The sequence below is a fragment of the Streptomyces sp. L500 genome (assembly GCF_054551825.1).
The window spans coordinates 1-57671 of record NZ_JBTOLC010000026.1; the positions used below are offsets into that span (position 1 = coordinate 1).

49 protein-coding genes and 1 riboswitch (1 of these 50 running past the window's edge) are annotated in these 57671 nt (G+C 71.5%); of the genes, 24 read left to right on the plus strand and 25 right to left on the minus strand.

Annotation, left to right across the window (positions count from 1 at the left end; translation table 11 throughout):
- The 3 genes from ACX9I7_RS22140 to ACX9I7_RS22150 all read left to right on the plus strand — a co-directional run.
- The coding region (locus tag ACX9I7_RS22140; protein ID WP_459388290.1) for an ABC transporter substrate-binding protein at positions 1-987 on the plus strand (987 nt) is incomplete at its 5' end.
- On the plus strand, positions 988-2061 hold the full coding sequence (locus ACX9I7_RS22145; RefSeq protein WP_387576229.1) for a FecCD family ABC transporter permease: 1074 nt from the start codon (positions 988-990) through the stop codon (positions 2059-2061). It abuts the gene before it with no gap.
- Positions 2058-2855, plus strand: a complete 798-nt coding sequence (locus tag ACX9I7_RS22150; protein WP_386725908.1) for an ABC transporter ATP-binding protein — start codon at positions 2058-2060, stop codon at positions 2853-2855. Before ACX9I7_RS22145 ends, ACX9I7_RS22150 begins: the two co-directional genes overlap by 4 nt.
- Positions 2856-2942: 87 nt before the next feature.
- On the opposite strand, the gene ACX9I7_RS22155 is transcribed toward ACX9I7_RS22150, so the two are convergent.
- Positions 2943-4814 (minus strand): endonuclease/exonuclease/phosphatase family protein, encoded by a 1872-nt coding sequence (locus ACX9I7_RS22155; protein WP_459388291.1) that lies wholly within the window; start codon positions 4812-4814, stop codon positions 2943-2945.
- Positions 4815-5172: 358 nt separating this feature from the next.
- Between ACX9I7_RS22155 and ACX9I7_RS22160 the strand changes: the two genes are divergently transcribed.
- Positions 5173-6108 (plus strand): PI-PLC domain-containing protein, encoded by a 936-nt coding sequence (locus ACX9I7_RS22160; RefSeq protein WP_459388292.1) that lies wholly within the window; start codon positions 5173-5175, stop codon positions 6106-6108.
- Between the two features lie 67 nt (positions 6109-6175).
- On the opposite strand, the gene ACX9I7_RS22165 is transcribed toward ACX9I7_RS22160, so the two are convergent.
- The 3 genes from ACX9I7_RS22165 to ACX9I7_RS22175 form a co-directional block, all read right to left on the minus strand.
- Entirely contained in the window at positions 6176-6643 is a 468-nt protein-coding gene (locus tag ACX9I7_RS22165) for a spore-associated protein A (RefSeq protein ID WP_358622647.1), read from the minus strand.
- A 76-nt stretch (positions 6644-6719) separates the two neighbouring features.
- Positions 6720-7670 carry an L-tyrosine/L-tryptophan isonitrile synthase family protein gene (locus ACX9I7_RS22170; RefSeq protein ID WP_459388293.1) on the minus strand — a complete coding sequence of 317 codons (951 nt, stop codon included), beginning with the start codon at positions 7668-7670 and terminating at the stop codon, positions 6720-6722.
- A gap of 8 nt (positions 7671-7678) precedes the next feature.
- Complete coding sequence (locus ACX9I7_RS22175) at positions 7679-8965, minus strand: cytochrome P450 family protein (RefSeq protein ID WP_459388294.1); 1287 nt, start codon at positions 8963-8965, stop codon at positions 7679-7681.
- 230 nt (positions 8966-9195) lie between these two features.
- Between ACX9I7_RS22175 and ACX9I7_RS22180 the strand changes: the two genes are divergently transcribed.
- The 3 genes from ACX9I7_RS22180 to ACX9I7_RS22190 are packed head-to-tail and all read left to right on the plus strand — an operon-like array spanning position 9196 to position 12244.
- Positions 9196-9411, plus strand: a complete 216-nt coding sequence (locus ACX9I7_RS22180) for a hypothetical protein (RefSeq protein ID WP_459388295.1) — start codon at positions 9196-9198, stop codon at positions 9409-9411.
- Positions 9411-11744: a heavy metal translocating P-type ATPase gene (locus tag ACX9I7_RS22185; protein WP_459388296.1), complete on the plus strand. Its 2334-nt coding sequence runs from the start codon at positions 9411-9413 to the stop codon at positions 11742-11744. The genes ACX9I7_RS22180 and ACX9I7_RS22185 overlap by 1 nt, the downstream gene beginning before the upstream one ends.
- Positions 11741-12244, plus strand: coding sequence for a copper chaperone PCu(A)C (locus tag ACX9I7_RS22190; protein ID WP_459388297.1), 504 nt, complete (start codon positions 11741-11743; stop codon positions 12242-12244). The genes ACX9I7_RS22185 and ACX9I7_RS22190 overlap by 4 nt, the downstream gene beginning before the upstream one ends.
- Before the next feature lie 82 nt (positions 12245-12326).
- On the opposite strand, the gene ACX9I7_RS22195 is transcribed toward ACX9I7_RS22190, so the two are convergent.
- Entirely contained in the window at positions 12327-12911 is a 585-nt protein-coding gene (locus ACX9I7_RS22195) for a sigma-70 family RNA polymerase sigma factor (protein ID WP_387576242.1), read from the minus strand.
- Positions 12912-12960: 49 nt separating this feature from the next.
- On the opposite strand from ACX9I7_RS22195, the gene ACX9I7_RS22200 reads away from it, so the two are divergent.
- The gene (locus ACX9I7_RS22200; RefSeq protein WP_459388298.1) at positions 12961-13137 is read left to right on the plus strand and encodes a zf-HC2 domain-containing protein; all 177 of its coding nucleotides are present in this window, start codon (positions 12961-12963) and stop codon (positions 13135-13137) included.
- A 231-nt stretch (positions 13138-13368) separates the two neighbouring features.
- Here ACX9I7_RS22200 and ACX9I7_RS22205 read toward each other — a convergent pair whose 3' ends face one another.
- Together ACX9I7_RS22205 and ACX9I7_RS22210 are read right to left on the minus strand one after the other, a co-directional pair.
- Positions 13369-14103: a hypothetical protein gene (locus ACX9I7_RS22205; RefSeq protein ID WP_387576246.1), complete on the minus strand. Its 735-nt coding sequence runs from the start codon at positions 14101-14103 to the stop codon at positions 13369-13371.
- A gap of 304 nt (positions 14104-14407) precedes the next feature.
- Complete coding sequence (locus ACX9I7_RS22210) at positions 14408-14674, minus strand: holin (protein ID WP_189454087.1); 267 nt, start codon at positions 14672-14674, stop codon at positions 14408-14410.
- A gap of 223 nt (positions 14675-14897) precedes the next feature.
- Between ACX9I7_RS22210 and ACX9I7_RS22215 the strand changes: the two genes are divergently transcribed.
- Positions 14898-16160 carry a GAF domain-containing protein gene (locus ACX9I7_RS22215; protein ID WP_459388299.1) on the plus strand — a complete coding sequence of 421 codons (1263 nt, stop codon included), beginning with the start codon at positions 14898-14900 and terminating at the stop codon, positions 16158-16160.
- 69 nt (positions 16161-16229) lie between these two features.
- Complete coding sequence (gene adh, locus ACX9I7_RS22220) at positions 16230-17753, plus strand: aldehyde dehydrogenase (RefSeq protein ID WP_387576252.1); 1524 nt, start codon at positions 16230-16232, stop codon at positions 17751-17753.
- Here the strand turns inward: adh and ACX9I7_RS22225 are convergent.
- The 3 genes from ACX9I7_RS22225 to ACX9I7_RS22235 all read right to left on the minus strand — a co-directional run bounded on the left by ACX9I7_RS22225 (position 17750) and on the right by ACX9I7_RS22235 (position 20020).
- Positions 17750-18259, minus strand: coding sequence for a GntR family transcriptional regulator (locus tag ACX9I7_RS22225; RefSeq protein WP_459388300.1), 510 nt, complete (start codon positions 18257-18259; stop codon positions 17750-17752). The genes adh and ACX9I7_RS22225 overlap by 4 nt on opposite strands.
- A 661-nt stretch (positions 18260-18920) precedes the next feature.
- Entirely contained in the window at positions 18921-19376 is a 456-nt protein-coding gene (locus tag ACX9I7_RS22230; protein WP_358622617.1) for a hypothetical protein, read from the minus strand.
- Positions 19373-20020, minus strand: a complete 648-nt coding sequence (locus ACX9I7_RS22235) for a hypothetical protein (protein WP_358622614.1) — start codon at positions 20018-20020, stop codon at positions 19373-19375. Before ACX9I7_RS22235 ends, ACX9I7_RS22230 begins: the two co-directional genes overlap by 4 nt.
- 1194 nt (positions 20021-21214) lie before the next feature.
- Between ACX9I7_RS22235 and ACX9I7_RS22240 the strand changes: the two genes are divergently transcribed.
- From ACX9I7_RS22240 to ACX9I7_RS22260, 5 genes are all read left to right on the plus strand, one after another.
- Entirely contained in the window at positions 21215-21622 is a 408-nt protein-coding gene (locus ACX9I7_RS22240) for an FKBP-type peptidyl-prolyl cis-trans isomerase (protein WP_387576257.1), read from the plus strand.
- A 1326-nt stretch (positions 21623-22948) separates the two neighbouring features.
- A complete protein-coding gene (locus ACX9I7_RS22245; protein ID WP_459388301.1) occupies positions 22949-23692 on the plus strand; it encodes an NUDIX hydrolase in 744 nt (247 codons plus the stop codon).
- Complete coding sequence (locus ACX9I7_RS22250) at positions 23693-24853, plus strand: 5'-methylthioadenosine/S-adenosylhomocysteine nucleosidase family protein (protein WP_387576261.1); 1161 nt, start codon at positions 23693-23695, stop codon at positions 24851-24853.
- The gene (locus ACX9I7_RS22255; RefSeq protein ID WP_387576263.1) at positions 24850-26826 is read left to right on the plus strand and encodes a hypothetical protein; all 1977 of its coding nucleotides are present in this window, start codon (positions 24850-24852) and stop codon (positions 26824-26826) included. The genes ACX9I7_RS22250 and ACX9I7_RS22255 overlap by 4 nt, the downstream gene beginning before the upstream one ends.
- Positions 26827-26921: 95 nt before the next feature.
- Positions 26922-27455: a hypothetical protein gene (locus ACX9I7_RS22260; RefSeq protein ID WP_387576265.1), complete on the plus strand. Its 534-nt coding sequence runs from the start codon at positions 26922-26924 to the stop codon at positions 27453-27455.
- A 35-nt stretch (positions 27456-27490) separates the two neighbouring features.
- Here ACX9I7_RS22260 and ACX9I7_RS22265 read toward each other — a convergent pair whose 3' ends face one another.
- Together ACX9I7_RS22265 and ACX9I7_RS22270 are read right to left on the minus strand one after the other, a co-directional pair.
- The gene (locus ACX9I7_RS22265) at positions 27491-28876 is read right to left on the minus strand and encodes a hypothetical protein (RefSeq protein ID WP_459388302.1); all 1386 of its coding nucleotides are present in this window, start codon (positions 28874-28876) and stop codon (positions 27491-27493) included.
- Between the two features lie 246 nt (positions 28877-29122).
- Positions 29123-29725 (minus strand): TetR/AcrR family transcriptional regulator, encoded by a 603-nt coding sequence (locus tag ACX9I7_RS22270; protein ID WP_459388303.1) that lies wholly within the window; start codon positions 29723-29725, stop codon positions 29123-29125.
- A gap of 132 nt (positions 29726-29857) precedes the next feature.
- On the opposite strand from ACX9I7_RS22270, the gene ACX9I7_RS22275 reads away from it, so the two are divergent.
- The gene (locus ACX9I7_RS22275) at positions 29858-30787 is read left to right on the plus strand and encodes an alpha/beta fold hydrolase (RefSeq protein WP_459388304.1); all 930 of its coding nucleotides are present in this window, start codon (positions 29858-29860) and stop codon (positions 30785-30787) included.
- A gap of 90 nt (positions 30788-30877) precedes the next feature.
- Here the strand turns inward: ACX9I7_RS22275 and ACX9I7_RS22280 are convergent, their stop codons facing one another.
- Positions 30878-32281: a phosphodiester glycosidase family protein gene (locus tag ACX9I7_RS22280; RefSeq protein WP_459388305.1), complete on the minus strand. Its 1404-nt coding sequence runs from the start codon at positions 32279-32281 to the stop codon at positions 30878-30880.
- Between the two features lie 1315 nt (positions 32282-33596).
- Between ACX9I7_RS22280 and ACX9I7_RS22285 the strand changes: the two genes are divergently transcribed.
- From ACX9I7_RS22285 to ACX9I7_RS22300, 4 genes are all read left to right on the plus strand, one after another.
- Positions 33597-34307 (plus strand): hypothetical protein, encoded by a 711-nt coding sequence (locus tag ACX9I7_RS22285; RefSeq protein WP_387576275.1) that lies wholly within the window; start codon positions 33597-33599, stop codon positions 34305-34307.
- Between the two features lie 19 nt (positions 34308-34326).
- Complete coding sequence (locus tag ACX9I7_RS22290) at positions 34327-35076, plus strand: class F sortase (protein WP_358622597.1); 750 nt, start codon at positions 34327-34329, stop codon at positions 35074-35076.
- A 226-nt stretch (positions 35077-35302) separates the two neighbouring features.
- The gene (locus ACX9I7_RS22295) at positions 35303-37735 is read left to right on the plus strand and encodes a tetratricopeptide repeat protein (RefSeq protein WP_387576279.1); all 2433 of its coding nucleotides are present in this window, start codon (positions 35303-35305) and stop codon (positions 37733-37735) included.
- Between the two features lie 142 nt (positions 37736-37877).
- Positions 37878-38306 carry a DUF779 domain-containing protein gene (locus ACX9I7_RS22300; RefSeq protein ID WP_386725885.1) on the plus strand — a complete coding sequence of 143 codons (429 nt, stop codon included), beginning with the start codon at positions 37878-37880 and terminating at the stop codon, positions 38304-38306.
- A gap of 38 nt (positions 38307-38344) precedes the next feature.
- Here the strand turns inward: ACX9I7_RS22300 and ACX9I7_RS22305 are convergent, their stop codons facing one another.
- Together ACX9I7_RS22305 and ACX9I7_RS22310 are read right to left on the minus strand one after the other, a co-directional pair.
- Positions 38345-40597 (minus strand): putative bifunctional diguanylate cyclase/phosphodiesterase, encoded by a 2253-nt coding sequence (locus ACX9I7_RS22305; RefSeq protein ID WP_459388306.1) that lies wholly within the window; start codon positions 40595-40597, stop codon positions 38345-38347.
- A gap of 625 nt (positions 40598-41222) precedes the next feature.
- A complete protein-coding gene (locus ACX9I7_RS22310) occupies positions 41223-42593 on the minus strand; it encodes a peptidase C39 family protein (protein WP_387576283.1) in 1371 nt (456 codons plus the stop codon).
- A gap of 178 nt (positions 42594-42771) precedes the next feature.
- Here ACX9I7_RS22310 and ACX9I7_RS22315 point away from each other — a divergent pair, with 178 nt between their 5' ends.
- Entirely contained in the window at positions 42772-43365 is a 594-nt protein-coding gene (locus ACX9I7_RS22315) for a uridine kinase family protein (protein ID WP_459388307.1), read from the plus strand.
- A 520-nt stretch (positions 43366-43885) separates the two neighbouring features.
- Entirely contained in the window at positions 43886-45811 is a 1926-nt protein-coding gene (locus ACX9I7_RS22320; protein ID WP_387576287.1) for an AAA family ATPase, read from the plus strand.
- A 134-nt stretch (positions 45812-45945) separates the two neighbouring features.
- Here the strand turns inward: ACX9I7_RS22320 and ACX9I7_RS22325 are convergent, their stop codons facing one another.
- From ACX9I7_RS22325 to ribD, 10 genes are all read right to left on the minus strand, one after another.
- Positions 45946-47025 carry a hemolysin family protein gene (locus tag ACX9I7_RS22325; RefSeq protein WP_189454059.1) on the minus strand — a complete coding sequence of 360 codons (1080 nt, stop codon included), beginning with the start codon at positions 47023-47025 and terminating at the stop codon, positions 45946-45948.
- A complete protein-coding gene (locus tag ACX9I7_RS22330) occupies positions 47022-48362 on the minus strand; it encodes a hemolysin family protein (protein WP_459388322.1) in 1341 nt (446 codons plus the stop codon). Before ACX9I7_RS22330 ends, ACX9I7_RS22325 begins: the two co-directional genes overlap by 4 nt.
- A gap of 243 nt (positions 48363-48605) precedes the next feature.
- Positions 48606-49070, minus strand: coding sequence for a PH domain-containing protein (locus ACX9I7_RS22335; protein ID WP_358622580.1), 465 nt, complete (start codon positions 49068-49070; stop codon positions 48606-48608).
- 59 nt (positions 49071-49129) lie between these two features.
- The gene (gene hisG, locus ACX9I7_RS22340) at positions 49130-49978 is read right to left on the minus strand and encodes an ATP phosphoribosyltransferase (RefSeq protein ID WP_358622577.1); all 849 of its coding nucleotides are present in this window, start codon (positions 49976-49978) and stop codon (positions 49130-49132) included.
- A gap of 64 nt (positions 49979-50042) precedes the next feature.
- On the minus strand, positions 50043-50312 hold the full coding sequence (locus ACX9I7_RS22345) for a phosphoribosyl-ATP diphosphatase (RefSeq protein WP_045932822.1): 270 nt from the start codon (positions 50310-50312) through the stop codon (positions 50043-50045).
- 33 nt (positions 50313-50345) lie between these two features.
- Positions 50346-50831 (minus strand): 6,7-dimethyl-8-ribityllumazine synthase, encoded by a 486-nt coding sequence (ribH, locus tag ACX9I7_RS22350; protein ID WP_387576290.1) that lies wholly within the window; start codon positions 50829-50831, stop codon positions 50346-50348.
- 29 nt (positions 50832-50860) lie between these two features.
- Positions 50861-52141, minus strand: a complete 1281-nt coding sequence (locus ACX9I7_RS22355) for a bifunctional 3,4-dihydroxy-2-butanone-4-phosphate synthase/GTP cyclohydrolase II (RefSeq protein ID WP_387576292.1) — start codon at positions 52139-52141, stop codon at positions 50861-50863.
- The gene (locus ACX9I7_RS22360; protein ID WP_459388308.1) at positions 52138-52800 is read right to left on the minus strand and encodes a nicotinamide mononucleotide transporter family protein; all 663 of its coding nucleotides are present in this window, start codon (positions 52798-52800) and stop codon (positions 52138-52140) included. Before ACX9I7_RS22360 ends, ACX9I7_RS22355 begins: the two co-directional genes overlap by 4 nt.
- Complete coding sequence (locus ACX9I7_RS22365; RefSeq protein WP_358622569.1) at positions 52797-53423, minus strand: riboflavin synthase; 627 nt, start codon at positions 53421-53423, stop codon at positions 52797-52799. The genes ACX9I7_RS22360 and ACX9I7_RS22365 overlap by 4 nt, the downstream gene beginning before the upstream one ends.
- A gap of 2 nt (positions 53424-53425) precedes the next feature.
- A complete protein-coding gene (gene ribD / locus ACX9I7_RS22370) occupies positions 53426-54559 on the minus strand; it encodes a bifunctional diaminohydroxyphosphoribosylaminopyrimidine deaminase/5-amino-6-(5-phosphoribosylamino)uracil reductase RibD (RefSeq protein WP_459388309.1) in 1134 nt (377 codons plus the stop codon).
- 185 nt (positions 54560-54744) lie between these two features.
- Positions 54745-54875, minus strand: a riboswitch (FMN riboswitch).
- Between the two features lie 320 nt (positions 54876-55195).
- Between ribD and ACX9I7_RS22375 the strand changes: the two genes are divergently transcribed.
- Together ACX9I7_RS22375 and ACX9I7_RS22380 are read left to right on the plus strand one after the other, a co-directional pair.
- Positions 55196-57583 carry a chitinase C-terminal domain-containing protein gene (locus ACX9I7_RS22375; RefSeq protein WP_459388310.1) on the plus strand — a complete coding sequence of 796 codons (2388 nt, stop codon included), beginning with the start codon at positions 55196-55198 and terminating at the stop codon, positions 57581-57583.
- Positions 57584-57630: 47 nt separating this feature from the next.
- On the plus strand, positions 57631-57671 hold the start of the coding sequence (locus ACX9I7_RS22380) for an MFS transporter (protein WP_459388311.1). It continues 1177 nt past the right edge of the window; only the first 41 of its 1218 coding nucleotides appear in the window; its start codon is at positions 57631-57633; the stop codon falls past the right edge of the window.

The following is a 57671-nucleotide window of genomic DNA, read 5'->3' on the forward strand; positions in this document are numbered from 1 at the left end:
GAGAAGACCGACGGCGCCGGGGCGGCCGCCTCGGCGCGGGCCGGCTTCCCCGTGACCGTCACCGACTGCATGGGGGCGAGGACCACGTTCGACACGGCGCCCAAGAAGATCGTCACCAGCAACGCCGCCGGCCTGGAGCTGCTGATGTGGCTCGGCGCGGGCGACAAGGTCGCCGGTACGGGCTTCCCGCCCGGCAAGGGCGCGCTGCCGCGGGAGTACACCGAGGCGGGGGCGAAGGTGCCGGTGCTCGGCAAGAGCGTGATCCCCAAGGAGAAGTTGCTCGGCTCGGGCGCCGACCTCTACGTGGACGCGTTCTCCTCCATGAAGAACATGGGCAAGATGGGCGACGCCCCCACCGCCGAGGAGTTCAAGGCGGCGGGCATCAAGCACGTCTTCCTGAAGTCCACGGCCTGCGCCTCCATGGCCAAGGCCCCCCGCACGGACCTCTCCGGCGTCGAGGCCGACATCGAGGAGCTCGGCAAGGTGACGGGCACCTCTGCCCGCGCGACCGAGCTGGTCACGGGGATGCGCAAGAAGACGGACGAGGTCCGCGACGCGCTCAAGGACGTCCCGGCCGACAAGCGGCCCACCTACTTCCTCTTCGACTACGACGCGGGCACCAAGCAGCCGATGGCCGTGTGCAACCGCCAGGTGGCCAACGCCGTGATCGGCATGGCGGGCGGGCGGAACGTCTTCGCCGACTGCGACGGCGACTTCAAGCCCGTCGGCTGGGAGGACGTCGTGGCCAAGGACCCGGACTGGATCCAGCTGGCCGTCCGCAACCGGGGCAGCGAGGAGGCCAACAACAAAGCCTTCGACGAGGCCGCCGAGTTCCTGAGGACCTTCCCCGCGACCGCCGGCCTCAAGGCCGTCCAGGAGGGGCACTTCGTGCGGATCAACTCCGAGCGCACCACCATCGGCGGGGTGCGCAGCGCGGACACCGTGCGGGAGATCGCCCACACCCTCCACCCGGACCGGGTCAAGTAGATGACGGCGCTCGCCGCCGCCGGGACGGCGGAGGAGGGGGAGCCGGGCGTCCGTACCGTGGGCGCCGGGTGGGCCTGCGCGGCCCTGGGCGTCCTGCTGGTCGCGGCGCTCGCCGCGTCCGTGTGCCTCGGCTCGACGCGGGTGCCGCTGGAGCAGGTGTGGTCGGCGGTGGTGCGCGGGGTGAGCGGGCAGGAGCCCGCGCCCGGCACCCAGGATCTGATCGTCTGGCGGCTGCGGGTGCCGCGCGCCCTGCTGGCGGCCGTGGTGGGCGCGGGCCTGGGCCTGGTCGGCACGGCCGTCCAGGCCCTGGTCCGCAACCCGCTGGCGGACCCGTACCTGCTGGGCATCTCCAGCGGCGCCTCGCTGGGCGCGGTCTCGGCGATCGTGCTGGGGGCGGGCGCGGGCGGGGCGCTGGGCATCGGGCTGTCCTCGGCGGCGTTCGCCGGGGCGCTCGCCTCGTTCGCGCTGGTGTGGGCGTTCGCCCGGCGCGGCGGCGGCTTCCGGCCGCTGCGTCTGGTGCTGGCGGGGGTGGGCATCGGGCAGTTCCTGTCCGGCTTCACCCACTACCTGGTGCTCCAGGCGGGCGACGAACAGCGCACCCACGGCGCGCTGTTCTGGCTGATGGGCTCCCTCGGCGGCGCCCAGTGGGCGACCCTCGCGCTGCCCGCCGCCGCCGTCGTGGCGGCCACGGCCGTGCTGCTGGCCCGGGCCCGGGCCCTCAACGCGATGCTGATGGGCGACGAGACGGCCGCGAGCCTGGGCGTCGACGTCACCCGGCTGCGGCGCGAGCTGTTCGTGGCCACGAGCCTGCTGACGGGCGTGCTGGTGTCGGTGTCCGGGGCGATCGGCTTCGTGGGCCTGATGGTCCCGCACGCCTGCCGGATGCTGGTGGGCGGCGACCACCGCCGGCTGCTGCCGGTGGCCGCGCTGTTCGGCGCCGTCCTGCTCACCGTCGTCGACCTGGTGGCCCGTACCGCCCTGCCCGACCAGGAGCTGCCGGTGGGCGTGGTCACCTCCCTGATCGGCGCGCCGACCCTGCTGTACCTGCTGGACCGACGTCTGGAGCGGCCATGAGGATCTCCGTCGAGGGCCTGGAGGTCCGGCTGTCCGGCCGGACGGTGGTCTCCGGGGTCGACCTGCTCGCCGCCGAGGGCGAGATCGCGGGCCTCGTGGGCCCCAACGGCAGCGGCAAGTCGACCGTGCTGCGCACCGTCTACCGGCATCTGCGCCCGCACGCGGGCCGGGTGCTGGTCGGGGACGCGGACATCCGGGAGCTGTCCGCCGTCGCGAGCGCCAGGCGGGTGGCGGCGCTGCCGCAGGAGCGGGGCACGGACTTCGAGCTGTCGGTGCGCGAGGTCGTCGCCATGGGCCGCACCCCCTACAAGCGGGCCTTCGCGGGCGAGGACGCCGCCGACCGCGACGTGGTGAGCGAGGCCCTGACCCATGTGGGCATGGCCCACGCGGCGCGGCGCCGCTTCTCCGCGCTCTCCGGCGGCGAACGCCAGCGGGTCCTGCTGGCCCGCGCGCTGGCCCAGTCCCCCGAGGTGCTGGTGCTGGACGAGCCGACCAACCACCTGGACGTCCGCCACCAGGTGGAGCTGCTGACGCTGCTGCGCGCCCAGCGCCGCACCACCCTCCTCGCCCTCCACGACCTCAACGCGGCCGCCTCCGTCTGCGACCGCCTCCACGTCCTCCACGACGGCGCGGTCGTCGCCTCGGGCCCGCCCCGCGAGGTCCTCACGGCGGAGTTGCTGGCGGAGGTGTTCGGGGTGCGGGCGGCGGTGGTGGAACACCCGCTGACGGGTGACCCGCTGATCGCGTTCGACCACAGGGCGCCGGCGGGGGCGGATCTGACGACGGCCGTCTGACGAAGTCCGGGTGACGAGGACCGGGCCCGGGCCGACGCGCGGTGGTCGGCCCGGGCCCGGTCGGCCCGACGGGGCCGAGGAATCAGGTCACGGCACGACCGTCCAGCGCTGACGGGCGTCGTCGCCGCACTTCTCGATCGTCACATAGGCCGTTTCCCGCGCCGGCGGCACCAGGCACAGGTGCGCCCTGTCGTTGCGGAAGCGGAGGGTGCCGTCGCCGTACGTCTCCACCTGCCAGCGGTGGCCCGCGCCGTCCTCCCTGGCGCCGCGGTCGGCGCAGTTGTGCACCACGGTGCGCTCACCGGCCCCGGGCTGGTGGGGGTCCAGGAGGTCGACGCACTGTCCGCCGGCGCCGAGCCCCTTGAGCCGGACGAGGTTGTCGCCCCGGCCCGCGTACTGGATGTCCCAGCGCTGGGTGTTGGCCTTGTCTGCGCGGCTGGCGCTCAGCGCGGTGCCGTCGCGGTCGGACCGGCCGAAGGTGTCCAGGTAGAGGCCGTTCCACGCGCGCAGCCGGACCAGCTTGTCACCGGGCTCCCATGCCCGCGCGTCCACCGCGCGGGAGTTGTCCCACCACAGCTGGGCGGGGCTGTCGTTGCACGCGAGGGCGCCGACCGGCTCTTCGTTGCCCGCGCCGGTCAGACACAGATCCGGATGGACCGAGTTGTGCCAGCGCAGCGGACCGCCAGGGGCACCCGGGTCGTCGGGGTGCCACTGGGCGAGGGGCGAGTCGCACGACAGCATGATGACGGACAGCGGGAAGAACGGGTTGAGGCCGGGGCACAGCGGGGCGGCGGCGGCACGGCCTGCGACGGCGCCCTGGGCGCCGGACGCGGCCGTGGGGCTGCCGCCGGCGGCGAAGCGGTACCAGTGCCCGCGCACGGTGCCCGCACGGAACCGCTGCCGGAGGTCGTACCGGTCCAGGCTGGTGGTCACCCGGTTCCCGGCGGTGTTCGGGGCGTCCAGGACCAATCCGGTCCGCTCGTTCTGGAGGGCCACGGAGAAGTTGTGCAACGGGTGGTCGGGCGCGGCCGGTACGGGGGTCGGAGCCGGTTCGAACTGGACGGGGTAGTGGTCCGCGCCGCGTGCCGCGGGAATGTCCGCGTTGTACCGGCGGGTGCCACGCGTGATCGCGTAGTCGAGTTCGCCGCCCCGCTGGTGGGTGGGGCGGTGCGGCCGGGCCAGCTGTTCGTCGGCCCGCAGGCGCAGGCTCCGCTCCCTGGCCTGCCGGTCGGTGCGGTTGCCGATGTTGAGGTTGAAGTCGCCGGCCATGACCCAGTTCTCCCCGGGCCGGGCGGCGTTGCGGATCGCCGTGAGCAGGTAGGGGACGTCCGTGCCGCGCGCGTGGATGTTGTAGTAGACGGTGTTGCCGATCCGGACGCCGAGGGCGCGGCGGTAGCGGTACTCGTTGCGGGGCTCGTTCCGGTTGTACAGGGGGTTCTCGATGACGCGGACCTCGGCCGCCGGGATGTGGGTGACCACCGCCAGGTTGACCCGGCCGCCCTGCCAGCGGTCCCGTCCCGTGGTGCTGTCGCGCTGCGGGTCGGTCTGGAGGAAGTACACGTGGCGGCGCTGGTGTTCGTAATCCCACCGCGTGTGGCTCACATGGTCCGGCAGGCCCGCCGGGAACGGGTGGCGGATGGGGATCGACTCACCGGTGTCCCGGGCGTGGCTCGGCTCGGGGGGCGGTCCGTTGCCGACCTCCTGGAGGACGACGACCGGGTGGTGCGTCGTCAGCGGCCCGACCTCGCCGTTCCAGCGGAGCCCGTGGTCGGAGCCCTGCATGTTGTAGGTGGTGAACGGCAGGCCGCCGTCGGACGCCGGGCTCGCCCGCCGGTCGTCCGCCCGCGCCGTGGAGCCACCCGGCCCGGGGGCGGCACCCGCGCCGACCAGCAGTCCCGCGGTCAGCAGCGCGGAGGTGAGGACGGCGGTGAACCGCCGCGGTGGTAACGGTAATCGCATCGTGGTCTCCCTCGTGGAGCGATCGGGGTACGGGCACGAACAACCGCAGGAACGATCCCTTCACCATCGGCGGGCCCGCGTCAAGGGCCCCTCGCGTACCAGGCGTCCCCTCCTGTTCCCGCGTCCCGTTCCCGCGTTCCAGACGGCTCGCGTCCACCCTGGTCACCGTCCGCTTCCGTGTTCCGGCGTCCCGAAACGGCTGGAATGCCCTGGCGGACACGGCCGGGACACGGGCAGGCTCGGAGCGTCCGTCGGGACACCGACATGACACCGTCATGACCGACATGAAGGGTTACGTTTCTTGACCACTCACCTTCGACACCGTGCCGGCCCGAGGAAGTTACTGGCGCTGCTGGCGGTGCTGTGCGGGATCGTCGTCGGCACGACGGGGCTCGGCACGGCCCCGGCGGCAGCGGCCGATCAGCGGCACGCGATCTACGCCATCGCGCACCGGGTCGACACCCTGGACGGCGTGGACGCCGCGCTCAAGCACGGCGCCAACGCCATCGAGATCGACGTGTGCGCCTGGTGGAACCCGAACGAATGGCGTGCCTATCACGACTGTTCCTCGGCCGGTGACAACCGGCGGGGCCCCAGCTTCGACAGCATGATGGACCGCATCATCTCCCACGCGAACGCGGGGCGCAGGCTGGCGCTGGTGTGGCTGGACATCAAGGACCCGAACTACTGCGGAGAGGCGCAGAACCGCGGGTGCAGTGTGGCCGGGCTGCGGGACAAGGCGCAGCGGCTGACGGCTGCCGGGATCCAGGTCCTCTACGGTTTCTACGAGTACCACGGCGGCAGCACCCCGGACGTCGGCGGCAGGGGCTGGAAGAGCCTGGAGGGCAAGCTGGGCCGTCTGGAGGGCATCACGACGACGGGGACCCGTGACCAGGCCCAGGGTGCCTTCAACCGGTCCGGTTCGGGGTTCCCGGCCGGTCACCGGGCGATGGACTACGGCGACAGCGACATCACCAAGGGCTTCGGCAACTGCACGGAGGCCACGTACAACACGTGCGCCGAGCTGAAGAAGGGCGCGGGTGACCGTGCCGCCGGCCGGCTCGCGGCCACGCTGTCCTGGACGACCACCTACAACGACCCCTGGTACGTCGACAAGCTCCTGGGCGACGCGCGGGTGGACGGGATCATCGCGGGCTACGGCGCCTTCACCGGCGTGCGCGAGTACGACGACAACTGGAAGTGCGCCAACGCCGTCAACCTCATCCGCGACTGGGTCAACCGTCACAGCGGCACCCACCGCATGGCCACGAGCGCGGACCGCCTGTTCAGGTAGGGGACACCCCCACGAGGCAGCTTGAGGCCGTCGGCCGGGATACCCGGCCGGCGGCCTCTTCGTCGCGTCAGCGGTTCTGCTGCCCGGTGGGGGCCAGGGTGCCGCAGTTCGTCTTGTAGCGGGCCACGACATAGCCGTCGATCTCGCCGCCCCAGTCGACGCACTTGCCCTTGGCGTCCAGGTGGACCGGCCCCGAGTACGACGTGAAGAAGCCGTACTGTTCCTGCTTCGACTTCAGTTCCGCGTTGCGCTGGATCCAGGAGCCCACCCACAGCGGCGAGCCGGTCGAGGCGTTCCGCTTGGTGACCACGCAGTTCTTGCCGGTGGCGGCGTTGTAGGCCAGGAAGACCGTCCCCCGGTCCGGGATGGGGAGCTGATTGACCTGCTTGTATCCGGCGCCGCACTCGTGGTTGTACGTGGGGGCGGGGGCCGGGGCGGCGACGGCCGTCCCGGTGCCCGCCACCACCGCGGTGACGCTCGTGGCGGCGGCGAGCAGCGCGGCCGCCGCGACGCGGGTACGTACAGCACGCTTCACTGTGTCCTCCGTGGAAGTCGCGAGTGGCATGGTGCCGGTTGAGACTCTCCACACCCCCAAGGGGTTGCTCGCCCCTTCACCCACACGGCCGAGAACCGGCCACGTAGTGGCTGGGCCGACCGTCCCGCAGGACGAGCCGTCCCACCCGCTCGGCCTCCTCCCGCCGCACCAGCCGCGCCGCGCCGTCGGGCGTCCGCAGCACCGCCGTGTGCCAGGGCGTGGCCCACGCGTCGTCCGTGTCCAGCAGCCGGATCCCGAACTTGGCGGAGCCGGGCCGCTGCGGATGAATGGACAGCCGCACGGACCGGGGGAAGTGATCGGCGATGAGATCGCCCCACGCCCGGCTGCGGGCGATCACCCCGTACGCCCGGGCGCGGCACTCCCGCTGCAGCGCCGACCGGCTGCCCTCGAAGTCCGCCGTGTCCTCCACCAGGAACCGGGTGATGCCCCGGTAGAGCCGGGCCGTCTCCAAGTCGGCACGCGTCAGGGCGCGCAGCGATTCGAGCGGCGGCGCATACGCGTCGACGACGAGGCGGCGCTTCTCGTCGTGCGGCAGATCGCCGTGGACCTGCCGCAGGTCGAAGGTGTCGAGGTGGGTGAGGCCCTCCCGTTCGATGAGGGCGCGCAGTTCGTCGCCGTAGGCGTCGATGTGCTCGTCGGGCACGTGGATGAGGTCGCCGAAGATGTGCCCGTCCGAGCAGATGACCAGGCGCGCGCCAGGGGCGTATATCTCGCCGATGCGGTCGCAGAGCCGGTCGAGGAAGGCCAGGGAGAGCCGCTCGCCCTCGTCGGGCAGATGGCCGAGGACCTTGGCCGGATTGGGCGACTTGCAGGGGAAGCCGGGGAGCGTGAGGACCACCGGCTCGTTCACGTCGGTGAACTCGCGTATCTGGGCGAGCTGTTCGGGGTGGTCGGCGGGGTCCGGGGAGGACGCCCCGGTGGTGCGGTGGAAGGGCAGGAGCAGCCGGAGGATCCGGGCTTCGGGGGAGGTGGCGGCCGCGCGGGCCGTGGCGGTCATGGCGGTCATGGCGGGTATCACGTGCGGGGCCACTTCAGGTCGCGGGGGCATGCGGGGGTGGGCGCGCCGGTCGCGCCGGTCGTGTCGAAGGCGACGGGCAGCGTGGCCGTGCCCCGGCCGAGGACGGCGGGGATCCATTCGAGCTCGTCGTCGGGCACGGCGAGCCGCAGCCCGGGCAGCCGGGCGATCAGCGTGCCGAGGGCGACCTGGAGTTCGATACGGGCCAGCGCGGCGCCCGGGCAGAAGTGGGTGCCGTGGCCGAAGGCCAGATGCGGGCCCTGGGCCCGGTCGAGGTCGAGGACGTCGGGGTCGGGGAAGCGCTCGGGGTCGCGGTTGGCGGCGCAGAGGGAGACGATCACGGAGTCGCCGGCGGGGACGCGCGTGCCGTGCAGCTCGGCGTCCTCGGCAAGGAAGCGCCAGGTGGTGAGCTCGAAGGCGCTGTCGAGGCGGAGGAGTTCCTCGACGGCGCGGGGCATGAGCGCGGGTTCGGCGCGCAGCCGCTCCAGAGCCTCGGGGTGGCGCGTCAGGGCCACGAGCGCGGTGGTGATCTGGTTGGTGACCGGTTCCTGACCGGCCACGAGCAGCTGGAAGATCATGGAGTCGAGCTCCTCCGGGCTGAGCTCGCCCTCGTCCCGGGCGCTGACGAGCCGGGAGAGCAGACCGTCCCCGGGGTGCATGCGCCGGTCGGCGACGACCTCGGCGATGTACTCCTGGAGGCCGCGCAGCAGCGCCTCGTAGGCGGGGCGGCCGGGGTCCGCGGGGCCGACAGGCGCGACGACCTTGCCCCACTCGCGGCGGAAGCGGGCGGCGAGGTGCGGGGGCAGGCCGATGACCTCGGCGAGGACCTGGAAGGGGAAACGGGCGGCGAAGCACCGCACGAGGTCGATGCCGTCCGGCCCTTCGGTGGGCATCGCGTCGACGAGAGCGTCGGCCATCTCCTGGAACCGCGGCCGCAGCGCCTCCACGCGCCGTGGCGCGAAAGCATCGGTGATCAGACGGCGCATGGCGGTGTGCTTCGGCGCGTCCTGGTGGAGGAGGTGGACCTGCAGCTGGGAGTGCTGGGGCTCGGGCATGATCGAGGCGCGGGCGCGCCAGCGGTCGTTGCCGAGCTCGTGGTTCTTGCCCAGCCGGGGATCGGCGAGGGTCCGCTGCGCGGCGGCGTGCCCGGTGACCAGCCAGGCGGTGACCCCGCTGGGGAAGAGCACCCGGTGGATGGGGCCGGCCTCGCGCATCCGTGCGTACAGCGGGTACGGATCGCGCTTGTACTCGGGGCCGTAGAGGGGCACGGGGTCGGGCAGCGGCACGGTGGGAGTCTCCTCGCGAAGTGATGGACCCTTGAGGAGTCGTACGCTTCCGGGGGTGAGTTCCCGGCCATTTCGGCGAGGGTCGCGCCGGGTCCGGGGAGGGGCCCTCGATCTCCGGGTAGTCGGGCGCGGGGGCGCTCTGGTTCCCGGCCGGGAAAGGGACAATCCTCACGCGCCGGGAAGTGGCCGAAGCGCCGGGAGACGGGCTCGCGCCGTGCCACGATGCGGCGATGACCGCACGTCTGGCACGTCCCCTCCCCTATGCCACCTTGGCAGGCTTCGTCCTGCTGCTGGCCGTTCTCTTCGGCGTCTCCTACGCGGCCGGTTCGGCCGCCGGTCCCGTCGCGCCGGGCCTCCACCGCGTCGGCGGCGCGACCACGGGTTCGGATGGCGGAAGCGGCGGCGACGACGGGAACATGGGCGGCATGCCCGGGATGGGCCACTGATGAGTACGTCGACGAGCACGGACGCGAACGGCGTGACGGGCGCCACCGCCGACACCGTCGCCACTGTCGTCACCGAGCTGATCATCGGCGGGATGACCTGCGCCGCGTGCGTGGCGCGCATCGAGAAGAAGCTCGGCCGGCTGGAGGGCGTGAGCGCCACCGTCAACCTGGCGACGTGCCGGGCGCGCGTCAGCCACCCCGCCGCCGTGCCGGTGGCGGAGCTGATCGCGGTGGTGGAGGGCGCGGGATTCACGGCCGCGCTGCCGGAACCGGAGAAGCCGGCGACGGCGACGGACGCCGAGGCCACGGAGGAGACCGGCCGGACGGACGGACCCGCCGTCACCCGTCTCATCGTCACCGCCCTGCTGTCGGTGCCGGTCCTGGTGCTCTCCATGGTTCCCGCCCTCCAGTTCGACAACTGGCAGTGGCTGTGCTTCGTCCTGGCCTCGCCGGTCGCGGTGTGGGGCTCCTGGCCGTTCCACGAGCGGGCGCTGCGCGGGCTGCGGCACGCGGCGGCCACCATGGACACCCTGGTCTCGCTCGGCGTCCTGGCCTCCTATGGCTGGTCCGCGTACGCGCTCTTCCTCGGCGGCGCCGGGCGGCCCGGGATGCGGATGCCGTTCACGCTGGTGCCCTCGATGACGGGGGGTACGGCGGACGTCTATCTGGAAGCGGTGGTCGGCGTACCGCTGTTCGTGCTGACGGGCCGGCTGCTGGAGGCCCGGGCCCGGCGCGGCACGGGCTCGGCGCTGCGCGCGCTGGCGTCGCTCGCGGCGAAGGACGCGGTCGTCCGGGACGCGGACGGCACGGAACGGCGCGTTCCCATCGCGCGCTTGCGGGTGGGCGACGTGTTCGTCGTACGTCCCGGGGAGCGCGTCGCCACCGACGGCGTGGTGGTCGCGGGCGGCTCGGCGCTGGACCTGTCGCTGGTGACGGGCGAGAGCGCGCCCGTCGAGGCCGCTCCCGGCACGGCCGTCGTGGGCGGCGCGGTCAACTCCGGTGGGCTGCTGGAGGTACGGGCCGAGGCCGTCGGCGCGGACACCCAGCTGGCCCGGATCGCCCGGCTGGTGGAGGAGGCGCAGGCGGGCAAGGCCCGGGTGCAGCGCGTCGCGGACGCGGTCGCGGGCGTCTTCGTCCCGGCGGTGCTGGCCGTGGCCGTCACGGTCCTCGGCTTCTGGCTGGGCGCGGGCGCCGCCCCCCAGGCGGCGGTCACGGCGGCGGTCGCGGTGCTCGTGGTGGCCTGCCCCTGCGCCCTGGGCCTCGCCACCCCCACCGCCCTGCTGGCCGCCACGGGCCGGGGCGCGGGCCTGGGCATCCTGGTCAGCGGCCCGCAGGCCCTGGAGGGCCTGCGCCGGGTGGACACGGTGGTCCTCGACAAGACGGGCACGCTGACGACCGGTTCGATGACGGTCACGGAGGTCACGGGCGACGCGGAGGCGCTGCGCCTGGTGGCGGCGGCGGAGTCGGGTTCGGAGCACCCGGTGGGACGCGCGATCCACGCTCACGGGCGCGAGGCGACGCCGCAGGACGCGCCCTTGCCGCCGGCGACGGACTTCACGGCGACGGCGGGCGTGGGCGTACGGGCGCTGGTGGAGGGCCACGTGGTGGAGGTGACGCGCCCGGACGGGAAGGACCGACCCGGCCGACCGGAACTCCCCGCCCCCCTGGCCGACGCCCTGTCCCGCGCCGAGCGAACCGGCCGAACCGCCGTCCTGGCCCGCGTCGACGGCGAGCCCCGAGCCGTGATCGCCCTCGGCGACACCGTCCGCGCCGGCAGCTACCGCGCCGTCGACCACCTCAAGCGCCTCGGCCTGCGCCCCGTGCTGGCCACCGGCGACGGCGCGGCGGCGGCCCACGCCGTGGCCGACGAGCTGGGCATCACCGAGGTCCACGCCCGGGCCACCCCCGAGGACAAGGCGGAGCTCGTCCGCACGCTCCGCGAGCGGGGCCACCGGGTCGCGGTCATCGGCGACGGGGTCAACGACACCGCCGCCCTGGCCGGCGCCGACCTCGGCATCGCCATGGGCGGCGGCACGGACGCCGCCATCGGGGCGGCCGACGTGACGCTCGTCCGCGAGGACATGGGCGCGCTGGCCGACGCCGTCCGGCTGGCCCGCCGCACCTCCGTGACCGTGCGGTCCAACCTCCTCTGGGCCTTCGGCTACAACATGGTCACCGTGCCGCTCGCCGCGGTCGGACTGCTCAGCCCGATGGTCGCGGCGGCGGCGATGTCCGCCAGCTCGCTGCTGGTCGTGGGCAACAGCCTGCGGCTGCGCGGCTGGCAGCCGCGCACCGCGCCCACCACTGCGAACAAGCGGAGGACGCTGCGATGAACGACACGAAGGACTCCCTCCTGCGCACCGCACGGGCGGCCCTCGTCCCGGTCGCGGCCTGCGCCGTGGCCCTGGGCGGGCTGACCGCCTGGACGGCGTCCGGCGCGGCGGGCCGCCCCGCCTCCGTGACGGTGGACGAGGGCCGGGTCTTCCAGCCCTTCGGCATCGAGAGCACGGCGGCGATGTTCCGCCTGCGCAACACCGGCGACGCGGACGACGAGCTCATCGGCGTCGACGTTCCCACAGCGGGCGGCGCGATGCTGAGCCGTACGGTCGTCAAGAACGGCGCGGGCAAGATGAAGATGATCGCGTCCACGACCGTCCCCGCCCGCGGCACGGTGGAGATGTCCCCGCACGAGCTGGACGTCATGGTCTACCGGCCGCCCCTGGTGCGCCTCGGCGAGCGGCTCCCGTTCGTGTTCCGGTTCCGGAAGAGCGGCGTCGTACGGGTGGACGCGGTGGTGGTCCGCCCCGGCAACCGACCGCTCACACAGCACTGACCCGAACCGGGACGAGTGAGGGGCTGTGGTGCCTGCCGGCGCCACAGCCCCTCACTTCGTCAGCCGGTCATCCGGCGAGCAATCACCCGGCGAGCGCCGGCACCCGTACCGCCGACGCCCCCCGCTCGGCCGCGTCCAACTGCACGATGAGCGCCTCGCGCGCCCGCGCCACCCGCGAGCGGACCGTACCGACCGGGCAGCCCGCGACGACCGCGGCCTCCGCGTACGGCAGGCCGAGCAGCTGCGTCAGGACGAACGCCTCGCGGCGCTCGTACGGCAGCCGGTCGAGGAGCTGCGAGAGGGCGACGCCCTCGTCGAAGCCGGGCAGCGCCGGGGACTGGGTGCGCTCGGCCGCCGACTGCCAGTCGTCCGTGTCCGACAGCCGGGGCCGCGCCGCCTGGAAGCGGAGCCGGTCCACGACGGTGCGGCGGGCGATGGACAGCAGCCAGGTGCGGGCCGACGAGCGGCCCTCGAAGCGCGGCAGCGAGCGCAGGGCGCGCAGGAACGTCTCCTGTACGAGGTCGTCGGCGCCCTGCGGGTCGTTGCTGAGCCGCGCCACGTACCGGCGGACGTCGGTCTGAGTGGCGCGGATGAATCGTTCCACCGCGTCGGCGTCGCCGCCGCGCGCGGCCAGCGCCCAGGCGGTCACGGTCTCGTCGTCACGCACGGCGGCCCCCGGTGGTCGCGGCCGGCCCGGTGCCGGGGACGATGGCGGGGTGCACTGCGTTGACGTCCGTACCGCCATATCCGCCCGCGCCGACGGCGAGGAACTGCCGCCGGAGGTGTCCGGCGCGGCGCTCGACGCGCACCTTCGGGGCTGTGCCGCGTGCCGCGACTGGGAGGAACGGGTGCACCGGCTCAAGGCGCTCACGGCGCGCCTGGGGCTCGTGTGACGGGAGCGTCCCGTACGGGGTCGTCCCATACGGATGCGTCTCGGCCGGGTGTGTCCCGGACGGCAGCGTCCCGCACGAGCGGACCGCCGGTGTGAGGGCAGGGGTCATCGCCCTGGGTCCTTCCTGGAATCCGGGCGCCCGGCCGTACGGCGAGGCGTGGCCCGCGGACGGCGGCGGGGCCCGGTGAGGTGATTCGGCCCGGTGGGTCGCGGTCGCGGGCCCGGAAGGGGCTCAGGCGACGGCGACGACGGGTCCGGGCGGACCGCGCGTGGCGAGGACGTGGGCGTAGAGCAGCTGGCGCAGCCGCTGCGCGGCGCGGCCGAAACCGGCCCGCACGCGGGGCGGCCGGGGCCGCGCCGGTACGTCGTGGAAGAGGAGGACGAGCGGGCCGCGCAGCCGCGCGGCGATGGTCCGGCCGAGCCGGAAGGCGGCCTGTTCGCCGCCGGCGAGCCAGACGCCGCAGATGAGGGCGACGAGCACGTGGGCGGACCACATGCCGAGGGCACCGTGGCCGGCGTGCATGCCACCCATGCCGCCCATGCCATGGCTCATGGGCGGCATGCCCCCATGGTCCATGGGCATGGACATGGACGCGGAACCGGCGAACCCACCACAGACGACATCGGACGCGCCCGAAGACGCGGCCGACGACACGGCCGAGGACGCGGACATCCCCGCGTCCACCGCGCGAGCGGCAACGCTCTGGGCGACGGTGAAGAAGGAGTGCAGCCCGGTCTGCGCGCCCACCGTGGCGAGCGTGATCAGCAGGGGGCCGCGTTCGCGACCGGCCAGGAACCAGGCGCAGCCGCCCGTCGTCGTGAAGGCGACGGCTATCGCCCACCACGGGACGGTGGTGCCGGACATCACGGCGTGGCCCAGGGCCGCGAGCAGCACACAGACCGCTGCGAACACACCGGCTCGCAGCGCGCGCGGGACCTGTCCGGTCTGCTGCTGCCCTGCTCTCATGACGGAGACATCGTTGCACCCGCCCGGCGCGGGCCGATAGCGGGGGGCGCGCTGACGCCCGTACGACCCCCCGCCCGGGCGCACGGCTCCGCCCCGTACCGTCCGCCCGGCGGTACGGGGCGGCGGGCCGCCAGGCTCGGGGGGAATGACCGGCGGCACCGGTCCCGTCGCGCCAGTGGGACTCGCGTTATCGAGTCAACCGCGCGGGCGGCCCGGGCGGGAGCGTGTGCGAGGGGGTGGGCGCGGGTGCGCCGCGCACACCCCGTGTGAAATGCCGGCTTCCGCAGGGGCGCGGCGAGGAGCGCTACCGGCCGCCGGCAGGACCGGCAGCCGCCCCACCACCCGCCTTGTCACGCTCGGGCAGCCAGGCGGCGCTGTTCTTGTCCCCGAAACGGCTGCCGATCGCGCCCTTGATCACGGAGAGCGCGGCGGGGAGCGCGGCGACGGCCGCGGCCTTGAGCGCGGAGATGCTGGTGAGGTCGAACCCGTCGGCGATGATGATGCCGAGGAAGGTGGTCACGTAGGCGGCGAGGGTTCGCTCGGCTATGTCGAGAAGTACCTTACGGTTCACTGTGTTTCCGTTTCGGGAGTCTCTGATGTGCGTGCGGAGGTCGTGACAGGTGGCAGCAGCGTCACCGCTGTGACGTGTCCACCGCAACTCTCCGCTGTCCGTGTCCTACCCACCGACCGACGACGGCAGCCCTGCCCACCGCTTCCTCCGGTTCGTCCGGCGTTCGACAAGCCACCGCCCGGCGGTATGGTCACGGAGGCGGCCGACCTCCGGGAGGGTCCACGTGGTCAACCCCTGGCTGGCGATGGCGTCCGGCGCCGACCCCGCGGAGCGGAGCCGGACGATGAGCGGCGCGCACTCGGCGTTCGTCTCGGAGGGGGTGGTGAGCCCCCGGGTCCGCGCGGTCGTCGCGGATTCGTGGCGGCGGTCGGCGGCCGTGCTGCCCGGTCCGGAGTTCATGGCTCCGGTTGAGCTGACCGACGACGAACTGGACCGCTACCGGCGCGCGCACCCTCTGGCGCGGGTGATGCCGCTCCTGCGCGAACTGCTCGGCACCATCGCGGACGACGGCGCCCACCTCCTCGCGGTCTGCGACGCGGCGGGCCGGATGCTGTGGGTGGAGGGGCACGCGGGGGTGCGGAGGGGCGCCGAGCGGATGAACTTCGTCCCGGGCGCCCGCTGGGACGAGCGGCACGCCGGCACCAACGCCCCGGGCACGGCCCTCGCCCTGGACCACGCCGTGCAGATCTTCGCCACCGAGCACTACAACCGCCTGGTCCAGCCGTGGACGTGTGCCGCGGCCCCCATCCACGACCCGGTCACCGGACGGCTGCTGGGCGCGGTGGACATCACCGGCGGCGACCACCTGGCCGGCCCGCACAGCCTGGCCCTGGTCCAGGCGACGGCCCGCGCGGCCGAGGCACACCTGACGACCGGCCCCACCGCGGGCCAGCCCACACTGTCCGCCCTGGGCAGGGACGAGGCACTCCTGACGACGGCGGACGGCCACCGATTACGCCTGAGCAGACGCCACAGCGAGATCCTGGCGTTGCTGGCCGCCAACCCGGCGGGCCTGACGGGCGACCAGCTCTCCCTCTCCCTCTACGGGGAACGCCCGGTGCCGCCGGTGACCCTCCGGGCGGAACTCTCCCGGCTGCGACGGCTGGTGGGCGGGTTGCTGCACTCGCGCCCGTACCGGCTGAGCGTCCCCGTCGAGACGGACGCGGCGGACGTGGAACGCGAACTCGCGGCAGGCGACCTGTGCGGCGCGCTGCGGACCTACGCCGGCCCGCTGCTCCCCCAGTCCGAAGCGCCGGGGATACGCCGGATGCGCCGGCTCCTGGAGGACCGGCTGCGCAGGGCGGTGCTGGGAGGCGACGACGCGGGGGCGCTCCAGCTCTGGGCGGACAGCCCGTGGGGCGAGGAGGACCTGGAGGTGTGGGAGCGCCTGCTCGCCGCGCTCCCCGAGGACGCGAGGCACCGGGGCCGGGTGGCGGCGCGGACGGGACGGCTACGGGCAACGTTCGCGCAACGTGGCGGGGACTAGCGTCGCGTGACGCGCGCACCGAACGACCCCCGAACGCACGACCGAACCCCACCCACCCGAAGGGCCGCCATGACCCGCTACGCCACCCCAGGCTCCCCGGACGCGATCGTCACGTACCGCCCGCGGTACGACCACTGGATCGGCGGCGAGTACGTACCGCCCAAGCAGGGCGGGTACTTCGAGAACCCGTCCCCGGTCGACGGCCGCCCGTTCACGGAGATCGCGCGGGGCACGGCCGAGGACGTCGAACGCGCCCTGGACGCCGCCCACGCCGCGGCCCCGGCGTGGGGCCGCACCTCCCCCGCGGAACGCGCACTCGTCCTCAACCGCATAGCGGACCGCATGGAGCGGAACCTCGAACTCCTGGCCGTCGCGGAGACCTGGGACAACGGCAAACCGGTCCGGGAAGCCCTGGCAGCCGACATCCCCCTCGCGATCGACCACTTCCGCTACTTCGCGGGCGCGATACGGGCCCAGGAGGGCAGCCTCTCCGAACTCGACGAGGACTCCGTCGCCTACCACTTCCACGAGCCGCTGGGCGTGGTCGCCCAGATCATCCCCTGGAACTTCCCCCTCCTGATGGCGGCCTGGAAGCTGGCCCCGGCGCTGGCGGCGGGCAACGCGGTCGTCCTCAAGCCGGCGGAGCAGACCCCGGCCTCGATCCACGTCTGGCTGGACCTGGTGGCGGACCTGCTCCCGCCGGGGGTGGTCAACATCGTCAACGGCTTCGGCGTGGAAGCGGGCAAGCCGTTGGCCTCCAGCCCCCGCGTGGCCAAGATCGCCTTCACCGGCGAAACCACGACAGGCCGCCTGATCATGCAGTACGCCTCGGAGAACCTGAAGCCGGTCACCCTCGAACTGGGCGGCAAGAGCCCGAACATCTTCTTCGACGACGTCTCCGCCGCGGACGACGACTTCCTCGACAAGGCCCTCGAAGGCTTCACGATGTTCGCCCTCAACCAGGGCGAGGTCTGCACCTGCCCCTCCCGCGCCCTCATCCAACGCGGCCACTACGCCACGTTCCTGGAAGCGGCCAAGGCCCGCACCGAGGCGATCATCCCGGGCCACCCCCTGGACACCGACACCATGATCGGCGCCCAGGCCTCCAACGACCAGCTCGAGAAGATCCTCTCCTACCTCGACATCGGCAAGCAGGAAGGCGCTCGCATCCTCACCGGCGGCTCCCGAGCCGACCTGGGCGGCGAACTCGCGGGCGGCTACTACGTCCAGCCCACCATCCTCGAGGGCCACAACCGCATGCGCGTCTTCCAGGAAGAGATCTTCGGACCGGTCGTCGCCGTCACGTCCTTCACCGACTTCGACGACGCCATGTCCCTCGCCAACGACACCCTCTACGGCCTCGGCGCCGGCGTCTGGACCCGCAACGGCACCACCGCCTACCGCGCCGGCCGCACCATCCAAGCCGGCCGCGTCTGGACCAACTGCTACCACACCTACCCAGCCCACGCCGCCTTCGGCGGCTACAAACAGTCGGGCATAGGGCGGGAGGGACACCGGATGATGCTGGACCACTACCAGCAGACGAAGAACCTCCTCGTGTCGTACTCGCCGAAGAAGCTGGGATTCTTCTAGGAGCGGGCGAAAGGCCTCCGCCCTGCGCAAAGCGCGGTTCGGAGGCCTTTCCGCATGAAGCCGATCGTTGCCCGCCGCGCAGCCCGCGATGCGGCGTACACACCGCCTTGTCCCACCGCTGTCCCAGGCCTGACCAGCCGTTCCGGACCAGGCACGACCCAAACCTGATGGAGGCCGAATCTCCCCACCCAGCTGTTTCGCCTGGCAGTGGGTTTGGATTCTGAACCCACGGTGGCTGGGCCCGCGACTGACTGCCACCCGATACCCGGACGGGACCCGAGCAGGCCCTCGGCCGCGAGGGTCTGGAGAGCGCGACGGACCGTAGTCCTGGAGACACCGTATTCGTGCATCAGGGTGGCCTCGGACGGCAGCACTTGTTGGGCCCCGCTGTCACCAAGTCGCTGCCGTAGCGCTTCGGCGACTCGTAAGTAGGTTCCGCGTGGGCTCGGGCCGACCACCAGGCTCCCTTCTCCAACTGCTCTGCGATGGATCCAGCCCAGGAACATTCCTGGGCTGGATCCATCGGGCTCGAGAACGTACCGCTATGAGACAGGCCGTGTGGCTACGCCCCGCAACCTCCAGTTCCCCCCCCCGGTAGGCGAAGCGGTCGCCACACTAGTGATCGGTCTGTGGAAGCTCATGGACTGCGTGACCGAGACGTGCTGCCGTAGCCAGCCGGACAGCGCTCGACTGACCCATGCGGGTCCTGGAATCGTCTTCGAATGCAAAGTTTCCGGTTGATCGATGCGTAGTTCTGCCTGACTACCGCGTTTTCCTCACAAGCGCTGTCCCTGCCGCCAGGATGCTTGCGGACAGGATGCCACACCCAGTGCAAGCGCCAGCGCGCGGATATTCATGCCCAACTGCGGCAATGAGGGCCAGCACGAAGAAGATCACCGATTCGAAGAGGAATGCAATGCTGAATGCTCTCCAAATAATGCGGCCTGCCAGCTGCCAGTAGTAAGCGCGTTTCTCACACGCTGTGCACCGTGCTGTGCAGCCGCAAGAGGAGGGCGCGCCGTGAGGCTGAAGACTGGGTCCAGGGGCCGACTGTGGTTGCGCGGACGCTCCATTGTGGGTCATAGCGCCTACTCCCATTAAGGATGTCATATGGCCGCCCGTCGCACAGGGTGCTTGTCGGGGTCGCGACGGGCAGCCGAGCGCTCACTACTTATTAGCGAGACGCTCCTGCGGATGAAATTGCGGTGCGGATTGACTCTCTTCGAGTGGCCGATCCTTTCTGGGTGGACGTGGACTGCCAATCAGCGCGATAACTCGCTGTCGGATCAGGAACACAAGTCCCATTAAGTCAACAGATACGGCGGTCACGAAATCCTCGTTTCGGAAGAGCCGCAAGGTCAAAGTGATGCCTGTTAGCCAGAACGCGGATTCAAGCAGACAGCGGATTACCAACCGCCTATTTGCGAGGGCGCGCTCCCGGCTAATCCGTTCTTGATTGACCAGCCAATCCGCATAGGTTCGGGAAGGCGTGTAGTCGCGCAGCGGAGGTAGTGGTTTACCAAGCGCACGAAGGCGCACCGTCTCTTCGCGCACCATGGCAAGCTGTCGAGCCTCGGAGGATGCGGGATCGGAGGGCAGCCCGCCCGCGCCGACATAATTCATTCCTTGTCCTTTCGCATGCACGACGGGAAGAACTCGGACACGAGGTTGTCCACGTCCACGCCAGCCCAACGCAAGGCTTTACGGGTCACAAAAAGAGTGGTACGCATAGTCGAAGGGTTCTTGCCGAGCAGCCGCGCAGCCTCTCCTCCCTCGATGCCGAAGACTACGCGCGTATGGAACACTGCCTTTCGCTGGCCTGGCAGAGTGTCCACTCTGAGCAGGGATTCATAAATCGACAACCGACCATTCCATGTGATCGATTTGTCTTTTTCGGCCTCGATGGCCTGAGGCTTCAAGAGCTCGGCAAGATTCTCCCAGCAGAGCTTCACCGTCGTCGGATCCGGAAGGAAAGCTCGGCGATGGGCTACCAAATTCATCACCTCTTCATTCAGGGCAACGGCCATCTCCCGCTCGGTGGCACCTTCGCTCCACTTGGCAAACGCTCGACCGGCCGCGAGTGGCATCAATTCGTCGAGGTTAATCAGAGGGTGGCCGTACAAGCAGAAAGCCTCGTTCTTGAGCGCTGGGGCCATCTGGCGATACAGCGTGTCTTGTTGCGCCTGAACGTGGGACGGTATCGAACCCCCGAACGATATGAATCCGCCCTCTCCCTCGATCGGCGACACGGGGGGTTCATGCGTCATAGGGGGACCTCCATCGGACATCAGGAGCCGCTCTCGGCCCTGATGCTCGAAAGCTACGCCTCGGATCCGCGCGAGCGTTTATCGAAAACTCGTGCCCGCTGTCTCGGGGCCGGCCCCAGGGTCCCGATCCCGTAATGAGAGCCTCTCCGGGACGCTAAGGCCCTCCTGAAGCGCGGGATGGCGCCCGTTCCACCGTCTGTGGATCGATTGGCCTCTGAGTAAACGCCCATGCGGACAGCGGGCCACGCTCCGCCAGGCGTGACCGGGCCCTGCCCCCGGCGGGCGTGATCCAGTGTCGCTTCGCGTCTGAGCCGGGCCCTCCAGGTCGGACAGCCAGAAGCTTCGCAAGTGCAACCCTCTGCCGATGGGACGCTCACGCCGCTCGATCGTTCGTTGTTGACGGCTCTGAGGGTGCGGCTGTGGGCCGCACGCGGGCCGGAGGCCTCCTGAGAGCGGGAGTTCATGGCATCGCTACAGGTCCCTTGCCGACGCCCCGCCCTGCCCGACGGGGGCGTGATCCGGGCCATGCACGGGCCAACCGCCAGCAGCGAAGCCCACACGTAAGCTTCCCCGCAGGCCAGACAAGCGGCCAGCCCCACACCCCCAGCAGTCGAGGAACCTGCTCGTCTCGTACTCGCCGAAGAAGCTGGGATTCTTCCAGGAGCGGGCGAAAGGCCTCCGCCCTGCGCAAAGCGCGGGTCGGATGCCTTTCCTGCAAGGCGCCAGGCACTCCGGACCGGTCACGATCCTGGCTCGCATCGGCTCGCCGTGCGCAGCTGAAGCGAAAATGCCGTTGGACGTCAGGGCAAATACCTCTGGCGGAGGCGCTTCAGCTCCACGACGGGCATGGTGAGTCATCGGCATCGCCATCCCTCTACTCGGCATCGCCGTCACATTGCTCGTCAGCAGCAAGGGGCCCTCAACCCCGTCGAACGGGCCACAGCCTCGTGATGGCCTGCCGCCACTCCGAATCGTGGGCCAGGCCACTGATATTCGCCAGAGCCGGCGATTGCCGCGTGACCGTGCGTGCGGTGTCGCGTTCATCGGCTACGTGAAAGATCACCACGCCTGGTCGCTGGATCTGGTGTGCTCCGGGAATCGGCGTTCTCGGTAACGTGACCATCTGTTGTATGGGGCGCCCGCGTATCCGGCTGGTCCGCGCGGGGGCTTTCGACGGAGAGCAATGAGGCTGCAATGAGTGAACTGACGAAGCCCGAGGTCAACGTTCCGGAGGGTGACGCTCCTACCGAGCTGACCATCCGGGACCTGGTCGTCGGGGACGGGGCCGAGGTGGAGCCGGGCATGGTGGTCAGGGTCCACTATGTCGGGGTGACTTTCGAGTCCGGGAAGGAGTTCGACGCCTCCTGGGACCGGGGCCAGCCGTTCAAGTTCGCTCTGGGCAGCGGCAGGGTCATCAAGGGCTGGGACCGGGGGGTGAGGGGGATGAGGGTCGGCGGTCGGCGCGAGATCATCGTTCCCCCGCGTCTCGGCTACGGCAAGCAGTCGCCCTCGCCGTTGATCCCACCGGGCTCGACCCTGGTCTTCGTGGTGGACCTGCTTGACTCGTATTCCAGCACAGGCGGGTGGAGCAACGCATCGTGACCCTGGCTGTTCCTCCCCTTCTATGCGCTGCACCGTCTCCCGGGGGTGGCGGACGGCGGGAGCGTGGAGCGGGCGCTGGCACGGCTCTAATGGCGCGCCGGCCGGCAGCCAACTGAGTGGGATCCCCTCGGCCAGTCGTGTCGACCTCCCCACAGGCCGCGCCTATCCACCCGATCACCGCTGTCGCCGAGCACCGCACACGCCAAGATCCGGACCTTTTCCGGACCAGCACCTCCAGAGCCGCTCCCCGAAGAAGCCGGGGTTCTTCTAGAGCCAGGAAAAGGGGCGCGTTTGGGCAGTGGGCCGAGGCGACCGCGTCGCGAACCCGCTGGACCGGGACAGGACGCCGACGAAGATGGAGCCGGTCCGCGTTCAGCTGCGCAAGCTCGCCGGCCGGGGCTGGATCTCCCAGACCAGCTCGGACCGATATATCCCGCGCCGGTCGGCCAGCGCGGACGCTGGCCGATCGAGTCGGGCTGCAACAGAAGGTCCTTTGGAGGGAGTTGGCGTGTGGGTGAAAACCCCCACCGCCCAGCCGAGGGGCCGCCAGGAAGCTGGCTAGCGGGTTCGGCTCCCGCCGTCGATGCGGGCCATCGACCTCGATGCCAACCTGGTACGCAAGCAGCGCAAAGAGACGGGCTCCTGCTGGCGCCCAGGCGGCCGTCGCGCTCGCCGCGCTCCGCCACGACCAGCGCCTTCCGGCATTGCCGGTGACAACGCCGTAGCTGCATCCACCGTGCGTCGCTGGGCGAAGGAAGCGTTCGGGCTCCTGGCTGTGCGAGGCCCGCGGCTGGGCTGGGAGCCGGAGAAGATCACTTGCAGCGGCGGAGTCGAGGCCTGTTGGACGATGCCCTCATTCGCACTCGCCGTCGCACCGGGGTCACCGCCGGCCACAAGGCACGGCTTCGCACCCCTGAAGTCCTGGCGCTTTTATCAAGGTCCGCATGAACGCCCGGCACGCAACCACCCTCCTGCGGGCCCTGTCCGTCCTCGCGAACACCGATACGCCCAACTGGGCACTCCGGACATGCACCGTCTCCTGTCCAGCCTGGCGGCGGGCGAGGAGATCGACGTCTTCTGCCTCACCAACGCGGACGCACCGCCGTCCGCCCGTCAGTCAGGCAGCCCTCCACGCCTTCTTGGAACGCAAGCCCCCGTTCGCGAGCCGCTTCGCGGCAACGCCGAGCCAGCGGGCCCGGATCGGCCCCCGTCTCCACTGTGTCAGTGGACGAGTTGACCGCTTGGGGCACCGCCGCACTACAGCACCAGAGATCTCCGCGTCACCCTTCTTGTTAAAGTGACAGGAACCGAAGTACCTTAAGCAGCATGCAAGCTGACGCGTGGTCACCCCCGCCCGTGCTACTGACGGTTGACCTTGTGATCCTGACGCTGCGTGAAGGGCGACTATGTGTCCTGCTCGTGAAGCGGGGCGAAGATCCCTTTCAAGGCATGCTGGCCCTGCCTGGCGGATTCCTCAATCATGCCGGCGAGGAGATTCTGGATGCCGCACACCGTGAGCTGAGTGAGGAAACCGCTCTGACTGCCGGGTGGGTGCATCTCGAACAGTTGGCCACCTACGGGGACGCAGGCCGCGATCCACGAGGACGAGTCGTTTCGGTGGCCCACTTGGCCATCGCGCCAGGGCTCCCCGAACCGGTCGCGGGAACGGATGCCATGGATGCTGTGTGGGCTCCCGCGGAAACCGTTCTGTCCGGTGAGGTGGAGCTGGCCTTCGATCATCGTCGGATCGTGACGGACGGAATCGAACGCGCGCGTACCAAGCTCGAATTCTCGGCGCTGGCCACGGCATTCTGTGGAGAGCTCTTCACCATAACCGAGTTGCAGCAGGTGTACGAGGCGGTTTGGGGAACCGAACTCGACACCCGTAATTTCTACCGGAAAGTCCAGGCCGTGAAGGGATTCATCATCCCCGCGGGCTCGGGGCGTAGGACCACGGGAGGACGGCCCGCGCGGCTGTACCGGGCCGGACCGAAGACGGTGTTGTTCCCACCACTGATCCGACCCGTGCCGTCCATGACGCAAGAGGATACGAGAGGGGAAGGAGAATAGATGTCGAAGGACCTGGTGGTGATTCTCACCGCCCTCAATCTCGAGTACCAGGCCGTGCGCAGGAAGCTGGCTGGTCCACAATTGCACCGTCATGAGCGTGGGACGCGGTTCGAAGTGGGAACCGTGCAGGGCACTTCATGTCGTGTGGCGCTCGGTCTGACGAACAAAGGGAATCATTCCGCCGCGGTGATCGCTGAGCGTGCGATACAGGAGTTTTCACCGGTGGCCGTGTTGTTCGTCGGCGTCGCCGGCGCCCTGTGGGACGCCAGGCTGGGCGACGTGGTGATGGCGACACACGTGTACGCCTACCACGGCGGGACCAGCGAGGACGGCGGACTCATGGCCCGTCCCCGGGTATGGGAGACGGCGCATGGCATCAGCCAGCTCGGCTTGCATCTGGCTCGGGTGGACGACTGGGCAGACGACTCGCCCGGTCATGGGCGCGCGCCGCAAGTACGCTTCGGCGCGATCGCAGCCGGCGAGGTCGTGCAGAACTCGAAGATCTCGGCTGAGGCGCGGTGGATCCGGCAGCACTACAACGACGCGCTCGCGATCGAGATGGAGGCCGCCGGTGTGGCGCAGGCCGGTCATCTCAACGGGGCACCGGTGGCCATCATCCGGGGGATCAGCGATCGAGCGGACGGTACGAAGGGCAGCGCGAACGACCGTAACTGGCAACCACGGGCCGCGGCGAACGCGGCGGCATTCGCCACTCGGCTGGCTGCGGAGCTGGTGGGAGAACAGGAGCAGATCGCAATGTCCCAGGAAGACAAGGGCCATACGGCCAACAGACTCAATGAGCACGTCAGTAACACCGCTCATAACAGCACTGTTGGCATCATGGCCGGCTCAGTCGAGAAGAGTAGCGTCCACTTAAATGCGGCTCCGAAGGCGACCAGCCCGGCGGACCTGATCGCGGAACTGGACGATTTCCGTGAGCATCTGACGCGCCACCACGTCGAGGGCGCCCTCGACGACGACACCTATCGAGAGGCACTGGCCGAGCTGGGCTCTGCCCGCCGGGCGGCAAGAGAGAAGACTCCTGAATCGCCGAAGAGGGCGACCATGGCGCTCAAGAGGTTACGCGGTCTGGTCGCAGAGTTCCCCGAGCTGGTGGCCAGGCTGGCACCATTGGTTGTTGCGGCGGGTGACTTGTCATGAACGATGGCAGCGGTTTCACGCACAATTCGGCCGCATACGACTCCACCGTCGGAATCCAGGCCGAGACCGTACACAACTCCAACGTTTACTTCGTCCATCCGGATGCATCGCCTCAGGAAAAGTACAAGGTCGGTGTGCGGTTCCTGGAGGATGGCATCCCCAGCCGTGCTCGCGACATGATCAGTGACGCGATCGCCCACGGACACGACAACGCGGAGGTCCGCTTCCACTGGGTGCTTGCCATGCTCAGTGCTCGCGCTTACCACGACCTCAGCACCGAAGAAATCCAGCGGCTGCATCATGCCTCCGGGCTCGTACGGAACTACCCCGAGGGAGAGTGGAAAGACGCTCTCCGCGTCGCTTTCGAACTGCTGGCGATGCTCAGCACCGCCGACGGTGAACCAGGTCGCGTACTGGAGCGGTTACGAGCCTTGTCGCCTCGTCGGCGTGACGCGATCCTCCGCCACCTCGACCTCGTACTCACCGGCGGGCTGAAGGACAGCCTGTGGGCCGAGAACCGCGAGCGGGCCGAGGCAGCTCGTTTCGGCAACGACCGGGTGCAACGGGTCTGGGCCTATTTCGAACCCGACCCCATCGGGCCACGGGCCCTGCCGCCCCATCCGAGCACCGCTGCTGCCGCCCGGGCAGCCTTCCCAGTGCGGGCAGGCCTGTTCGTTGTCGTCACCGCATTCCTCTGGATCTTGGCGCTGGCTGCGGATCCGGCTGCGGCAGTCACAGAGTTACTGATTGCGCTTGGCGCGGGCCTGACCGCGGCTCACTTCGGCCGCCAATGGTGGTACCAGGAATATCAGCTGAAGGCCGAGAACCGTGAGTCCCACATCCCGACAGGCGATCCCGCCTCTACCGGGGACGGGTTCACCAACCGCGTCCGTCATGCGTTCGATCACTACTTCAGCACTCGCGTGCCCCATGGACTGACCCCGCACGAATGGCTCGGTCATACCGTCCACATCCGCAACGGTCTCGTCGCCGAGATCGCGCTTCTCTACCGCGAGAGCCGAGTCAGTGTGGACCGGGTCAACTGGCTGATCCGCTATCTCGCTGAGGATGCCCGAGACCGTCACAACAAAGGCAGTCTGTTCGATTACCGCCACCCGAACCAGACGCTGGCGAAGGCGCTGTGCGTGGTCGCCTTCATCGTTCTCGGCATCACGACTCTGACCCTGCTCGGAACAGTGGCCTCAGGTGCCGGCGTGTCCCAGATTCTGCTGGCCATCCTGGCCGTGGTCGGTGCGGTCTGGTCCGGACGCGCGGCTGCGTCCTCATGGCTGACGGCCCGCGGTGAAGAGCACCGCCTGGCCAAGGAAACCCAGGAATATCAAGAGCGGCTGACCGCGCGGCAGGTCGCGTACCAGAACTGGAAGTCGTTCCTGGACACCACGAGGCCCAGTGAGCTGGAAATGGAGACCTGGCTCACCTGCGACAAGACGCTGTTCGTCGACGAAGCCCTCCGTCACTACCAGCTCACCTGGCGCGACCTGATCACCCACACCATCCTGGTGACACCCGCACGCCCCTACAAGCGAGGGCGCGTGAAGGGCGGTCCTTGGCGATACTCGCGCTACAGCATCCGCCTTTTCCTGGTCACACAGGATGGCGTTCGTGAAATCAGCACGGAATTCGATTTCGCCGATGCAAATCGTGGGAACGAGCAACGAAGCAACTACCGGTTCGATGCGTTGTCCTCAGTGCAGGTCACGGAACGCACCCATGTCGGCTACGACCTGGAGCTCGTCCTCACCAACGGGCCGGCCAGGATTATTCGGGTCAAAGACGCCGATGCCCATCAACTGACGCCGGACGAGAACGCCCAGGAAATCGCCGAAGTCAACCTCAATTCAGCCGGCTTCATCCACACCTTCCGACTCCTGGAAGGAATCGCGGCGGACGGAAAGGGTTGGGTGGAACGAAACAACCCCCACAACCTGCCGCCCTTCCGTGCTGCCGACTGAGCCTTCCGGGCCTTCGCGGCGGGCAGGGGCCGGAGCGCCGGAGCCCTGCCCGCCCACTCATCAGTCCCAGCCGGGACCCGAGCCTAGGAATGGGCATGGCCGCCATAGAAGACGTCACCGAAAGCAAACTGCTGCTGGCCGAGTACGACCGCATCAAGGAGGAGCAAAAAACCCGGATAGGATTCCGTGACAACCTGCTCTACTTCACGCTCGCCGCGTCCATCGCGGTCCTGGCGATCACCGTCCAGAGCAGGCAGGCTCAACTGCTGCTCGCCGTACCCGTGATCTGCCTGGTCCTGGGCTGGACCTATCTGGTCAACGACGAGAAGATCTCGGCGATCGGCTGCTACATCCGCGACCAGCTGGGACCGCGGCTGGCCGAGCTCAGCGGCGCCCACGGAGCAGCGTTCGGCTGGGAGATCTACCACCGCGACGATGCGAGCCGCACCATGCGCAAGCGACTACAGACCGCTGTGGATCTGTTCACGTACTTGGCCTTGCCGATGATCTGCGCGACCGCATTCTGGTGCTCTCCCGCCGTCCAGCCTCTCCTTGTGGTCGTCTCACTCGCACAGACACTTGCCCTGGCCGTGCTGGGCTGGCAGTTCCTGCGGTATGCGGAGCGGTAGTGCCGCTCCGACGGCCACGCGACTCCGCCGTCCCGTTACGGGCTCGGGGTGGGAACACGTGGTGTGCCCGGGGTGTCGGGAGTGCCGGACAGGCGTTGTTGGAGGCGCAGGTGGCGGAACTCGTAGTGGGCTCCCGACTGTCGTAGGACGCCGCGCCGGTGCGCTTCGGCGAGGAACCCCATCAGCCGCCAGGGTGCGCGCCCGGTCAGGGCGAGCCAGACGCGGGCGATGCCGAGTCGGCCCCAGGCGCTGAGCGCGAGCGCGGACGTGCCGACCGGTACCCACAGTTCCATGTGCATGGTGCCCACCGGGCTGCTGCGGCCGACCAGGAGGACCATGGTCCAGCAGATCCCGCCGGCCAGGACGACCGCCGTCGCGCTGCGTGCGAGCGTGGCGGCGCGGTCGGTGCGCAGGGTGCTGCGCGGACCGGCGGCTCGCATGGTGTCGGAAGGGGTGCTCAGGGCGCGGTAGACGCCGGAAGCGCAGCCGCCGATGAGACCGGCCAGGGCTCCGAAGGCCAGGAGGGGCAGCATGGCATCGCGGACGATGACGAGGGCGGAGCGCTCGGTGAGCCACAGCTGGGCGCGCCGCGGCAGCTTGAGCACCACGTTCCAGGCGTCGGCCCTGGGCAGGCCCGAGGCCGTGAGCACCGGCCCCTCGCGCTCCATGCGGATGCGGATTTCCCGTTCGAACGGTTCCGATCGGTGCCAGTCACGGGCGATCCGGGCATGTCGCGGTACGGCCAAGGGAGTTTCGCCAGGCCTGCCGAAGAGCAGCTCCCCCCGGTAGGGCGCCGTGGAAGTGGCCGTACGGACGCCGTACGGCGCTTTCTCCAGATGCCAGCCGTCGACGGTCCGGCCTTCCGGAATACGGGGTGCCCACCGGAACTCGTGTGCCGCGCAGAGCCCGGTGATGCCGCCGACGACCGTGGCGGCGGACACGCCGATGAGCGTGCAGACGGCGAAGCCGCGCAGGAAACCACCGGCGAATCCCTTCAGCATCGCTGTGAGAGTCGTGTGCGCGGTCGCGACCTGCTCGCCGTCCCGCGGCGCGGGCAGCGACCTGCCCCGGAGGACGTTCTCCCGGTGGTCGGCGAGCGGCGGTCCGAGTCTGGACCAGCCCACGTCCAGCGGCGCCGGGTCCTGGAGCCGACGCCGCTGCGCCTCCCGCGCCCACTGCTCCCCCACCGCCTCGGCGAGGGCGTCGGCCGCGCGCTGCCGCCAGCCGCGCGGAGGCTGGGCGTGCCCACCGTCCGGGCCGCGCAGGAGGTCGGCGGCGAAGGCACACACCGAGACGACCGCGGAGACGACGGAGATCCACAGAGAAGCCGCGCCGTTCCTGTCGCCGCCGTTTTGCCACAGCACCACGGCCAGCGCGATCAGAGCCGCGCAGGCCAGTCCCAGGCCGATACGCCGCTGCACACGCGCCCGTTTCAGTGGCGCCCACATGAGCCCGCACCCCGCCTTCGTCACCGTCCGCACCCAGTGAACGACGCGTCCACCGAAGCCGTGCCTCCGTCCGGGAGGCGCACGGAAGCACGAAAGGAGCATCTCGAGGAGCGAATCGTGGAGCGTCTCGGGCAGTGGCGGCCGCTCCCGTTCGTGGCGCCCCTGTGGTCGGCCTGCTCACCGAGCGTGCCTTCGGAGCTGATGCCGGGAGGCGATTCCTCACACCGCGAAGATCCCATCCAATTGCCGTTCCAACACCGCCACCGCCGACTCCGGGGTGCGGTGGCCCACGAGGATGCTCGTGCCCAGCCCCGCCGATAGAGCCAGCAGGGCGATCGCGTCCTGGCGGGGGTCCACCCCGGGGTGGGTGAGGTCCGCTTCCCGGGCCTGGCGGAGGAGTTCGGTCAGGTGGTCCTCGGCCGCTTCGGGGCTGCGGATGAAGGGTTGGGCCGCCAGGGCCTCGTCGGTCACGGCCAGGACGGCGTACGAGGTGTAGACGAGGTGGAAGGTGCGGCTCGCCTCGTCGGTGGGGAGGGACGCCAGCAGGATCGCCTCGATCACCGCGCGCGGGCCCGGGGCGTCGCCGGCCGCCCGGAGGCGGGCGGCCACCCGTTCGCCGAATCGTTCGGTCAGGTGCTCCAGCCCGTAGAGGAGCAGCTTCTCCTTCGTCTCGAAGTAGTACTGCACCAGCCTCAGCGACACTCCCGCCTCCGCCGCCACGTCCCGCATCCGCACGGTGTGCAGCCCGCGGTGGCCGGCCACGCGGAGGAGTGCCTCGGCGATCTCGGTGCGCCGTTCCGCGTGGTCCACGCGCTTCGGCATCGTTCGACTCCGCCCTTCGGTTACAGGGGTCCTCAATGACTCAGTGACCACGACCTCTTCATGGTACCGCCGTATCACTTTGATGGTACGGTCGTATCACGAACCAGGTGATCGTTTCCTAGGAGGCCACCCGTGCCCCAGACCACGGCCCGCGACCGAATCCCCGCCCGCAACCGCCCCGACGTCGGCCGCTACGTCAACGACGCCCTGCGGGAGCGCTACTTCGCCGCGTGCGACGCCGTCTTCGCCCTGGGGGCGACGGCCGTCGCGGAGACGGACGTGGAGACCTCCTTCGGGACCACGCACGTCTACCGCTACGGGCCCGACGACCCGGCCGGCGCCTCCCGTACCCCGGTCGTCCTCGTGCACGGCGCCGGCAGCTGCTCCGCGATGTGGTACCCGAACACGCCCGCGCTCAGCGCCGAACGGCCCGTCTATGCCATCGACACGCCGGGCGACGCCGGCCGCAGCGTGCAGCGCGAGCCCATCCACCGGCCCGAGGACGCCGCGCGCTGGCTGGACGAGACGCTCGCCGGGCTCGGCCTCGACCGCGTCCATCTCGTCGGCTCCTCGTACGGCGGATGGCTCGCCCTGAACCAGGCGCACCGCGAGCCCGGCCGGCTCGCCTCCGTCACCCTGCTCGATCCCGGCGGGCTGGAGAAGGTGGGGCTGCGCTTCTTCGTCTGGATCTTCATCAGTCTCTTCGCGACCTTCGCGCCCAAGGCACTGCGCCCCCGGCTGGCGCGCTGGCTGCAGCAGCCCGTGCTCATCGAGCCGGAGCTCCGCGCGATGGTCAGGGCGGGCGTCCGCGCCTACCGCATCCGCCGCCCGGCTCCGCTGCCCCTGTCCGAGGAGGAGTTGGGCACCATCCGCACCGCCCTGTATCTGGTGCTCGGCAAGCGGAGCCTCCTCGTGCACCCGAAGCGGCAGGTGGAGCGCGTTCCGCGCCTGATACCGGGGGCCCGCGCCGAGATCGTCTCGGATACCGGCCACGGCCCCCAGATCGACCACGCGGACGAGATCAACCGGCGGATGCTCTGTTTCATGGATTCCGTCGAATGATTCGACGGACGACTCGTCGGACATACGTCGGCAAGTGGTCCTGACGGGAGCGCGCCCGTCAGGACCACTGTCACCACCCGGGCGCAGCCGTCAGCGAATGATCAGCGCGTTCTCCATCAGCCGGGGACCCGTGCTGTCGGAGGGCCGGTTGATGAGCCGGCCGCCGACCACCATCGTGGTGGATCCGCCCCCGTCGAGGTTGAGGGCGTTCACCGCGCCGAGGGAGCGCATGACGGCCGCGCTCTCCCGGAAGGTCAGGCCCGAACTGTAGCCCGGGCGGCGGCCGTCGACGGCGACGAACAGCAGGGAGCCGTCGTCCGTGACGCCGGCGAGGCTGCGCGGGTGCCGGTGGGTGCCGAAGTAGTCGAAGAAGCCCGGGTCGTCGGGGTAGTTGAAGCCCTCGGCGTCCGCGGGGATGTCGACGCGGCCGTTCCGGAGCAGCTGCGGGCCGCCCGAGGCGACGTCCATGGCGCGCCCGGCGGTGTCCGTCAGGAGCCGGCCGTTACGGTCGAGGACGGTGGCCGTCACGTTCACCACCTGGCCCTTGCGGGCGTGGGCGCGCAGCCAGTCGGCGCCGTCGCCCGTGCCGGCGAGCAGCGTCGTGCCGGACGGGAACGTGCCGCCGCGCCGGTCGCGCACCTCCAGCACCTTGCCGTTCTTGTCGATGACGACCGCGACGCCGTCACCGGTGTGCGTGGGCCCGTAGAAGAAGTCGGTGTACTGGATGACCTCGGAGTCGTCGGTGCACAGGACGTCGTGGCGCGGCCGCTCGGTGGGGACGTCGCCCCCGGTGCCGCCGCAGTTGCGGATCTTGCCCGGGGAGCGGTTCAGCCCGTCGAGTTCGCGCTGGGCGCCGTCGGCGGAGCGCAGGCGCAGGTTGGTGCTCAGCTGCTGGACGGAGGGGCGTGCGCGCCGGTCGGAGGGCAGGACGAGGGCGCTGGTCCCCTGCACCGCCTCGCTCACGAGCTTGCCGCCGACGACCGACAGGCCGGCGACGTCGCCGAAGGTGCCGTCCTCCTCGTCCGAGCCGTAGCTGCCGTTGATCCCGGCGATGCCGCCCATGTGCTTGACCATGTCGGCCAGCGTCTCGCCGCCCGGCACCCGGTCCTGGGCCTGCCGGACCTGGACCCGCTGCCGCTGCGCGGCGGAGACCCGCAGCACGTCGACGACCCAGGGGCCGGTGCGGCCGGTGCCGTCCTCCCCCGTGAAGTAGGTGTGCGTGGGACGGAAGCCCGCCGCGCGCAGGTCCTTCACGAGCCGGGCGGCGGCCTCCTGGTCGGCGAGCTCGCCGACCCGTACGCGCCAGCCCCACGGCTGCTTCGAGGGCAGGTCCTGGGGGCGCTCGTCCACGCGGCTGACGGCGGGGTCGAAGCCGGCGTCGTCCAGCCGGTCGGCCAGGGAGCGCGCCGCGCTCTCGTCCTTCAGCAGCGCGACCTCGACGGTCCAGTGGTCACGGGCGTCGGGGCGGCCACGCTTGATCCTGGTCCAGGTCACGCCCGGGGCCACCTGGGTGGTGGTGCGGGTCTCGGGAAGGTTCGCGTCCCCCAAGGGGAGTCGCTGTACGGCGGGTTGGACGGCGGGTTGAACGGAAGATTGAACGGCGGGTTGAACGACCGCCTGGGCCCCGGCCTGCAGGCCCGTGGCGGGCAGAACGAGTGCCAGTGTGGCCAGGCCGGCGGTGAGCACCGACCGGCGCGTGCGTCTGATCTTCACCACTTTCCTCCCTGCCCTCTCCATGTCGTGGCGCGGGCTGTCGCCGCAGTGTGGCCGCGCAGCGTGTCGCCCACGCGAACGCTCAGCTCAGCATGGCGTAATGCAACGGAAACAAGGTGCTGCTGTGCGGGAGGAGTTGGGCCGGTTCACCCTGTGGGGGACGCGCCGCCGCGCCCCGCCGCGCCCGCGAAAATCTTCCATCATGCCGCAACCCGGTCCACCCGGCGGCGAAAACCCCCACGCGGATCGTTCAACTCACCGCGCCCGCTAGGCTACTGGGAGCAACGGCTCTGCCTCCCCTGAGTGCCCCGCCCGGCCGGGCGGGGCCCCGGCGCGTACCCGGGATCGTCAAGAGGTGAGGAGTCGGCCGATGGTGAAGCCGAGGGGCAGGAGGAGGCGTCGGGGACGGCGTCCCGGTCCGGATCGTCAGGGTCCGCGGGACTGGGTGACGCTCTCGGCCGTGCTTCTGAACGCGGTTGCCGCCATCGCGCGGTGTTGTGACCAGCTGCTGCGCTGACGCGTACCGGCTGGGGCGGTTCCGGACGACGGGTCGGTCCCACCTGGAGGTGTGGACCCGGCCGGTGCTAGGTCGGCCGGGTCCACACGATGCCTCGCACGGGACGGGCCTGGCTCTCGGCGACATCCGGAGCCGGGCCCTTCGCGTTCCGTACGAGAGACTGGCCTCCGCCGATCGTCCGCGGAGCGCGCAGTCACTGTAGCAATTGGTCAAGCGCGTGCTACCCCTTTGACCTGCGACGAAGGCAATCCGGCCACAACGGGCCACGTCAAACGCCCACCGTCCGCCATGCCTCGCCATACCTTCGCCACCCCTCCCCAGCAGCCGGAAGGCCGCCGAGGGCCCGAGCGCCCCGCGCCCGGGTGGCGCGCGGGGTGGCGGTTCCCGGGCCGCGGCGGCATATCTCCGCCCGCGCTTCCCTCGCCTCCGCCACGCCGTGCGGGCCCCCGATTCAGCCGGGAGACCCGCCGCTCTCCCCCGACCGGCCCATGTTGCTTACCGAATGGAGCAATACGACTACCCTGCGGATGCTCCGTCCGGAGTGCGGGGTGAACCTCGGAAACGAAGGAGGTACACCCAATGAAGTCAATCCGTACCGCTCTCTGCGGCACCCTGACGGCAGTCGCCGTCTGCGCGGCGCCCGCCGCGTATGCCCTCGGCTCCTCCAACACCCCGGTCAAGCCGCCCCAAAGCAGCGTCGTGCAGCACACCGGTCATGACGAGGACTGCGACGACGACCACGGCCGTGGTGACCACGACCACGGCCACGGCCGTCACGACCGCGATCGCGACCGTGACGACTGCGACGACGACCACGGGCGCGAACACGGCCGTGACCACGAGGACCACGGCCGCGAACACGGCCGGGACCACGGGCGCGACCACGACTGGGACGACCACGACGACCACGGTCGGGACGACCACGGGCGTGACCACGGCCGGGACCACGAGGACCACGGCCGCGAACACGGCCGGGACCACGGACGTGAGGACCACGGCCGTGAGGACCACGGGCGCGACCACGGGCGTGAGGACCACGGCCGTGACCACGGACGTGAGGACCACGGGCGCGACCACGAGCACGGTCGCGACCACGGGCGTGAGGACCACGGCCGGGAGCACGAGCGCCCGCACGGCCGCAACCACACGGGCGGTGGCGCCACGGCGCCGGTGGCCGCGTCCGAGTCCACGTCCGTCGACGCCCCCGCGCTCGCCCTCGCGGGCGCCACGGTGGGTATGGCCGGTGGGCTGATCTGGTACCGGCGCCGCGTCAACGCGGCCAAGCGGTGACAGGGAGCGAACCGGCGTCATGTCAGAAGCGCGCACAGGCGGTTCGAACCGCCGCCTGCTGACCGGGGTGGCCTGGGTGGCTCTGCTGCTGGCCCTGTGGCTCTGGGGTCACGACACCGTGGAGGAGCCGATAGCCTCGGCCCCCAGGCCCGGTGCCGTGGCCACCGAGGGCCGCCCCCCTGCGCGCGGCCTGCCCCCGGCACACGAACCGTTGCCGGGGGCGGGCCCCCTCGTGCTCGCCATCAAGGCGGTGGGGCTGAAGGCCCCGATCGAGGGGCACGGGCTCGACCCGCGCGGCGGCGTCGAACCGCCCCCGTACGAGCGGCCCAACGCCGTCTCCTGGTACCAGGACGGCCCCGCGCCCGGAAGCACGGGAACCGCCGTGCTCGTCGGGCACGTCGACACCCAGACCTCACCGGCGGTCTTCTACGAGCTGAGCTCCCTCAAGCGCGGCGCGAAGATCAACGTCACCCGGGTGGACGGCTCCACGGCCGAGTTCACCGTCGACGACATCACCGTCGTCGACAAGGACCACTGGGACGACGACAAGGTCTACGGCCCCCGCGACACCAACCGCGCCGAGCTCCGCCTGATCACCTGCGGCGGCGAGTACGACCGCGCCCAGCACGAGTACACCGCCAACCTGGTGGTCTCGGCCTATCTCACCGGGACCGGCCGGACCCTGCCCGAGCCCCGCGTCACCCCCGACACCCAGGGCTCCTCCGACGGCCAGGGCCAGAGCCAGGGCCAGGGCACCTCCGACACCTAGGCCGCACCACCCCCCTCATGCCGTTCGCCGCGCGCCCCGGATTGCGGTCCGGAGCGCTTCGCTGCGTCCGCCACCGTTCGCCCCGGCGCGCATACTTGGCCCGTACCGACTCGGCACGGGGGGTTCGATGCCGGAGCAAGGCACGTCACTACAGGAACTGATAGCCCGTCAACACCGTTCGGGACTCGTCGGCCGCCAGGCTGAGCTCGCCTGTTTCCAGGAGAACTTGCGGCAGCCCGCCGACGACCCCTCCCACCGTTTCGTCTTCCACCTCCACGGCGTCAGCGGCGTCGGCAAGACCTTTCTGCTCCAGCAGATGATCAGCGGCGCGCGGGCGCAGCAGGCCCTGACCGCGTACGTCACCGACACGGCCCGCACCGTCGTCGACACCATGGCGGCCATCGGCGCGGAGCTCGCGCGACAGGGCTGCCCCCTGCGGAAGTTCGACGGCCTCCTCACCACCTACCACCGCAAGCTGCGCGAGGCCGACGCCCTCGCCCACGCGGAACGGCCGGTGCCCGGCCGGGAGCGGGAGGGCTCCCCCTCCGCCTCCAGCCGGGTGGCGGCGCGGATCGGGCTGGCGTCGCTGGGGCTGGTGCCCGGCCTCGGGTTCGTCGCCGAGGCGGCCGACGCCACCGAGGTCGCCCAGGCGGCGGACCGGCTGCGGGAGTGGCTCGGCGGCCATTTCCACAACCGCGAGGACGTCGACCTGGTGATGTCCCCGGTGCGCACGCTCACGCCCGCCTTCACCAAGGACCTCCGCGACGTCGCGGCCCGCCGGAGCTGGGTGGCGCTGTTCTTCGACGACTACGAGCGCACGGCGCCGGTGCTCGACGACTGGCTGCGCGAGCTGCTCCTGAGCGACGTCCACGGGGCGCTCCCCGGCAACGCCGTGCTCGCCCTCGCCGGTCAGCAGCCGCTCGGCCACGCGGGCTGGGGCGACCAGCTCGGCGTCGTCCAGCACATGCCGCTCGACGTCTTCACCGAGGCGGAGGCCCGGCAACTGCTGGCCGCGAAGGGCATCGGCGACGAGCACAGCGTCCGCCTGATCCTGCGCGAGTCCGGCCGGCTGCCCCGGCAGCTGGTCCTGATGGCCCGCAACGGCCCCGACGACCCGCACATCGCCGACGTCAGCGAGGCCACGGTCGAACGCGCCCTCAAGGACGAGACCGACCCGGTCCGGCATGCCGCCGCGGCGGCGTGCGCCCTGCCCCGGCGGTTCGACGAGGAGGTGTACCGGGCCGCCGTCGAGCCCGAGGCGGCCGGTCACTTCGACTGGCTGCGCAGCCGCCCCTTCGTCACCGACCAGGGCGGCACCTACCAGTACACCGAGCCCATCCGGGCGGCCTTCCTGCGCCGGCAGCGCCACCACTCGCCCCGGCGCTGGTACGACCGGCACCGGGCGCTGGCCGGGACGTTCGAGGAGTGGCGGCTGCGGCTGGAGGAGGCCCTGGCCCCGGAGGACCGGTGGGCCGACGACCGCTGGGTGGAGTACGCCCTCGAGGAGCGGTTCCACCACCTGTGCGCCTTCCCCCGGATCTCCCCGCGTACGGTCACGCGCTTCCTGGTCGACGCCTGTGCCGCCGAGCCGCCCCGGATCCGGCGGTGCGCCGACATGCTGGCCCAGGCCGGGGAGACGGCGGACCTGGAGTGGGCCCGCGGTCTCGGGCAGCGGCTCCTCGCGGCTCTGCCGGACGAGCACGCCGACGTCACCCCCGCCCTGGACGTCCTGCTGGGCGAGCCGGGCCTGGACACCGCCGAGCGGGTCACGGCGCTCGTGGCCCGGGCGGAGCGGCACCGCAGGGCCGGGCGCGCCGAGGACGCGCTCGCGGACTACCGGGACGCCCTGCAACTGGATCCGTCCTGCCCGCGCGTCTTCACGGGCCGCGGCATCCTCTACCGGGCCATGTCCCGTCTCGCCGCGTCGCGCGCGGACTTCACCCGTGCCCTGGAGCTCACCCCCGGCGACCCCGCGGCCCTGGCCGGCCGGGGCGCCACCCACCGGCTCATGGGGCGCTACGGCGACGCGCTGACCGACCTCCAGCGGGCCATCGAGATCAACCCCGAACTCCACTGGGCCCACGCCGAACGCGGCTGGTCCTATCTCGCCACCCGGCAGCCCGAGGCGGCGTTCACGGCCTTCACCCGCGCGCTCGGCCACCGGCCCGACGACTCCCGGCTGTTCATCGGGCGGGCCTGCGCCCACCGGTTCACCGGCCACTACGAGCTGGCGCTCACCGACTGCGGCCACGCCCTGCGCCTCAAGCCGGACTCGTGGTGGGCGCACGCGGTGCGCGGTGCGACGTACCGGCTGATGGAGCGCAACGACGAGGCGCTCGCCGACCTCACCCGGGCCATCGAGCTGCGCCCCGACTACGACTGGTGCCTGGCCGGGCGCGGGGAGGTGTACCGGCGCGAGGGCCGGTTCGAGGAGGCGCTGCGCGATCTCGACCACGCCCTGCGCATCCAGCCGGACAACGACTGGGCGCTGGCCCGGCGCGGCGCGGTGTACTGCGCCCAGCGGCGCACCGAGGAGGCGCTGGCGGACTTCCAGCGGTCCCTGGACGTGATGCCCGACTACGACTGGGCGCTCATCCGGCCGGCGGGCACCTACCGGCTCATGGGGCACGAGTTCGACTGGTACTCGGCCCCGGGGTGACGCCGCCGGCGGGTGGCGGCGTGCGTTCCTCTGGCGATCAGCTCCCGGCTCGGGGCAGGCTGTCGTCCCTCAGCACGTGGGCGCACATGGAGGAGGGATATTCCATGAATCCGCACTTATGCCGGCAGCACGGGCGCCACCCATGAGCGGGTACGGGCACCGGAACGGGGAGGGCGTCTCGCGGATCGCCCTCACCCCCGCCGCCGCCGGGCTCGTCCGGCGGCTGAGCGAGCGGCACGGTCCGCTGATGTTCCACCAGTCGGGCGGCTGCTGCGACGGCAGTTCGCCGATGTGCTACCCGCGCGGTGAGTTCCGCACGGGCGGCTCGGACGTGCTGCTGGCCGAGCTGGTCGTCGACGGGGTGGCGGAGCCGGTCCGCTTCTGGATGTCGGCCGAGCAGTTCGAGCGGTGGCGCCACACCCATCTGACGGTGGACGTGGTGCCGGGGCGGGGCAGCGGCTTCTCGCTGGAGGCTCCGGAGGGGGTGCGCTTCCTGATCCGCTCCCGGCTGCTGACGGACCGGGAGGCACGCGCCCTCGACGGCGCCGCCGCCACGCCCCCGCCCGGCTGAGCCGCCTGCCACCCGCCTCGTCCCCCGGCCTCCGTCCGTCAGACGGAGGCCGCGTCCGCCAGGGAGAGGGTGTGGAGCCGGTCCGGCGGGCCGGGGCGGGCGTAGTACCAGCCCTGGGCCGTGTCGCAGCCCAGCAGCCGCAGGTGGTCCGCCTGGGTGCCGGTCTCCACGCCCTCGACCGTGACCGACAGGTCGAGGGTGTGGGCGAGCGAGACGATGCCCTCGACGATCTTCACGTCGACGGGGTCGGCGGGGGCGCACTGCATGCCGCGGGTGAAGGAGCGGTCGAGCTTGAGGGTGCTGACGGGCAGCCGGCGCAGGTACGAGAGGTTGGAGTAGCCGGTGCCGAAGTCGTCGAGGGCGATGTCGACGCCGAGGTCCGCGAGCTGGCGCAGCGGGCGCAGCTCCTCCTCGTCGGCGCCGATGAGGGCGTTCTCGGTGACCTCCAGGCACAGGGCGGAGGGGTCGAGGCCGGCGTCCTCCAGCACGGCGACGGTGTCGGCGACGAGGCCGGGGTAGCGGAGCTGGGAGGGCGAGAGGTTGACGTTGACGCGGAAGGGGGTGCCGTCGGGGCCGTCGGTGTGCCAGGAGCGAGCCTGGCGGGCGGCCTCGGCCAGGACCCAGCGGCCCAGCGGCACGATGAGGCCGGTGCTCTCGGCGAGGGGTATGAAGCGGTCGGGGCCGAGCACCCCGTGCACCGGGTGGAGCCAGCGGACGAGCGCTTCCGCGCCCCGTACGGTGCCGTCCTCCAGCCGTACCAGCGGCTGGTACTCGATGAAGAACTCGCCGTTGTCGAGGGCGGCGGGCAGCCGGTTGGTGAGGCCGTGGCGGGCGATGGCGCGGGCGTCGGAGTCGGCGTCGGCGAGCTCGTAGCGGTTCCCGCCGGCGGCCTTGGCGCGGTACATGGTGATGTCGGCGCTGCGCAGCACCTCGGCGGCGCCGAGCTCGCCGGCGGCGCCGTCGACGATGCCGATGCTGGCCCGTACGGACAGGTCGCGGCCGTCGAGGTGGACGGGCTCGGCGAGGGCGGCCAGCATCCGCCGGGCCAGCGCGGTCGCCTCGCCGGGGGCGGAGGGGCCGGTGATCAGGGCGACGAACTCGTCGCCGCCGAGGCGGGCGACGAGTTCCCGGGACCCGGTGGCGCAGGCGCGCAGCCGTTCGGCGACGGCGACGAGCAGCCGGTCCCCCACCGCGTGGCCGAGGCTGTCGTTGACGGCCTTGAAGCCGTCGAGGTCGAGGTAGCACAGGCCGAAGCGGCCGGCTCCCTCCTCGGCGGAATCGGTGCCGGACTTGGCGCCGGGCCCGGTGCCGGACCCGGTCTCCAGCGCCTGGTCGAGGCGTTCGAAGAAGAGGGCGCGGTTGGGCAGGCCGGTGAGGGGGTCGTGGGTGGCCTCGTAGCGCAGGCGCGCGTGGAGCTGGCGGCGCTCGGTGATGTCCTCCATCAGCGCCAGCTGGTACTGGGGTTCGCCGGCGGCGTCCCGCAGGAGGGTGACCGACATGTCGGTCCACACCACGCTGCCGTCGCTGCGGTAGTACGGCTTCTCGACGCGGTAGTGGTCGCGGTCGCCGCGCACGAGCTCGCGGTAGAGGCTCCAGAACTCGGGGGCGTCGTCGGGGTGGACGAGCTCGCCGACGTTGCGGCCGGTGACCTTGCGGCCGGGGCTGCCGAACATGCCCTGGAGCGCGCCGTTGACGTCGATGATGCGGCCGTCGACGTCGGCGATGCCCACTCCCACGGAGGTGTCCTCGAAGACGGCGCGGAACCGGGCCTCGCTGGTGTGGAGGGCCTGTTCGGCCTCGGCGAGGGCGGCGCGGGCCGCCTTGGTGGCGGCCTCCTCCTCGGCGCGGGCGTGCTCGGCGAGGGCCTGGGCGAAGCCCGCGGCCACGGCGTGCTGGAGACGGGAGCAGCGGGCGCGGCTCTCCTCGGCGGGCATGGGGTGCCCGGGCGGCAGATAGAGCACCAGATAGGCGTCGATGACGCCGAGGATCTGGGGCAGTGCCGCGGCCTCGGTGCAGTGCGCGGCGACGAGCGCGGCACCGACGTCGTGGGCGGGGCGGGGGTCGAACGGCCGGGCGTGGAGGGCGTCGCGGAGCACGGCGGCCAGCGGCACGAGATGGCGCTCGAACTCGGCCCGGGACACCGGGGCGGACAGCGTCGGGTGGACCGCCCGGCTCCATATGGCGGCGAACCGCCGCAGCCGGTCGTCACGCAGATCGCAGCGGGCGGTCCCGATGGCCGGTTCCCTCGCGGCGTACGAAACCGGGGAGGCGGTTTGCTTCACAGGCAGCATTCTGCCACTGAACCGTCCGGTCACGGCTGCCACCCCGCCCCGGCGTGCCGCGTCCGTATGGGATTCCGCTTCCGGATGCGGGCCGCGGTCACCGTCATGGCGTCCTGTTGAGGGCGCGTCAGCGACGAAGAACAAACCGCACGGTCGATGCCGTACCGCTTCTTCTCCGACGTGACCCTCGGCAGACCCGACGCGTGGGACGAGAACGGGCCGCTGCCCCGGGGGGCCCTGGTGGGACGCTCCATCAGACTGTGTCTCCAGCTCATCACAAGGGTGTCGGGGGGTGATGAGCAGAGGCTACTGATCGTTCGTTCGAATGGAAGCGTCAAGCGGAAATGGCTCATCCGCATTCGGCCACCGGCCACCTTCGCCTCCTGCGGGTTGTTCTCCACAGCGGTTCGAAACCACCCGATCGCGTGACATGCATCTCTTCCGCCCCAGGGGTTCACCGCGACTGCGGTGGTGGCGGGACGTGTCGATGATCACGAAATCGATCGCTATCGGCCGCTTACCGGCCACCGCTGCAAATGATCACATGGAGGACGTATGTGCCGTACACGTGGGGGGTCCGTGATGAGAGGGATCGTCACCGGGGCCGGACGGCGGCCCCGGTGGGACCGGCCGGTCAGCGCACCCCGACCGAGGCCAGCGCGCGGGTCTGGCGGGTCGTCGGGCGCACCGGGAAGTAGAGGTAGCAGACGCCGCCCGAGCCGCTCCTGACCTGCCCCTGGGCGTTGTGGCGCTTGGTCCGCAGCCAGATGTTCTCGAACTGCCGCCGCTTGTAGACGCGTTCGACGGCGGCGTCGGAGGGGCTGGCCGGGTCGTTGGCGATGACGTCGCCGCTCTCGGTGAAACCGGTCACGCACATCAGATGGCCCGCCGTGCCGTATCCGGCTCCGTCGAGCTCGGTGGCGAGGAAGGACTGCGAGGTGATGACCGGGATCCCCGCGCGGACCAGCCGCTCCGCGTCGTTCAGCGAGCGGAGCCGGGTGACCACGCCCTGGAGGTCGTGGTACGTGGCGGCGTAGGCGGCGTTGAAGGGCCAGTTGCCGCAGCCCTTGTACTGGTTGTCGTAGGTGTACCGGGCCGCGTGGCAGACCTGGGGGTCGGCGTAGGAGGGGTCGACCCAGGCCAGGTCGCGGTCCGAGGGCCGCCGGCCCCAGTACTCGATCACCATCTGCGAGGAGGTGGGGCTGCACCACGCCTCGCCGCCGTTGTCGTACTCCGGGTACTGGCCCTTGTGGATCTCCTGCGAGTAGCGCGGGACCCGCAGCCGGTGGCCCGCCCCCTCCCCCGGCCGGGAGGCGGGGACCGTGAAGCGGTCGGGGATGTCGGAGGCCATGGCGCCCAGCCGCCAGACGGTGGGGCTCAGCCGGGTGCCGGGCCTGCGGTACAGGGTGAGCCGCAGCTCGTACGCGGCCAGGCGCGTGCCGCTCGCGCGGTCGTCGACGGCGAGGGTGTCGGTGGAGACGCTGCTGCGTTTGTCGCCCTGGCCGTCGACCGAGGTCCGCCGGATGTCGCCGGGCGCGTCGCCGGAGGTCCAGCGGCCCATCACGTACCAGGGGGTGCGGGTGCCGTCGGTGTAGGAGGCGCGCAGCTCGGCCTGGAGCCAGGTGCCGGCGGGGGTGCGGGCGTTCCAGGAGACGACGATCTCCGTGGCGGGCGCGTCCAGGCGGCGGAGCGGGGAGAGCCAGGTGGCGTACTCCCAGCGGGCCGTGGTACCGGTGTGCGGGTCGGTGTGGTCGACGTGGCCGAGGGGACGGTCGATGACGAGCCCGGGGCGGTCGCCGCGGACGACCTCGGTGCCCGCGCCCTTTCCGCCGGACCACTGGGGGAAGGTGGACCAGGCCCGGTAGTCGACGGAGCCCTCCGGGCGGGCGGAGCCGCCGCCGGCCGGCGCGCTCGCGGCGGAGACCGAGGCGAGCGGCCCGGTCACGGCCGTGAGGGCGAGGGCGGCGGTGAGCACGGTGCGGCGCGGTGTGGGTCTGCTGGACATGTGGCCCCCAGTCGTGTGTGGTCGGTGCCGCGGGCTGCCGGACCGGCCCGGCGGGCCGGACCACTATCGCGCCACCGGACGGCCCAGGCCAGTGATTCCCGCGCGGCGCGTCCCCCATACCGCCGATGGCGGTCGCAGGGGGCGCGGTCCTAGGGGGGTGCGGTCCTAGGGTGGTGCGGTGAACGAACGAACCACGCTGGGCGGCCTCGCCCGCCGGCTGAGCGCGCTGCCCCCGTCCGTCGGCCCCGTGCGGCTGGTGGCGGTGGACGGGCACGCGGGCTCCGGGAAGACCACCTTCAGCGAGCGGCTGGCGGCGGCCCTGGGCGGCGCCCCCGTACTCCACCTCGACGACCTCGCCACGCACGAGGAGCTCTTCGAGTGGACCGGGCGGCTGAGGGAGTGGGTACTGGACCCCTTCACGCGCGGCGAGACAGCGCGGTACCGCGCCTACGACTGGGTGACACGCCGATTCACGCCGGAGGAACGGGAGTTGCCCGCAGCTCCCGTGGTCCTGCTGGAGGGCGTGGGCGCGGGACGCGCGGAACTGAGGCCGTTTCTGGCGTGTCTGCTGTGGATGGAGTTGACGCATGAGGGCTCCTGGGAAAGGGGTCAACTCCGCGACGGCCCCGAACTGACCGAATTCTGGGACGGCTGGAAGCGAGCGGAGCGGGCGCATTTCGCCGCCGACCCGTCCCGGCCCTACGCAGGACTACTGGTACTCCAGTGCAACGAGGGATACGAGGTACTGGAGAGGCACCCGAAAACCGACTGACCAGCGCTTCCCCTCACTCTCCGTGCACACCCACGCCCGAACCGCGCCAAGGGTGCGTAGGTTCCCCGCCTACTGCCCCAACTCGGCTTGACCCAGGGGGCTTACAGGACTTACGTTCTCAATGTGCGGCCCCCCAAGGCCGCTTGCAGACGCGAAGCCCCCGGTTGTTCCCCCGTGATCGGGGGCTTCGTACTGCCCCCGTCCGGCGATTCGCGCCGTTTGTTCCCTCGCACCGCCGTACGGAGTCACCCTGGGTGATCGCTCTCCGGATCGCTTTCCCGGCCGCCCCCGGCTCACTCCCGTGCCGCGAACCGCTCCTCCACACCCTTCGGCCGACACCGATCGCGCAGGTACGATGCGAGACGGCGCACCCGACGGCGGGCGGCCCCGGGCCGGCCGCGCGGGACGCGTCGGCATTGATGGTCAACTCCCGTCCACAGCACAGCGGTTCGGAAAGGCGCGGCCAAGGCACTCGCCCGTCGGCACGGCACGCTACGGGGGCAGGTTTGTGGGGGACGTGATGGATCTCGGCATGCAGGGCCCGCCCGCCCCGGCCGATCTCGCCTGGCTGCGCGCCGTCGACGCCTACACCATGGGCGCGTACACCGAGGCCGAGAAGGAGTTCCGGGCGGCGGTCCGCGCCGATCCGGGGATGGCGGACGCCTGGCTCGGTCTCCACGCGCTGCGCGCGGAGACCACCACCGCGCTGCTGCGGATGTACCGGCACCGCGACCGCTTCGGAGAGCAGCGCGCCCGCCACCGGCGGCCCCTTAACTCCTGGTACTGGCTGGGCTGGTGGGTACAGCCGGTGCTGGAGAGCCATCGCGATCTGCTGCTCGCCCATGCCTCGCACTGGCTCGACAGCAGGCACGTCCCCGAGCTCGACCGCGCCCTCGCCGGCTGCCCGCCCGTGGAGACCGACGCCCAGGTGCGCTTCCTCCACGCCTGCCGCGCCTATCTCGTCAAGGACTGGGAGCACCTCGTCCGCCACACCGAGCCCCTCCTCGACGACGCGCTGCTCGGCATCGAGGCGGGCCTGTTCGGCGGCATGGCCCGGGTGCGCCTGGAGATGTACGGGCAGGCCGAGCCGCTGCTGGCCGCCGCGCTGATGCGCTGCCGCAGCGAGCAGCCCCAGCGCAAGGAGCTGCGCTACTGGCTCGCCCGCGCCCACGAGGGCACGGGCCGCAGCGCCGCCGCCCTCCCCCTCTACCGGGCCGTCCACCGGGTGGACCCGACCTTCATGGACACCGCCGCCCGGCTGACCGCCATCGCCGACGGGGACGGCCTGGACGACGTCCCGGTGGACCTGGCGCCCGTACCGCTCGGCGGGCCCGTCGCCCCCGAGCCGCAGGAGCCCGGCGTGGAACCCGAGCCCCAGCCGTTCACCGACCCCCTCGACCTGCTGACCGGCACCGATCCGGATCCCGCGCCGTTGCCCGGCGGCACGCCGGGCAACGCCCCCGTCGAGGCCGACGGCGTACGGGAGAAGTTCCGCGTCCCGGCCCAGGGCGGCCCGCCGCCCGCGCCCGGCCGCTCGGACCCGGTGCTGCTGGCCAAGGCCCTCGCCGAGCTGGAGCGGATGGTCGGCCTCGAACCCGTCAAGCGCCAGGTGCGGGCGCTGTCCGCGCAGCTGCACATGGCCCGGCTGCGGGCCGGCCAGGGGCTGCCCGTCCAGCCCCCCAAGCGTCACTTCGTCTTCTCCGGCCCCTCCGGTACCGGCAAGACCACCGTCGCCCGGATCCTCGGGCGGGTCTTCTACGCCCTGGGGCTGCTCGGCGGCGACCATCTCGTCGAGGCCCAGCGGGCCGATCTCGTCGGCGAGTTCCTGGGCCAGACGGCCGTCAAGGCCAACGACCTGATCGACTCCGCGCTCGGCGGGGTGCTCTTCGTCGACGAGGCGTACAGCCTCTCCAACTCCGGCTACAGCAAGGGCGACGCCTACGGCGACGAGGCCCTCCAGGTCCTGCTCAAGCGCGCCGAGGACAATCGCGACCGCCTCGTCGTCATCCTGGCCGGCTATCCCGAAGGCATGGACCGCCTGCTGGCGGCCAACCCCGGCCTCCACTCCCGTTTCACCACCCGAGTGGACTTCCCCAGCTACCGCCCCGCCGAACTCACCAGCATCGGCGAGGTCCTGGCCGCGGAGAACGGCGACGCCTGGGACGAGGAGGCGCTGGAGGAACTCCGCAGCATCAGCGCCCACGTGGTGGAGCAGGGCTGGATCGACGAGCTCGGCAACGGGCGCTTCCTGCGCACCCTGTACGAGAAGAGCTGCGCGTACCGGGATCTGCGGCTCTCGGGGTACGCGGGGACGCCCACGCGGGACGATCTGGCGACGCTGCGGTTGCCGGATCTGATGCAGGCGTACGGGGAGGTTCTCTCGGGGCCGGGGTGGGGGTCGCCCCGGCGCCGGCAGGGCGACGCGCCACAGGATCCGGCGCCGTGACGGCTCCGCCTGGGGTTTCGGCACCGCCGAGCTCCCCGGCGGGGGTTGAGCGCCGTCGCGGCGGGACCGGGGCATGCCCTCCGCCGCGACGGCGATCAGCCGCCGGCTGCCGGCCCGGCGGTGCCGGACCGCCGTCAGCCCGTCATGACGGCGGCCCGCTGCTCAGGAACCGCCACCGGAACCACCCGGTGGGCCGGATCCCGCACCTCGCCCACGAGCATCTCCAGGACGTCCTCCAGGGCGACGAGCCCCAGCACCCGCCCCGACGAGTCCGCGACAGCGGCCAGGTGCGCGGCGGCCCGCCGCATCACGGTCAGGGCGTCGTCGAGCGGCAGCTCGGCGCGGATCGTCTGGACGCGGCGCCAGACGTGCTGCGGCACCGCCCGCTCGCGGTCCTCCAGATCGAGGACGTCCTTCACGTGCAGGTAGCCCATGAAGGCCCCGCCCGGGGAGGCGCATATCGGGAAGCGCGAGTAGCCGGTCCGGACCGTCAGCTCCTCGACCTGGCGGGGGGTGACCGACGGGTCGACCGTCACCAGCGTCGCCGGGTCCAGCAGGACGTCCGTGACCGGGCGGCTGCCCAGGCCCAGCGCGTCCTCCAGCCGCTCCTGCTGCTCGGGCTCCAGCAGGCCGGCCTGCCGGGAGTCGTCGACCAGCCGGTTGAGCTGCTCGCTGGTGAAGACCGCCTCCACCTCGTCCTTGGGCTCGACGCGGAAGAGCCGCAGCACCCCGTGGGCGCAGGCGCCGAGCAGCCGGGTGACCGGCCGGCACAGCCGGGCGAAGGTCACCAGGCCCGGGCCGAGCCACAGCGCCGCCCGGTCGGGGGCGGACATGGCCAGGTTCTTCGGCACCATCTCGCCGATGACCAGGTGGAGGAAGACCACCAGGGCCAGGGCGATCACATAGCCCAGCGGGTGGATCAGCCCCTCGGGGAGACCCATCGCGTGGAAGGCGGGCTCCAGCAGCCGCGCCACCGTCGGCTCGGCGACCGCGCCCAGCGTCAGGGAGCAGATGGTGATGCCGAACTGGGCCGCCGCCATCATCTCGGGCAGGCTCTCCAGCCCGGTCAGGACGGTGCGGGCGCGGCCCGAGCCCTCGGCGGCCTTCGGCTCGATCTGGCTGCGCCGTACGGACACGAGCGCGAACTCGGCGCCCACGAAGAAGCCGTTCGCCAGCACCAGCAGGACGGCGAAGAGGAGTTGCAGCACGTTCATCGCCGCTCCCCCGCCGTAGCCGCCGTGGTGTCCGTACGGACGAACCGCACCCGCTCGGCGCGGTGGTGCCCGACACGGCGGACCTTCAGCCGCCAGCCGGGCAGCTCGGCGCCGTCGCCCGGGGCGGGGATGCGCCCCAGCAGGCCGGCGACGAGACCGGCGACGGTCTCGTAGGGGCCGTCGGGCGCCTCCAGGCCGATGCGCCGCAGCACGTCGACGCGGCAGTCGCCGTCGGCGTCCCAGACGACGTGCCCGTCGCCGCGCGGCACCTGTACCAGGGCCGGACGGCCCGCGTCGAGCGCGTCGTGCTCGTCGCGCACCTCGCCGACGAGCTCCTCGACGATGTCCTCCAGGGTGACCACCCCGGCCGTGCCGCCGTACTCGTCGACGACCACGGCTATCGGCTGTTCGCTGCGCAGCCGCTCCAGCAGCGGCTGCACCGGCAGGGTGCCGGGGACGAGCATCGGGGCGACGGCGATGCGCGTCACGGGGGTGCGCAGCCGCTCGTGGCCGGGTACGGCCAGCGCGTCCTTGAGGTGGACCATGCCGATGACCTCGTCGAGGCGCTCCCGGTAGACGGGGAAGCGGGAGAGGCCGGTGGCGCGGGTGAGGTTGAGGACGTCCTCGGCGGTCGCGCCGGACTGGAGGGCGCTGACCTTCACCCGGGGGGTCATGACGTGCTGGGCGGTCAGCCCGCCGAGGGAGAGGGTCCGTACGAACAGGTCGGCGGTGTCCTGCTCCAGGGCGCCGGCCCGGGCGGAGTGCCGGGCGAGCGAGACGAGTTCGCCGGGGGTGCGGGCGGAGGCCAGCTCCTCGGCGGGCTCCACGCCCAGGGCCTTGACGAGCCGGTTGGCGACCGTGTTCAGCCCGGTGATCACGGGCCGGAAGAGATGGGCGAAGACGCTCTGGGGGCCGGCCACGAAGCGGGCCACCTGGAGCGGCCGGGAAACGGCCCAGTTCTTGGGCACCAGCTCGCCCACGACCATCTGCACGGCCGAGGCCAGCAGCATGCCGGTGACGACGGCGGCACCGGGCGCGGCGGAGGCCGGCAGCCCGGTGGCGGCGAGGGGGCCGGTGAGCAGCCTGCCGAGCGCGGGCTCGGCGAGCATGCCGACCACCAAGGAGGTGATGGTGATGCCCAGTTGGGTACCGGAGAGCTGGAAGGAGAGCTCGCGCAGCGACGCGACCACGGTCCGGGCCCGGGGGTCGCCGTCGGCGGCGGCCCGCTCGGCCTCCGGCCTCTCGACGGTCACGAGCCCGAACTCGGCGGCGACGAAGAAGCCGTTCGCCAGGATCAGCAGGAGCGCTGCCACGAGCAGCAGAAGAGACACGGTGATACTCATGACGCCGCCTCGCTGAGGGGGGCGGCGCAGGTACTACAGGACGATCCGTCCATTGCCGGAGTACGTCACTCCTCGGTTCGCGGGTGTCCCCGGTGTGGGGCGGGCACGTGTGTGCCCGTGGCACCAGAGTAATCAAGGAACCGTCGACGGCATCGTCAGGTCGTGAACCGGATCGCTCACGTCATGAACGGGATCGTTCAGGCGGGGAGACTGCGGGGAAACGGTGGGGGTCTCGCGTCAGTCCGCGGAGTGGACGGTTCCGTGGGCGTCGACGAGCGCGCGCAGGGCGCGGGCGTCGGCGATGGCCCGCTGCCTGTCGATGCCGGTCTGGATGCCCATGGCGGGCAGGCTCGTTCCGTCGGAGAGGTCGAGGTGGACCCAGGAGTCGCCGGAGCGCAGATTGACCCGCACGATCTGCGCCCAGGCGAGCCGGCGGACGGTCGTCAGATTGGTGACGGTGACGCCGTCCTCGGTGGCGACGACCTTGGGCCGGCTGAGCAGCGTCAGGACCCCGAGCCCGAGCAGCCCGGTGGTGATGAACGTGACCCGGTCCCCCGTGGTGAACGACTCCAGCAGCAGCGACATCACCGTGAGCACGACGACCAGGGCCACGCCGATGCCGAGGAGCACGGCGCGGGTGCGGGTCGGGCGGAAGGTGACGGGCAGCCGGTGGGGTTCGGCGGGCGGCACGGGGGAGGTCACGTCGGTGTTCTTCCTCGGGTCGTGAGGGGGTCCTGAGCGCTCGGGGTCCTGGGGGGCCGTCAGATGCGGCAGGCGTGGATGCCGGTGGTCAGGATGGCGCGGGCGCCCAGGTCGTAGAGCTCGTCCATGATGCGCTGGGCGTCCTGCGCGGGGACCATCGAGCGGACGGCGACCCAGCCCTCGTGGTGCAGCGGGGAGACGGTGGGCGACTCCAGGCCGGGGGTGAGGGCGACGGCGCGCTCGACGTGCTCGACACGGATGTCGTAGTCCATCATCACGTAGCGGCGGGCGACGAGGACGCCCTGCATCCGGCGGAGGAACTGCCGGACCTTGGGGTCGTCGGCGGGGGCGCCGTGGCGGCGGATGACGACGGCCTCGGACTTGAGGATCGGCTCGCCGATGATCTCCAGTCCGGCGTTGCGCAGGGTGGTGCCGGTCTCGACGACATCCGCGATGATCTCGGCGACGCCGAGCTGGATGGCGGTCTCGACGGCGCCGTCGAGGTGGACGACGGAGGCGTCGACGCCGTTGTCGGCGAGGTGCTTGGTGACCAGGCCGGAGAAGGACGTGGCGATCGTCATGCCGCCGAAGTCGCCGACGTCCCGGGCCGTGCCCGGGCGGGTGGCGTAGCGGAAGGTCGAGCCGGCGAAGCCGAGCTGCATGATCTCCTCGGCCCGGGAGCCGGAGTCGAGCAGCAGGTCACGGCCGGTGATGCCGATGTCGAGACGGCCGGAGCCGACGTAGACCGCGATGTCGCGGGGCCGCAGGAAGAAGAACTCGACGTCGTTCTCGGCGTCGACGAGGACGAGCTCCCTGCGGTCCTTGCGCTGGCGGTAGCCGGCCTCATGGAGCATCGCCGACGCAGGCTCGGAGAGAGAACCCTTGTTGGGAACGGCGATGCGCAGCATGAGGTCGATTTCCTTTTGTACGGAGAAAAGAACGGGTGGGGTGTGGTCCGCGGATCCGGTGGATCTACAGGTGAGCGTATACGTCGTCGAGGGAGATACCCCGGGCCACCATCATCACCTGAAGGTGGTACAGCAGCTGGGAGATCTCCTCGGCCGTGGCCTCGGCGCCCTCGTACTCGGCGGCCATCCAGACCTCGGCGGCCTCCTCGACGACCTTCTTGCCGATGGCATGAACGCCCTTGCCCACCAGCTCGGCGGTGCGGGAGGTGGCGGGGTCGCCGGAGGCCTTCTGCTGGAGCTCGACGAAGAGCTCCTCGAACGTCTTCTTGGACATGGTCCCCCTACCCTACGCCGCTCCCGCCCCGGGTCAGTGCCAGGGCTCGGAGACCGAGCGCAGGGTCACCGCCGTGGCGACGGCCGCGGTGACCGCCTCGTGGCCCTTGTCCTCGGCGGAGCCGTCCAGCCCGGCACGGTCCAGGGCCTGCTCCTCGGTGTCGCAGGTCAGCACGCCGAAGCCGATCGGGACGCCGGTGTCGACGGAGACCTGGGTCAGGCCCTGGGTGACGCCCTGGCACACAAAGTCGAAGTGCGGGGTGCCGCCGCGGATGACGACGCCGAGGGCGACGATGGCGTCGTAGCCCCGGCCGGCCAGCACCTTGGCCACGACGGGCAGCTCCCAGCTGCCGGGGACGCGCAGCAGCGTCGGCTCGTCGATGCCGAGCTCGTGGAGGGCCCGCAGGGAGCCGTCGACGAGACCGTCCATCACCTTCTCGTGCCACTGTGCCGCGATGACCGCCACCCGGAGGTCCTGGCAGTTCTTCACACTCAGCTGGGGGGCGCCCTTGCCGCTCACGTACCGTCTCCTCTTTCGTTGTCTGTCGATCACTGGTTGCCGCAGGCGGAGACGTGCTCGCCGTCCAGCCAGGGCAGGTCGTGTCCCATGCGGTCCCGCTTGGTCCGCAGGTAGCGCAGGTTGTGCTCGCCGGCCTGTACGGGCATGGGCTCGCGGCCGTTGACCTTGAGGCCGTGCCGGACGAGGGCGGCGGTCTTGTCGGGGTTGTTGGTCATCAGCCGCAGCGAGCGCACCCCGAGATCGGTGAGGATCCGCGCGCCGGCGGCGTAGTCCCGGGCGTCGGCCGGCAGGCCCAGCTCCAGGTTGGCGTCGAGTGTGTCGTGGCCGTCCTCCTGCAGCTGGTAGGCGCGCAGCTTGGGCAGCAGGCCGATGCCGCGGCCCTCGTGGCCGCGCAGGTAGAGGACGACGCCCCGGCCCTCCTCGGTGATGCGTTCCAGGGAGGCGTGGAGCTGGGGTCCGCAGTCGCAGCGCAGCGAGCCGAAGACGTCGCCGGTGAGGCACTCGGAGTGGACGCGCACCAGGACGTCCTCGCCGTCGCCGAGCTCGCCGGCGACCAGCGCGATGTGCTCGACGCCGTCGACGGTGGAGCGGTAGCCGTAGGCGGTGAAGTCGCCGAAGGCCGTGGGCAGCCGGGTCTCGGCCTCGCGCCGGACGGTGGGCTCGGAGGCGCGGCGGTAGGCGATCAGGTCCTCGATGGAGATGATCGACAGGCCGTGTTTGCGGGCGAAGGGGACCAGCTCGGGCAGGCGCAGCATGGCGCCGTCCTCGCCGGCGATCTCCACGATGGCGGCGGCCGGGCGGAGCCCGGCGAGGCGGGCGAGGTCGACGCCGGCCTCGGTGTGGCCGTTGCGGGCCAGGACGCCGCCGGGCTTGGCGCGCAGCGGGAAGACGTGGCCGGGGCGGACGAAGTCGCCGGGGATGGCGGCGGGGTCGGCCAGCAGCCGGATGGTGACGGCGCGGTCGGCGGCGGAGATGCCGGTGTCGGTGCCGTGGGCGCGGGAGGCGTCGACGGAGACGGTGAAGGCGGTGCGCATCGACTCGGTGTTGCGGGTGACCATCTGCGGCAGGTCGAGCCGGTCGATGTCCGGCTCCTCCATGGGCACGCAGATCAGGCCGCGGCACTCGCTCATCATGAAGGCCACGATCTCGGTGGTGACCTTCTCGGCGGCGACGATGAGGTCGCCCTCGTTCTCGCGGTCGGCGTCGTCCACGACGACGACGGGCCGGCCGGCGGCGACGTCGGCGATGGCGCGCTCGACGGGGTCCAGGACGATCTCGTCGCTCGCGTACCAGCTCTGCAGGGCGGTCATGCCGCCACTCCTTCCGTAACAGTTGCCGTGGCCGCGCTGCTCATCCGCGAACGCAGCCACCAGTCGCGCATGCCCCACAGGACGAGGGCGAAGTAGACGACGTAGACGAGGCCGGAGAAGGCGAGCCCGCTGTCGAAGGCGAGCGGGACGCCGACGACGTCGACGAGCAGCCAGGCGAACCAGAACTCCACCAGCCCACGGGCCTGGGCGACCATCGCGGCGAGGGTGCCGACGAAGATGTACGCGTCCGGCCACGGGTTCCAGGACAGTTCGGGGACGGCCGTGAAGAGGGCGCCGACGGCGACGGTGCCGGCGGCGGTGCCGGCGAGGAGCACCGCGCGCTCGCGCCAGGTGGCGAAGCGGATGGCGAGGGAGCCGTCCTGGGCCTGCCGCCTGCCGCGGGTCCACTGCCGCCAGCCCCACGCCGCGACCCCGATGACCAGGAGCTGCTTGCCGACGCCACCGCTGAGGTGGGCGGAGGCGTAGGCGGTGACGAGGATGAGGCCGGACAGCAGCTGGGCGGGCCAGGTCCATATGGAGCGGCGCCAGCCGAGGGCGAGGGCGGCGAGGCCGATGGTGTTGCCGATCATGTCGGACCAGATCACCTTCTGGCCGAAGGCCGAGAAGGCCTCCTGGCTGAGCCAGTCGAGGGCGCTCACGCGACGACCTCCTCGGCGGCGTTCGCTCCGGCGGCGGGCTTGCCGAGCAGTCGCTCGACGTACTTGGCGAGGACGTCCACTTCGAGGTTGACCGGGTCCCCGGCCCGCTTGACGCCGAGGGTGGTCAGGGCGAGCGTGGTGGGGATGAGGCTGATGGTGAACCAGTCGTCACCGGCCTCGACCACCGTCAGGCTCACCCCGTCGACGGTGATGGAGCCCTTGTCCACCACGTAGCGGGCGAGCGGGGCCGGGAGGGCGATCTTCACGATCTCCCAGTGCTCGCCGGGCACGCGCTCGACGATGGTGCCGGTGCCGTCGACGTGGCCCTGGACCAGGTGGCCGCCGAGCCGTCCGCCGAGCGCCATGGGGCGTTCGAGGTTGACGCGGGAGCCGGCGGAGAGGGCGCCGAGGCTGGAGCGCTTGAGGGTCTCGGCCATCACATCGGCCGTGAACTCGCCGTCCTCGGTGTCCACGACGGTGAGGCAGACGCCGTTGACGGCGATGGAGTCGCCGTGCTTGGCGCCTTCGGTGACCAGGGGGCCGCGCAGCCGGAAGCGGGAGCTGTCGCCGAGCTCCTCGACGGCGACGACCTCGCCCAGTTCTTCGACGATTCCGGTGAACACTGTCAGTTCTCCTCGGTGGCGGGAGCGGTGGCGGGAGCGAGGGGGGTGGCGGTGACGCGCAGGTCGGGGCCGAGGCGGGAGACGTCGGTGACGTCGAGGCGCAGCGCCCGGGCGATGGTTCCGATGCCGGCGTCGCCGAGGGCGGCCGGTCCGGCGCCCAGCAGGGCGGGGGCCAGGTAGCCGATGACGCGGTCGACGGCGCCGGCGGCCAGGAAGGCGCCGGCGAGGGTGGGTCCGCCCTCCAGCAGGAGGGAGCGGATCTCGCGGCGGTGGAGGACGTCGAGCAGCGCGGGGATGTCGAGGCCGGTGCCGTCCTCGGCGCGCGGCAGCCGTACGGTCTCGACGCCGGTGAGGTGGCGGGTGTCGGCGTCCTCGGCCACGGCGACGAGCGTGGGCGCGGCGTCGTCCAGGACGCGGGCGCCGGGCTTGACGGTGGCGTGGGTGTCGACGACGACGCGCAGCGGCTGGGTGACGGTGCCCCGGCGGAGCGGTCCGCCGCGTACGGCCAGGTGGGGGTCGTCGGCGCGGAGGGTGCCGGAGCCGACGACGACGGCGTCGGCCTCGGCGCGCAGCCGGTGGACGTCCTCGCGGGCCTCGGTGGAGGTGATCCAGCGGCTGGTGCCGTCGGCTGCGGCGCTGCGGCCGTCGAGGGTGGCGGCGTACTTCCACACCACGAAGGGGCGCGCCCGGCGCACGGAGGTGAGCCACGCGGCGTTGCCCTCGGCCGCCTGGCCGGCCAGCAGGCCGCCCTCGACGTCGACGCCGGCGGCGGCGAGGGTGGCCGCGCCGCCGGTGGCGGTGGGGTTCGGGTCGGCGACCGCGTAGACGACCCGGGCGACGCCGGCCTCGATGAGGGCCTGGGCGCAGGGGCCGGTGCGGCCGGTGTGGTTGCAGGGTTCGAGGGTGACGACGGCGGTGGCGCCCCGGAGGTCGTGGCCGGCGTCGGTGGCGGCGCGCAGGGCGTCGACCTCGGCGTGCGGGCCGCCGGCCCGCCGGTGCCAGCCCTCGCCGAGGACCCGGCCGCGGGCGTCGAGGACGACACAGCCGACGACGGGGTTGGGGCTGGTCGAGCCGAGGGCGCGGGCGGCGAGCGCGATGGCGCGTCGCATCGCGTCTGCTTCGGTCGCGGTGGCCACCGGGGTCCTCCTGCCTCATCGGGCAACGGACTCCGGGGCGTCGTAAGGAACGACGATGAGCGGGACCACAGCGGCGGGAACCGTCCGGCCGGGGGACGGGAGAGGGTACGGCGGTGCCAGTGGTGAAACCGGTGGAACCGCCACCCATCCGCGTCACCTGTGGCGGTGGTGCCGATGCGTGCCCGCCGCGCACTGCCTCCCATCCGGACTTTAACCGTCGGTCCAGGAATTTCACCTGGTCAACCGGCCGCCGGCTGCGGTCGGGTCGCGGACTGTAACCGCCGGTTCGGATTTTCACCGACCCCGGAGTGCGCTGCGTAAAAATTGTTCGCTCAATAGTACAAGGCGCCTGACCTGCGGTTTCTTGATCCGCAGGCCGGACGTTCCGAGCGTACGCCGGGCGGCGGCGCGATGTCCATGGGGACTTGACACAGTGCGCCGAGGCTCACACCGAGGGCGACGGAGGAATAAGCGGCGATGGTCCGGACCTATTGACGCACTGGTCTAGTCCTCTTAACCTCTGCCACACCTCCGAGGAGTAAGGGCCCGCCGGTCGGCGCACACCACGGGCCACAGCACGTCGCAAGCCCCCCACGCACCGCGCTCGCAAGAGCCCCCACTGTGAGGAACACGCTCGTGTTGTCCCTGAAGAGACCCACCGGACACCCCCGCCGCGCCCGCCGCGGCCTCGCGCTCGCCTCGGCGGGCACCGCGCTGGCCGGGCTGCTCGTCGGCACCCTCTCGGCCACCGCCTCGCACGCCCAGGACCAGTCCGCCTGTCGCCCCGACGGCCTCTACACCACCCCGGGCGTCGACGTCCCCTACTGTTCGGTCTACGACACCGCAGGCCGCGAGAAGATGGGCGCCGACCACCAGCGCCGCGTCATCGGCTACTTCACCGGCTGGCGCACCGGCAAGGACGGCACCCCCGCCTATCTGGCCCCCGACATCCCCTGGGACAAGGTCACCCACCTCAATTACGCCTTCGCGCACGTCGGGCAGGACGACAAGATATCCGTCGGCGCGGACGGCCCCGACAATCCCGCGACCGGGATGACCTGGCCCGGGACAGCGGGCGCGGAAATGGACCCGGCCCTCCCCTACAAGGGCCACTTCAACCTGCTCAACAAATTCAAGAAACAGCACCCGGACGTGAAGACCCTCCTCTCCGTGGGCGGCTGGGCGGAAACCGGCGGATACATCGACGAGAACGGCAGGCGCGTCGATTCCGGCGGCTTCTACAAGACGGCGACGAACGCCGACGGATCGGTCAACCAGGCGGGCATCGACACCTTCGCCGACTCCGCCGTCGCGTTCGTCAAGAAGTACGGGTTCAACGGCGTCGACATCGACTACGAGTACCCGACCTCCATGAAGGACGCCGGGAACCCCAAGGACTGGGCGCTCGCCAACGCCCGGCGCGGCGGGCTCAACAAGGGCTACACGGCACTGCTGAAGACCCTCCGCGAAAAGCTCGACCGGGCCGGCGCCGCCGACGGCAGGCACTATCTGCTCTCCGTCGCCGCGCCCTCCTCCGGATACCTCCTGCGCGGCATGGAGACGTACCAGGCCACGAAGTACCTGGACTACGTCAACGTCATGTCGTACGACCTGCACGGCGCCTGGAACGAATTCGTCGGCCCGAACGCCGCGCTCTACGACGACGGAAAGGACGCCGAACTCGCCAAGTGGGGCGTCTACACCACCGCCCAGTACGGCGGCATCGGCTACCTCAACGGCGACTGGGCCTACCACTACTTCCGTGGCGCCCTGCCGCCCGGCCGGGTCAATCTCGGCCTGCCGTACTACACCCGCGGCTGGAAGAACGTCACCGGCGGCACCGACGGCCTGTGGGGCCAGGCGAAGACGACCGCCTGCCCGGCCGGTTCGGGGCTGACGACCTGCGGCGACGGCGCCGTCGGCATCGACAACCTCTGGCACGACCTCGACGACAACGGCAAGGAGTCCCCCGCCGGCTCCAACCCCATGTGGCACGCCAAGAACCTGGAGAAGGGCGTCGCGGGCGACTACCTCACCCGCTACGGCTTCCCCGCCGGCACCAAGCTCACCGGCAGCTACGCCCGCCGCTACGACGCCACGCTCACCGCGCCCTGGCTGTGGAACGCCGAGAAGAAGGTCTTCCTCTCCACCGAGGACGAGCAGTCGGTCAAGGCCAAGGCCCAGTACGTCGTGGACAAGGGCCTCGGCGGCACCATGATCTGGGAACTCGCCGGCGACTACGGCTGGAACGCCGCCAAGGGCCAGTACGAGCCCGGCAACACCCTCACCTCGGCGATGTACGACGCCTTCAAGTCCGCCCCCGCCTACGGCGCCCGGCGCGCGACCACCGACCTGCCCGCTCAGGCCCTCGACATCGACGTCAGCCTCACCGACTTCCCCCTCGGCGACTCCAACTACCCCATCAGCCCCAAGCTGCGCATCACCAACAACAGCAAGACCACCATCCCCGGCGGATCCGAGTTCCAGTTCGACTACGGCAACTCGGCACCGGGCAACGCCAAGGACCAGTCCGGCTGGGGCCTGAAGGTCGTCCGCAGCGACCACACGGCGGCGAACAACGTCGGCGGCCTCAAGGGCGACTACAACCGCGTCTCCCTGAAGCTCCCCTCCTACCAGTCGCTCGCCCCCGGCGCCACGGCCGTCGTCGACTTCGTCTACTACCTCCCGGCCGCCACCCCGTCCAACTGGACGGTGACCGTCGGCGGGACGACATACGCGCTGGCCGGCGACCTGGCCCGGGGCACGACCGTGGTCGACCCCGGCGGCGCCACCCCGACGCCCACCCCGAGCGGAACCCCGACGGCGACCCCGACCGGCACGCCCACCGCCACCCCGACGGGCGGCACCTGCGCGGCCCCCGCCTGGGACGCGGCGACCGCCTACAACGGCGGCGCCACCGTCTCCTGGAAGTCCCACAACTGGAAGGCCAAGTGGTGGACCAAGGGCGAGGAGCCCGGGACCACCGGCGAATGGGGCGTATGGCAGGACCTCGGCACCTGCTGATGGACTGAGGCCCGGACGACGACGGGCCGATGCCGAGGAGGGGTCGTATGGACGGCAGCACGGGACGCGGAGAGCGGGGCACTCCCCC

What these genes read in the sequence shown, in the direction of transcription:
- ACX9I7_RS22145 (WP_387576229.1), top strand. Translation starts at nt 988, where the DNA reads ATGACGGCGCTCGCCGCCGCCGGGACGGCGGAGGAGGGGGAGCCGGGC.
- ACX9I7_RS22150 (WP_386725908.1), top strand. Translation starts at nt 2,058, where the DNA reads ATGAGGATCTCCGTCGAGGGCCTGGAGGTCCGGCTGTCCGGCCGGACG.
- ACX9I7_RS22155 (WP_459388291.1), bottom strand. Translation starts at nt 4,814, where the DNA reads ATGCGATTACCGTTACCACCGCGGCGGTTCACCGCCGTCCTCACCTCC.
- ACX9I7_RS22170 (WP_459388293.1), bottom strand. Translation starts at nt 7,670, where the DNA reads ATGACCGCCATGACCGCCACGGCCCGCGCGGCCGCCACCTCCCCCGAA.
- ACX9I7_RS22180 (WP_459388295.1), top strand. Translation starts at nt 9,196, where the DNA reads ATGACCGCACGTCTGGCACGTCCCCTCCCCTATGCCACCTTGGCAGGC.
- ACX9I7_RS22185 (WP_459388296.1), top strand. Translation starts at nt 9,411, where the DNA reads ATGAGTACGTCGACGAGCACGGACGCGAACGGCGTGACGGGCGCCACC.
- ACX9I7_RS22190 (WP_459388297.1), top strand. Translation starts at nt 11,741, where the DNA reads ATGAACGACACGAAGGACTCCCTCCTGCGCACCGCACGGGCGGCCCTC.
- ACX9I7_RS22205 (WP_387576246.1), bottom strand. Translation starts at nt 14,103, where the DNA reads ATGAGAGCAGGGCAGCAGCAGACCGGACAGGTCCCGCGCGCGCTGCGA.
- adh (WP_387576252.1), top strand. Translation starts at nt 16,230, where the DNA reads ATGACCCGCTACGCCACCCCAGGCTCCCCGGACGCGATCGTCACGTAC.
- ACX9I7_RS22225 (WP_459388300.1), bottom strand. Translation starts at nt 18,259, where the DNA reads ATGTTCCTGGGCTGGATCCATCGCAGAGCAGTTGGAGAAGGGAGCCTG.
- ACX9I7_RS22230 (WP_358622617.1), bottom strand. Translation starts at nt 19,376, where the DNA reads ATGAATTATGTCGGCGCGGGCGGGCTGCCCTCCGATCCCGCATCCTCC.
- ACX9I7_RS22235 (WP_358622614.1), bottom strand. Translation starts at nt 20,020, where the DNA reads ATGACGCATGAACCCCCCGTGTCGCCGATCGAGGGAGAGGGCGGATTC.
- ACX9I7_RS22240 (WP_387576257.1), top strand. Translation starts at nt 21,215, where the DNA reads ATGAGTGAACTGACGAAGCCCGAGGTCAACGTTCCGGAGGGTGACGCT.
- ACX9I7_RS22245 (WP_459388301.1), top strand. Translation starts at nt 22,949, where the DNA reads ATGCAAGCTGACGCGTGGTCACCCCCGCCCGTGCTACTGACGGTTGAC.
- ACX9I7_RS22250 (WP_387576261.1), top strand. Translation starts at nt 23,693, where the DNA reads ATGTCGAAGGACCTGGTGGTGATTCTCACCGCCCTCAATCTCGAGTAC.
- ACX9I7_RS22255 (WP_387576263.1), top strand. Translation starts at nt 24,850, where the DNA reads ATGAACGATGGCAGCGGTTTCACGCACAATTCGGCCGCATACGACTCC.
- ACX9I7_RS22260 (WP_387576265.1), top strand. Translation starts at nt 26,922, where the DNA reads ATGGCCGCCATAGAAGACGTCACCGAAAGCAAACTGCTGCTGGCCGAG.
- ACX9I7_RS22270 (WP_459388303.1), bottom strand. Translation starts at nt 29,725, where the DNA reads ATGCCGAAGCGCGTGGACCACGCGGAACGGCGCACCGAGATCGCCGAG.
- ACX9I7_RS22285 (WP_387576275.1), top strand. Translation starts at nt 33,597, where the DNA reads ATGAAGTCAATCCGTACCGCTCTCTGCGGCACCCTGACGGCAGTCGCC.
- ACX9I7_RS22290 (WP_358622597.1), top strand. Translation starts at nt 34,327, where the DNA reads ATGTCAGAAGCGCGCACAGGCGGTTCGAACCGCCGCCTGCTGACCGGG.
- ACX9I7_RS22300 (WP_386725885.1), top strand. Translation starts at nt 37,878, where the DNA reads ATGAGCGGGTACGGGCACCGGAACGGGGAGGGCGTCTCGCGGATCGCC.
- ACX9I7_RS22305 (WP_459388306.1), bottom strand. Translation starts at nt 40,597, where the DNA reads ATGCTGCCTGTGAAGCAAACCGCCTCCCCGGTTTCGTACGCCGCGAGG.
- ACX9I7_RS22310 (WP_387576283.1), bottom strand. Translation starts at nt 42,593, where the DNA reads ATGTCCAGCAGACCCACACCGCGCCGCACCGTGCTCACCGCCGCCCTC.
- ACX9I7_RS22320 (WP_387576287.1), top strand. Translation starts at nt 43,886, where the DNA reads ATGGATCTCGGCATGCAGGGCCCGCCCGCCCCGGCCGATCTCGCCTGG.
- ACX9I7_RS22325 (WP_189454059.1), bottom strand. Translation starts at nt 47,025, where the DNA reads ATGAACGTGCTGCAACTCCTCTTCGCCGTCCTGCTGGTGCTGGCGAAC.
- hisG (WP_358622577.1), bottom strand. Translation starts at nt 49,978, where the DNA reads ATGCTGCGCATCGCCGTTCCCAACAAGGGTTCTCTCTCCGAGCCTGCG.
- ACX9I7_RS22345 (WP_045932822.1), bottom strand. Translation starts at nt 50,312, where the DNA reads ATGTCCAAGAAGACGTTCGAGGAGCTCTTCGTCGAGCTCCAGCAGAAG.
- ACX9I7_RS22355 (WP_387576292.1), bottom strand. Translation starts at nt 52,141, where the DNA reads ATGACCGCCCTGCAGAGCTGGTACGCGAGCGACGAGATCGTCCTGGAC.